The sequence below is a fragment of the Nonomuraea sp. NPDC050451 genome, from assembly GCF_044458585.1.
In genome coordinates this window covers 305670-357914 of sequence record NZ_JBITHZ010000011.1, presented here as the reverse complement: position 1 = coordinate 357914, position 52245 = coordinate 305670, and the positions used below count along the sequence as shown (strand labels likewise).

44 protein-coding genes and 1 pseudogene (1 of these 45 cut by a window edge) are annotated in these 52245 nt (G+C 70.9%); 23 read left to right on the top strand and 22 right to left on the bottom strand.

What is annotated here, in order from left to right:
- On the top strand, positions 1 to 1850 hold a 1850-nt coding region (locus tag ACIBI9_RS31960; protein ID WP_397227307.1), incomplete at its 5' end, for a copper-translocating P-type ATPase.
- 52 nt (positions 1851 to 1902) lie between these two features.
- Here ACIBI9_RS31960 and ACIBI9_RS31955 read toward each other — a convergent pair.
- Positions 1903 to 2484 (bottom strand): class I SAM-dependent methyltransferase, encoded by a 582-nt coding sequence (locus ACIBI9_RS31955; RefSeq protein ID WP_397227305.1) that lies wholly within the window; start codon positions 2482 to 2484, stop codon positions 1903 to 1905.
- Positions 2485 to 2529: 45 nt separating this feature from the next.
- Between ACIBI9_RS31955 and ACIBI9_RS31950 the strand changes: the two genes are divergently transcribed.
- Positions 2530 to 3003: a MerR family transcriptional regulator gene (locus ACIBI9_RS31950; RefSeq protein WP_397227303.1), complete on the top strand. Its 474-nt coding sequence runs from the start codon at positions 2530 to 2532 to the stop codon at positions 3001 to 3003.
- Here ACIBI9_RS31950 and ACIBI9_RS31945 read toward each other — a convergent pair.
- Together ACIBI9_RS31945 and ACIBI9_RS31940 are read right to left on the bottom strand one after the other, a co-directional pair.
- Positions 2970 to 3626 carry a response regulator gene (locus ACIBI9_RS31945; RefSeq protein WP_397227301.1) on the bottom strand — a complete coding sequence of 219 codons (657 nt, stop codon included), beginning with the start codon at positions 3624 to 3626 and terminating at the stop codon, positions 2970 to 2972. The two genes, ACIBI9_RS31950 and ACIBI9_RS31945, sit on opposite strands and share 34 nt — an antisense overlap.
- On the bottom strand, positions 3623 to 4840 hold the full coding sequence (locus ACIBI9_RS31940) for a sensor histidine kinase (RefSeq protein ID WP_397227299.1): 1218 nt from the start codon (positions 4838 to 4840) through the stop codon (positions 3623 to 3625). The genes ACIBI9_RS31945 and ACIBI9_RS31940 overlap by 4 nt, the downstream gene beginning before the upstream one ends.
- Positions 4841 to 5067: 227 nt before the next feature.
- Here ACIBI9_RS31940 and ACIBI9_RS31935 point away from each other — a divergent pair, with 227 nt between their 5' ends.
- Entirely contained in the window at positions 5068 to 5208 is a 141-nt protein-coding gene (locus tag ACIBI9_RS31935; RefSeq protein ID WP_397227297.1) for a hypothetical protein, read from the top strand.
- Positions 5205 to 5729, top strand: coding sequence for a hypothetical protein (locus ACIBI9_RS31930; protein ID WP_397227295.1), 525 nt, complete (start codon positions 5205 to 5207; stop codon positions 5727 to 5729). Before ACIBI9_RS31935 ends, ACIBI9_RS31930 begins: the two co-directional genes overlap by 4 nt.
- 14 nt (positions 5730 to 5743) lie before the next feature.
- Here ACIBI9_RS31930 and ACIBI9_RS31925 read toward each other — a convergent pair whose 3' ends face one another.
- Positions 5744 to 8110, bottom strand: a complete 2367-nt coding sequence (locus tag ACIBI9_RS31925; RefSeq protein WP_397227293.1) for a heavy metal translocating P-type ATPase — start codon at positions 8108 to 8110, stop codon at positions 5744 to 5746.
- 257 nt (positions 8111 to 8367) lie between these two features.
- On the opposite strand from ACIBI9_RS31925, the gene ACIBI9_RS31920 reads away from it, so the two are divergent.
- A complete protein-coding gene (locus ACIBI9_RS31920; protein WP_397227291.1) occupies positions 8368 to 9132 on the top strand; it encodes a methyltransferase domain-containing protein in 765 nt (254 codons plus the stop codon).
- A gap of 21 nt (positions 9133 to 9153) precedes the next feature.
- On the opposite strand, the gene ACIBI9_RS31915 is transcribed toward ACIBI9_RS31920, so the two are convergent.
- The gene (locus ACIBI9_RS31915) at positions 9154 to 9528 is read right to left on the bottom strand and encodes a BlaI/MecI/CopY family transcriptional regulator (RefSeq protein ID WP_397227289.1); all 375 of its coding nucleotides are present in this window, start codon (positions 9526 to 9528) and stop codon (positions 9154 to 9156) included.
- A gap of 26 nt (positions 9529 to 9554) precedes the next feature.
- Entirely contained in the window at positions 9555 to 9695 is a 141-nt protein-coding gene (locus ACIBI9_RS31910; protein ID WP_397227327.1) for an oxidoreductase C-terminal domain-containing protein, read from the bottom strand.
- 80 nt (positions 9696 to 9775) lie between these two features.
- On the opposite strand from ACIBI9_RS31910, the gene ACIBI9_RS31905 reads away from it, so the two are divergent.
- The gene (locus ACIBI9_RS31905; RefSeq protein ID WP_397227287.1) at positions 9776 to 10051 is read left to right on the top strand and encodes a hypothetical protein; all 276 of its coding nucleotides are present in this window, start codon (positions 9776 to 9778) and stop codon (positions 10049 to 10051) included.
- On the opposite strand, the gene ACIBI9_RS31900 is transcribed toward ACIBI9_RS31905, so the two are convergent.
- The 9 genes from ACIBI9_RS31900 to ACIBI9_RS31860 all read right to left on the bottom strand — a co-directional run bounded on the left by ACIBI9_RS31900 (position 10024) and on the right by ACIBI9_RS31860 (position 20275).
- Complete coding sequence (locus ACIBI9_RS31900; RefSeq protein ID WP_397227285.1) at positions 10024 to 11613, bottom strand: flavin-containing monooxygenase; 1590 nt, start codon at positions 11611 to 11613, stop codon at positions 10024 to 10026. The two genes, ACIBI9_RS31905 and ACIBI9_RS31900, sit on opposite strands and share 28 nt — an antisense overlap.
- Positions 11610 to 12524, bottom strand: coding sequence for an alpha/beta hydrolase (locus ACIBI9_RS31895; protein WP_397227283.1), 915 nt, complete (start codon positions 12522 to 12524; stop codon positions 11610 to 11612). Before ACIBI9_RS31895 ends, ACIBI9_RS31900 begins: the two co-directional genes overlap by 4 nt.
- Positions 12525 to 12585: 61 nt before the next feature.
- A complete protein-coding gene (locus tag ACIBI9_RS31890; RefSeq protein WP_397227281.1) occupies positions 12586 to 13644 on the bottom strand; it encodes a hypothetical protein in 1059 nt (352 codons plus the stop codon).
- Positions 13641 to 13898, bottom strand: a complete 258-nt coding sequence (locus tag ACIBI9_RS31885) for an acyl carrier protein (RefSeq protein ID WP_397227279.1) — start codon at positions 13896 to 13898, stop codon at positions 13641 to 13643. Before ACIBI9_RS31885 ends, ACIBI9_RS31890 begins: the two co-directional genes overlap by 4 nt.
- Positions 13899 to 13903: 5 nt before the next feature.
- The gene (locus tag ACIBI9_RS31880; RefSeq protein ID WP_397227277.1) at positions 13904 to 15094 is read right to left on the bottom strand and encodes a radical SAM protein; all 1191 of its coding nucleotides are present in this window, start codon (positions 15092 to 15094) and stop codon (positions 13904 to 13906) included.
- A gap of 22 nt (positions 15095 to 15116) precedes the next feature.
- Entirely contained in the window at positions 15117 to 16085 is a 969-nt protein-coding gene (locus ACIBI9_RS31875) for a phosphotransferase family protein (RefSeq protein ID WP_397227275.1), read from the bottom strand.
- Positions 16085 to 17104 (bottom strand): MupA/Atu3671 family FMN-dependent luciferase-like monooxygenase, encoded by a 1020-nt coding sequence (locus tag ACIBI9_RS31870; RefSeq protein WP_397227273.1) that lies wholly within the window; start codon positions 17102 to 17104, stop codon positions 16085 to 16087. Before ACIBI9_RS31870 ends, ACIBI9_RS31875 begins: the two co-directional genes overlap by 1 nt.
- Positions 17094 to 18557 (bottom strand): AMP-binding protein, encoded by a 1464-nt coding sequence (locus tag ACIBI9_RS31865; RefSeq protein ID WP_397227271.1) that lies wholly within the window; start codon positions 18555 to 18557, stop codon positions 17094 to 17096. The genes ACIBI9_RS31870 and ACIBI9_RS31865 overlap by 11 nt, the downstream gene beginning before the upstream one ends.
- Positions 18554 to 20275 carry a condensation domain-containing protein gene (locus ACIBI9_RS31860; protein WP_397227269.1) on the bottom strand — a complete coding sequence of 574 codons (1722 nt, stop codon included), beginning with the start codon at positions 20273 to 20275 and terminating at the stop codon, positions 18554 to 18556. Before ACIBI9_RS31860 ends, ACIBI9_RS31865 begins: the two co-directional genes overlap by 4 nt.
- 310 nt (positions 20276 to 20585) lie before the next feature.
- Between ACIBI9_RS31860 and ACIBI9_RS31855 the strand changes: the two genes are divergently transcribed.
- Positions 20586 to 22364, top strand: coding sequence for an ABC transporter ATP-binding protein (locus ACIBI9_RS31855; RefSeq protein ID WP_397227267.1), 1779 nt, complete (start codon positions 20586 to 20588; stop codon positions 22362 to 22364).
- The gene (locus tag ACIBI9_RS31850) at positions 22361 to 24112 is read left to right on the top strand and encodes an ATP-binding cassette domain-containing protein (protein ID WP_397227265.1); all 1752 of its coding nucleotides are present in this window, start codon (positions 22361 to 22363) and stop codon (positions 24110 to 24112) included. Before ACIBI9_RS31855 ends, ACIBI9_RS31850 begins: the two co-directional genes overlap by 4 nt.
- 6 nt (positions 24113 to 24118) lie before the next feature.
- Here the strand turns inward: ACIBI9_RS31850 and ACIBI9_RS31845 are convergent, their stop codons facing one another.
- The 3 genes from ACIBI9_RS31845 to ACIBI9_RS31835 all read right to left on the bottom strand — a co-directional run bounded on the left by ACIBI9_RS31845 (position 24119) and on the right by ACIBI9_RS31835 (position 26970).
- Complete coding sequence (locus ACIBI9_RS31845; protein ID WP_397227263.1) at positions 24119 to 24853, bottom strand: NAD-dependent epimerase/dehydratase family protein; 735 nt, start codon at positions 24851 to 24853, stop codon at positions 24119 to 24121.
- Positions 24854 to 24918: 65 nt separating this feature from the next.
- Positions 24919 to 25980, bottom strand: a complete 1062-nt coding sequence (locus ACIBI9_RS31840) for a TOMM precursor leader peptide-binding protein (protein ID WP_397227261.1) — start codon at positions 25978 to 25980, stop codon at positions 24919 to 24921.
- Positions 25981 to 26208: 228 nt separating this feature from the next.
- On the bottom strand, positions 26209 to 26970 hold the full coding sequence (locus tag ACIBI9_RS31835) for a phosphotransferase (protein ID WP_397227259.1): 762 nt from the start codon (positions 26968 to 26970) through the stop codon (positions 26209 to 26211).
- A gap of 193 nt (positions 26971 to 27163) precedes the next feature.
- Between ACIBI9_RS31835 and ACIBI9_RS31830 the strand changes: the two genes are divergently transcribed.
- Both ACIBI9_RS31830 and ACIBI9_RS31825 read left to right on the top strand, forming a co-directional pair.
- A complete protein-coding gene (locus ACIBI9_RS31830) occupies positions 27164 to 27487 on the top strand; it encodes a hypothetical protein (RefSeq protein WP_397227257.1) in 324 nt (107 codons plus the stop codon).
- Positions 27488 to 27584: 97 nt separating this feature from the next.
- The gene (locus ACIBI9_RS31825) at positions 27585 to 28571 is read left to right on the top strand and encodes a polyprenyl synthetase family protein (protein WP_397227255.1); all 987 of its coding nucleotides are present in this window, start codon (positions 27585 to 27587) and stop codon (positions 28569 to 28571) included.
- Between the two features lie 109 nt (positions 28572 to 28680).
- Here ACIBI9_RS31825 and ACIBI9_RS31820 read toward each other — a convergent pair whose 3' ends face one another.
- Entirely contained in the window at positions 28681 to 31545 is a 2865-nt protein-coding gene (locus ACIBI9_RS31820) for a choice-of-anchor L domain-containing protein (protein ID WP_397227253.1), read from the bottom strand.
- 294 nt (positions 31546 to 31839) lie between these two features.
- Between ACIBI9_RS31820 and ACIBI9_RS31815 the strand changes: the two genes are divergently transcribed.
- From ACIBI9_RS31815 to ACIBI9_RS31795, 5 genes and pseudogenes are all read left to right on the top strand, one after another.
- Entirely contained in the window at positions 31840 to 34443 is a 2604-nt protein-coding gene (locus ACIBI9_RS31815; RefSeq protein WP_397227251.1) for a M4 family metallopeptidase, read from the top strand.
- 8 nt (positions 34444 to 34451) lie between these two features.
- Positions 34452 to 37952, top strand: coding sequence for a S8 family serine peptidase (locus tag ACIBI9_RS31810; RefSeq protein WP_397227249.1), 3501 nt, complete (start codon positions 34452 to 34454; stop codon positions 37950 to 37952).
- 223 nt (positions 37953 to 38175) lie between these two features.
- Positions 38176 to 38478 carry a hypothetical protein gene (locus tag ACIBI9_RS31805; RefSeq protein WP_397227247.1) on the top strand — a complete coding sequence of 101 codons (303 nt, stop codon included), beginning with the start codon at positions 38176 to 38178 and terminating at the stop codon, positions 38476 to 38478.
- 220 nt (positions 38479 to 38698) lie between these two features.
- A pseudogene (locus ACIBI9_RS31800) lies at positions 38699 to 38944 on the top strand (cytochrome P450); the annotation flags it as partial.
- A gap of 59 nt (positions 38945 to 39003) precedes the next feature.
- Positions 39004 to 39243 (top strand): hypothetical protein, encoded by a 240-nt coding sequence (locus tag ACIBI9_RS31795; protein WP_397227245.1) that lies wholly within the window; start codon positions 39004 to 39006, stop codon positions 39241 to 39243.
- Positions 39244 to 39327: 84 nt separating this feature from the next.
- On the opposite strand, the gene ACIBI9_RS31790 is transcribed toward ACIBI9_RS31795, so the two are convergent.
- The gene (locus ACIBI9_RS31790) at positions 39328 to 39717 is read right to left on the bottom strand and encodes a hypothetical protein (RefSeq protein ID WP_397227243.1); all 390 of its coding nucleotides are present in this window, start codon (positions 39715 to 39717) and stop codon (positions 39328 to 39330) included.
- Positions 39718 to 40040: 323 nt separating this feature from the next.
- On the opposite strand from ACIBI9_RS31790, the gene ACIBI9_RS31785 reads away from it, so the two are divergent.
- Both ACIBI9_RS31785 and ACIBI9_RS31780 read left to right on the top strand, forming a co-directional pair.
- Positions 40041 to 40682, top strand: coding sequence for a GNAT family N-acetyltransferase (locus ACIBI9_RS31785; protein ID WP_397227241.1), 642 nt, complete (start codon positions 40041 to 40043; stop codon positions 40680 to 40682).
- Between the two features lie 847 nt (positions 40683 to 41529).
- Positions 41530 to 42462, top strand: a complete 933-nt coding sequence (locus ACIBI9_RS31780; RefSeq protein WP_397227239.1) for an aminoglycoside phosphotransferase family protein — start codon at positions 41530 to 41532, stop codon at positions 42460 to 42462.
- A 49-nt stretch (positions 42463 to 42511) separates the two neighbouring features.
- On the opposite strand, the gene ACIBI9_RS31775 is transcribed toward ACIBI9_RS31780, so the two are convergent.
- Complete coding sequence (locus tag ACIBI9_RS31775) at positions 42512 to 42685, bottom strand: LysR family transcriptional regulator (protein ID WP_397227237.1); 174 nt, start codon at positions 42683 to 42685, stop codon at positions 42512 to 42514.
- An 87-nt stretch (positions 42686 to 42772) separates the two neighbouring features.
- Between ACIBI9_RS31775 and ACIBI9_RS31770 the strand changes: the two genes are divergently transcribed.
- Positions 42773 to 43420: a dihydrofolate reductase family protein gene (locus tag ACIBI9_RS31770; protein ID WP_397227235.1), complete on the top strand. Its 648-nt coding sequence runs from the start codon at positions 42773 to 42775 to the stop codon at positions 43418 to 43420.
- 158 nt (positions 43421 to 43578) lie between these two features.
- Here ACIBI9_RS31770 and ACIBI9_RS31765 read toward each other — a convergent pair whose 3' ends face one another.
- Positions 43579 to 46260 (bottom strand): helix-turn-helix transcriptional regulator, encoded by a 2682-nt coding sequence (locus ACIBI9_RS31765; RefSeq protein ID WP_397227233.1) that lies wholly within the window; start codon positions 46258 to 46260, stop codon positions 43579 to 43581.
- Between the two features lie 534 nt (positions 46261 to 46794).
- Here ACIBI9_RS31765 and ACIBI9_RS31760 point away from each other — a divergent pair.
- From ACIBI9_RS31760 to ACIBI9_RS31740, 5 genes are all read left to right on the top strand, one after another.
- Positions 46795 to 47583 (top strand): hypothetical protein, encoded by a 789-nt coding sequence (locus ACIBI9_RS31760; protein WP_397227231.1) that lies wholly within the window; start codon positions 46795 to 46797, stop codon positions 47581 to 47583.
- A 2-nt stretch (positions 47584 to 47585) separates the two neighbouring features.
- Positions 47586 to 48143, top strand: a complete 558-nt coding sequence (locus ACIBI9_RS31755; RefSeq protein ID WP_397227229.1) for a hypothetical protein — start codon at positions 47586 to 47588, stop codon at positions 48141 to 48143.
- Between the two features lie 101 nt (positions 48144 to 48244).
- Positions 48245 to 49030, top strand: a complete 786-nt coding sequence (locus ACIBI9_RS31750) for a phosphotransferase (protein ID WP_397227227.1) — start codon at positions 48245 to 48247, stop codon at positions 49028 to 49030.
- A gap of 44 nt (positions 49031 to 49074) precedes the next feature.
- On the top strand, positions 49075 to 50088 hold the full coding sequence (locus ACIBI9_RS31745; protein WP_397227225.1) for a LacI family DNA-binding transcriptional regulator: 1014 nt from the start codon (positions 49075 to 49077) through the stop codon (positions 50086 to 50088).
- A 37-nt stretch (positions 50089 to 50125) separates the two neighbouring features.
- Positions 50126 to 52245, top strand: the 5' portion of a protein-coding gene (locus tag ACIBI9_RS31740; RefSeq protein ID WP_397227223.1) for a protein kinase. Its footprint extends 1375 nt past the window's final position; only the first 2120 of its 3495 coding nucleotides appear in the window; the start codon lies at positions 50126 to 50128; the stop codon falls past the right edge of the window.

Below are 52245 nucleotides of genomic sequence, written 5' to 3'. Positions count from 1 at the left end.
ACTGGCAGTGGTTGTCGCTGGTGCTGGCGGCGCCGGTGGTGGTGTACGCGGGCTGGCCGTTCCACAAGGCGGCCTGGACCAACCTGCGGCACGGCACGGCGACGATGGACACGCTGATCTCGATGGGCACGCTGGCCGCGCTCGGCTGGTCGCTGTGGGCGTTGTTCTTCGGCAGCGCGGGCACCCCCGGCATGACCCACCCGTTCGCGTTCACCATTGAGCGCAGCGACGGGTCGGGCAACATCTATCTGGAGACCGCGGCGGCGGTGACGGCGTTCATCCTGGCCGGCCGGTATTTCGAGTCCCGCTCCAAGCGGCGGGCGGGGGCGGCGTTGCGGGCGTTGCTGGAGCTGGGCGCCAAGGAGGTGGAGCTGGCCGACGGCCGGCGCATCCCCACCGGCCAGCTCAAGGTCGGCGACCGCTTCGTGGCCCGGCCGGGCGAGAAGATCGCCACCGACGGCGTCATCCTTGAGGGCTCATCGGCGGTGGACGCCTCGATGCTGACCGGTGAGTCGGTGCCGGTGGAGGTACGCCCCGGGGACGCGGTCACCGGGGCGACGGTGAACGCGGGCGGTCGGCTGATCGTCCGGGCCACCCGGGTGGGCGCGGACACGCAGCTGGCGCAGATGGCCAAGCTGGTGGAGGAGGCGCAGACCGGCAAGGCCGCCGTGCAGCGGCTGGCCGACCGGATCTCGGGCATCTTCGTGCCGATCGTGATCGCGCTGGCGGTCGGGACGCTGGGCTTCTGGCTCGGCACCGGGAACGGGGTGGCGGCGGCGTTCACCGCGGCGGTGGCGGTGTTGATCATCGCCTGCCCGTGCGCGCTGGGCCTGGCCACGCCGACCGCGCTGCTGGTGGGCACCGGGCGAGGCGCCCAGCTCGGCATTTTGATCAAGGGGCCGGAGGTGCTGGAGTCCACCCGCAAGGTCGACACCGTCGTGCTGGACAAGACCGGCACGGTCACCGAGGGCAAGATGACCCTGGTCGCGGTCCACCTCGCCGAGGGGGAGAACCGGGAGGGGGTCCTCAGGCTGGCCGGGGCCTTGGAGCACGCCTCCGAGCACCCGATCGCCCAGGCCATCGCCCGGGCCGCGCAGTCCGACGCGACGGTGGAGGACTTCGCCAACGTCGAGGGGCTGGGCGTGCAGGGGATCGTGGACGGCCACGCGGTGCTGGTCGGCCGGCCCCAGTTGCTGGCGGAATGGTCGCAGCACTTGCCTGTCGAGTTGGAGCGCAAGCTTGCCGACGAGCAGGCCAAGGGCCGCACCGCGGTCGCGGTTGGCTGGGACGGCAAGGCGCGTGCCGTCCTGGTGGTGGCCGATGTCATCAAGCCCACCAGCAAGGAGGCGATCTCCGAGTTGCGGGCGCTCGGTTTGCGGCCGGTGCTGCTGACCGGGGACAACGAGGCGGTGGCCAGGACGGTGGCGGCCGAGGTGGGCATCGATGAGGTGATCGCCGAGGTGCTGCCCGCCGACAAGGTCGAGGTGGTCAAGAAGCTGCAGGCCGAGGGCAGGGTCGTGGCCATGGTCGGCGACGGGGTCAACGACGCCGCCGCGCTGGCCCAGGCCGATCTGGGGCTGGCGATGGGCACCGGCACGGACGCCGCGATCGAGGCCTCGGACCTGACCCTGGTGCGGGGCGACCTGAGGGTGGCCGCCGACGCGCTGCGACTGTCGCGCCGCACGCTGTCCACCATCAAGGGCAACCTGTTCTGGGCGTTCGCCTACAACGTGGCGGCGTTGCCGCTGGCCGCGCTGGGGCTGCTCAACCCGATGATCGCGGGTGCGGCGATGGCGTTCTCCAGCGTGTTCGTGGTGAGCAACAGCCTGCGGCTACGCCGCTTCAAGTAAGGAACCGCCCCCTGTGGCCCGAAGGCGATCACCGCCTTCGGGCCACAGGAGTTCACCCAGGCCTTTCGAGAACGGTCAGATTCCTGAGCTCATGGCGCTGCGTCGGCTCGCCCAGGGCGTGAGCGATACGGCCCAGCTTCTCCTCAGGGAGAGCGTTCTTCCTGGCGATCGGTGAGCGGCCGGTAGCGCTGTGCCAGGCGATGAGCAGCCTGCCACGCGGCCGAGTCACCCGGCGCAACTCACGGATGCCCGCCTCCAGGTCCGGCCACATCGCCACGTTGTTCACCGAGACCACGACGTCGAAGCTGTCGTCGGGAAAGCCCGTGTCCGCCGCGGTGCCGAGCCGCAGTTCGACGTCGCGCCCGCGGTTGTGCCGGGTCGCCTGACGCAGCATCTCGGGCGAGGGGTCGATGCCGCAGACCCGCTCGGCCTCGAGGTGCCGCAGCAGGCCGCCCGGCCCGCATCCGACCTCCAGCACGCTGTCCTGTTTCCCGATGAGCGCCAGGAGCTCGCTCGGATCGTTGAGCCACAGCATGAGTCGCCCTGCCAAACGCCCGAGGATTCCCTGCGGAAGGGCGAACGGAGAGCGGATCGGCTCGTCGTACGCCCAGGACTGGATCTCCTTGGTGGCCATGTCCTCAGCTTCGCGGTTCAAGTCGGGTTGAAGTCAAATGGAAGCATGGAGCTCATATCCATCGGTGAGGCTGCCCGTCGCCTCGGCCTCAACACCTCGGCTCTGCGGTACTACGAGGAACGAGGCCTGGTACGGCCGGCGGCTCGCCATGCCGGAAAGCGGATGTACGGCCGGACCGAGTTGCGCCGCCTCGCACTGGTCGCCCTGATGCAGCGGCTCGGAGTCCGGCTCGACACCGCCGCCGCCGTCCTGGATGAGTCCAGCGAGCAATGGCGGTCAACGGTACGGGACCAGATCGACGAACTGGACGCCTTGATCGAGCGAGCTCAGGGGGCGCGCACGTTCCTCTCGGCAGCGCTGACCTGCCCCGCCGACCGTCCCACGAGCGAGTGCCCGCACCTGGCCGGCGTCCTGGACCGGCTGTTCACCGGCGGAACCTTCGACGAACTCGTCGAAGAGCACTCAGCTGACCTCGATGTCAGGTGTCACGGCGATGATCGGTTGAGACCGCTCTCGTAGGCGAAGATCACGGCTTGAACGCGGTCCCGTAGGTCGAGCTTCATGAGGACTCGCTTGACGTGGGTCCTGATCGTCGATTCCTCGACGACGAGGGCGGCGGCGATCTCGCGGTTGGACAGACCCCTGGCGATGAGGGTGAGGACCTCCCGCTCACGCGGGGTCAGCCCGGCCAGCCTGGACCGGTCCGAGAGGTCGGGAGTCGGCTGCTGGGCCATGCGGTCGACCACGCGCCGGGTGACCGATGGCGACAGCAGGGAGTCGCCGGCGGCGATGGTGTGCACGGCGGCGATGAGCTCTTCGGGGCGGGTGCGTTTGAGCAGGAATCCGGAGGCGCCGGCGCGCAGGGCGCCGAAGATGTAGTCGTCCTGCTCGAACGTGGTGAGGATGAGAACCCGCACTTCAGGGGCGGTTCGCGACAGCTCGCGGGTGGCCATGATGCCGTCCAGGTCTGGCATGCGGACGTCCATGAGGACGACATCGGGCATCAGCCGGGACGCCCGCTCGACCGCTTCCCGCCCCGTCGCGGCCTGCCCGACGATGTCGATCGTGGGGTCGTTGGAGAGCAGCTCGGCGAGGCCGGCCCGCATCAGGTCGTCGTCGTCGCTGATCAGGACCCGAGTCATGGGCGGTGGCCTCCGAAGGGGATGCGGGCGCGTACGCGAAAGGCGTCGTGGGCCTGCTCGACGTCGAGACTACCGCCGAGCAGGGTCGCGCGTTCACGCATGCCGATCAGCCCGTGACCGCCGCTGCGGCGACGGGCACCGTTGGCGGCCACGGGGTTGGTGACAGTGAGTCCGACAGCCGTCTCGCTGAAGGTCAGCTCGACGCGGGCGCTGCCGGCGCCGTGGCGGGCCGCGTTCGTGAGCGCCTCCTGCAGGATCCGGTAGACGGCCTGGTCGGCCGGGCCGCCGAGGGCCGGAGGCGGGCCTGCGGTGTCCAGCGTGATCCGCATCCCTGCCGCCGAGTGGTGCGCGATCAAGCCGTCCACCGACGCGAGTCCGGGTGGTGCTGCGTCGCCCGTGCCTTCCGTACGCAGGGTGCTGACGATCTGGTCGATCTCTCCGACAGTCTGCCGCGCCAGTTCCTCGACGGCCTCCAGCGTCCGGAGCGAGCGGTCAGGATCTTGGTGATGCCGCAGGCGGGCCGCGCCGGCGCGGACGGCTATCACGCTGATGGCGTGGCCCGCCGAGTCGTGCAGGTCGCGGGCGATGCGGGCACGCTCCTCGGCGATGGCGAGCAGCCGCTCGCGCTCGGCCTCGCGCTCGGCGTGCATGGCGCGGGCCCGCAGCTCGGCGATCTGCTCACCCCGCAGCCTGGTCCGCTCGCCGGCGAACCAGGCTACCACCCAGGCCCCGGGCGTGAGGGACAACGCGGCGACGCCCGAGGTGCCGCCGATCGACAGCGCGGTCGCGACCACATGGACGAGGCCCAGGCCGCCGACGACGGCCGTTGTGCGCCAGGTCCAGGGGGCGTGCCGCTCGCGGCCGGCGGTGAGCAAGTAGAGCGCGACGGCGGGACCGAGCGTCAGCGCGGAGCGATAGTCGAGGCCGGAGAGCAACGCGCTCGCGCCGGCGGTCACCGCGAACACGCCGAGCGGGTGTCGCCGCCACAGGAGAAGCGGCAGTGCCGAACAGCACACCAGCGCCAGGGCGATCACATCGATGGCACCGGATCCGGCGCGGGCCGGGTCCATGCCCTGATGGGGGAGGAGCCCGAGTCCGTGGGCGAGCAGTATCAGCGACCCGCTGAGTGCGGCGATCGTGAGCGCGAGGTCGAACAGCGTGCCCCAGAGGGGCCGGGGCGCGAAGAGCCGATGCGCGCTGGTCTTCGGGGACACGGACGTAGACGCTACCCGCGTACGCACGGGCGGGAATCCCCCTGATGGATGAGCCGTGTCAACGCCATGGGGACGCGGAAGTTCTCCCCACGGGGTGAATCGCCGCCTCCGCCACCTCGTGTGGACTGCTCTGCGAGCCACCGAATCACCCGAAAGGACGCAACATGGCCAACTCCAACACAGATGCGGTCCCTGACCGCGGATCGCCCCCGCGCATGCCCCGCTGGGTGAGGACGGCCCTGATCGTCCTCGGCATCCTCGTCCTGTTGTTCGTCGTCGCGCGAGTCACCGGTCTCGGTGGCGAGCACGGGCCCGGACGGCACATGCCGACGGGAACCGGGCTCACCCATCAGCGAGGTGGGGCGTGACCCTGTCGCCTGGCCTCCGCAGGGCCGCGCTCGTCGCTCACGTCACGTGCTCGGTCGGCTGGTTCGGCGCGGTCGCCGCGTACACGGCGCTCGACGTCACGGCGGTGACCAGCCGGCAGGTCGAGACCGTGCGCGGCGCACATCTCGCCATGGATCTGACGGTCTCGTACGTCATCGTCCCGCTGGCCCTGGCGGCCCTGGCCACCGGCCTCATCCAGGCCCTGGGCACCTCATGGGGCTTGATCCGGCACTACTGGGTGCTGGCGAAACTCCTCCTCACAGTCGTCGCCACCGCCGTCCTGCTGGTGGAGGCGCGGACCGTCGCCACCCTGGCGGAGTACGCCGCCTCAAGCCCCGATCCCCGACCGATGCCCGGCACACTGCCGCATTCCATCGGCGGCCTGGCGGTGCTGCTCCTGATCACGGTCCTCTCCATGGTCAAACCGCAGGGCCTGACCCGGTACGGCTGGCGCAAGCAGCAGGAACAGCGCCGCAAGAAGACCATGGCCGCCACGGGATAGCCGTCGGTCGGCGCTCAGTCTCCGGCAGCGGCAGGTCGCGGCAGGCGGAGCCCTTTGAGGGCGAGTGCGTTGACCGCGACGATGAAGCTCGATCCGGACATCGACAGCGCGGCGATCTCCGGCCGCAGCACCAGGCCGAAGGCGGGTTCGAAGACGCCGGCCGCGATCGGCAGCGCGATCGTGTTGTAGCCGATCGCCCAGCCCAGGTTCTGGCGCATCTTGCGTAGCGTGCCGCGGCCGATGGCCAGCGCCGTCGGGACGTCGAGCGGGTCGGAGCGCATGAGCACCACGTCGGCGGTCTCGATGGCGACGTCGGTCCCGGCGCCGATCGCGATGCCGAGATCGGCCTGGGCGAGCGCGGGGGCGTCGTTGACGCCGTCGCCGACCATCGCGACCTTGCGCCCGTCGCGCTGCAGCTCGGCGATCTTGGCGGCCTTGTCACCCGGCAACACTTCGGCGATCACGGTGTCGATGCCGAGCCGGTCGGCGATCCGCCGGGCGGTGGCCTCGTTGTCGCCGGTCAGCATGACGACCTCGACACCGGCTTCGTGCAGCGCGGCGACCGCCGGGGCGGAGCTGTCGCGGGGAGCGTCGGCGATGCCGATCACTCCGACGGCGCGCCCGTCCACGGCGGCGATGACCGCGGTACGCCCGCCCGCGGTCAGTTCCTCACGCCGGGAGGTCAGCGGGCCCAGGTCCACGCCTTCGATCTGCATCAGCTTCGTGTTGCCCACCACGACCCGGCGTCCGTCCACCTGAGCCGTCGCACCGTGACCCGGGACGTTCTCGAACCCGGTGGCCTGCAGGAGGCCCGGAGCGTGCGCGTCGGCGTAGCGGACCACGGCCTCGGCCAGCGGGTGCTCGGACTCCCGCTCGACGGCGGCCACCAGCGGCAGCAGTTCCGCCTCCTCCATCCCGTCGGCGATCACGTCGGTGACCTCCGGCTCGCCCCTGGTCAGGGTGCCGGTCTTATCCATGACCACGGTCTGGATGCGGGCCGCGGTCTCCAGTGCCATGGCGTTCTTGAAGAGCACGCCGCGCTTGGCGCCCAGGCCGGTGCCCACCATGATCGCCGTGGGGGTGGCCAGGCCCAGCGCATCAGGACAGGTGATCACGACGACGGTGATGGCGAACAGCATCGCCGTGCCGGCCGCCGCGCCCGCCAGCAGCCACGCCACCAGCGTCAGCCCGCCGCCGATGAGGGCCACGAAGACGAGCCAGAACGCCGCCCGGTCGGCCAGGCGCTGCCCGGGAGCCTTGGAGTTCTGGGCCTGCTGGACGAGCTTGACGATCTGGGCGAGGGCGGTGTCGGCGCCGACCTTGGTGGCCCGGACGCGCAGGGTGCCGTTCTTGTTGATGGTCGCGCCGACCACCGCGGAACCGGGGGCTTTGTGCACCGGCAGGCTCTCGCCGGTGACCATCGACTCGTCGACCTCGCTCTCGCCCTCCACGACCGCGCCGTCGACGGCGATCTTCGCGCCGGGACGGACGAGCAGGACGTCCCCGGCCACGACCTCGGCGGTGGGGATCTCCACCTGCTCGCCGTCGCGGATCACCACGGCCCTGGGCGGGGCCAGGTCGAGCAGCGCGCGGATCGCGTCGTTGGCGCCGCCCCTGGCCCGCATCTCGAACCAGTGCCCCAGCAGGACGAACGCCGCCAGCACGGTCGCGGCCTCGTAGAACACCTCGCCGCCGCCGGTCAGCGTGATGTACAGCGAGTACAGCCAGCCCGCTCCGATCGCCACGGCGACCAGCACCATCATGTCCAGCGTGCGGGCCCGCAGCGCCCGTACGGCGCCGTCGAAGAAGATCCACGAGGAGTAGAAGATCACCGGCAGGCTGAGCAGCAGCGCCCACACGTCCTCGCGCAGCCCGAACGGCACCGGCACGTCCAGCCCCAGCACCTCGCGCCCGATCGGCGACCAGATCAGGATCGGGACGGACAGCACGGCCGCCACGAGGAACCGGTTGCGCATGTCGGCCACCATGGCCTCCATCGACATGGCGCCATGGCCCCCGTGCCCCATCATCTCGTGCGGCGACGGACCCGCCTGCTCTCCATGCTCGGCAGGGGCCTCCCGGACGGCCGAAGCGACGCCCGGCGGGTCGGGTTCTGCCAGGGGATCGCAGACGTGCGACGGTACGGACTGCCCCGCGCAGTGATAGCCGCATTCCCGCACCCAGCGGCGAAGCTCGGCCAAGGACGTGGCCCTCGGATCGAACACCACGACGGCGGTCTGCCCGACCGGGTTCACCTCGACCTCGATCACTCCAGGGCGGCGGCTCAGGACGGCACGCACCACGTTCTGCTCGGAGGCCCACTGCAGCCCGCTCACGTCGAGAACCGCCGTGCTGCGATCCTTGATGTCCCCGGTCGTCATGGTTCTCCTCCACCCGCCCGGTAGCGATGGATCTATTATTAGCCATAGTAGACGTCGCCTCTCGGGCGCCAGGCGCCGGCCTCAAGGACTCCTGACGGCTACGGGGACCCGCTCCATGACCGCGGACTGGAAAGGGGGACAACCGGCCAAGTCCTCATGATCGCAGTCCAGCGCGCAGTCGATGAGCTCAAGCGACACCTGCGCCTCGGCGATGCACACTTGACTTCATGTCGACATTAAGTCGCATGCTTGCCCACATGTCCAAAGACAACAACGATTCGATGGAATCACTCATCAAGCTGCTCGACGTCGCCGACGCGTTGCCCGGGGCCGTCGCGTTGCGCGCGCGCTCGTACGACCTGCTCGCTCTCCCCGACGGCGCGGCCGTGGTGGACGTCGGCTGCGGCGCGGGCCGCGCGGTCGACGAGCTCGCGGAGCGCGGGATGAGATCGATCGGCGTGGACGTCAGCGAAAAGATGATCGCGGTGGCCCGCCACCGCCGGCCGCATGCGGACTTCCGGATCGGCGACGCTTTCGACCTGCCGCTCGAAGACGGGGAGGTCGCCGGGTATCGAGCCGACAAGGTCTATCACGAGCTCGCCGACGCGGCCAAGGCGCTGGAGGAGGCCAAGCGGGTGCTCGCTCCAGGCGGGCGCATCGTGCTCGTCGGGCAGGACTGGGACGCCTTCGTCATCGACTCCGATGACCCAATGCTCACTCGGGCCATCGTGCACGCCCGCGCCGACCTGATCCCGAACCCCCGCGCGGCCCGCCGCTACCGCAACCTGCTTCTCGACGCGGGCTTCCAGGACGTCCAGGTGGAGGCGCACGTGGGCGTCTTCACCGACACGGCCATGCTGCCCATGCTCACCGGCATCGCGGAGGGAGCGCGCGCCGCCGGAGCCATCACCCACGAACAGGAAAGGGCGTGGGTGAGCGATCAGCGGACGCGCGCCCAAGGGGGGCGCATGTTCCTGGCGCTGCCCGTCTTCGTGGCGTCAGCGTCGCGACCGGGGGAATAGCGTACGCCGCCGTCGCGTGAATCAGGGTCGGCTGCCTCGGTGCGGGAACACCTGCAACGCCGCCTCCAGCGCCGCGGCCTCCTCCACCGTCAGCCGCTCGAGGAAGTGCACCAGGGTGGCGGCCTGGTTGCCGCTGCCCGCCAGCGCGCTGCGCATCAGGTCGGCGGTGTACGCCTCTTTGGAGGCGACGGGTTCGTAGACGTAGGCGCGACCGACGGGCCGGCGCTTGAGCAGGCCCTTGCTGTGCAGCTTGTCCATCACGGTCATCACGGTGGTGTAGGCGATGGTCCGCTCCTGGCGGAGGTCTTCCAAGACGTCTCGTACGGAGGCGGGCCGGCGCCGGGCCCACATCCTGTCCATGATCGTGGATTCGAGTTCGCCGAGGCCGCGCGTCATACCGGCAATGCTACCGGCGATCGTAGTCAGAGCTTTTCGCGTGCTGTGATCGCCCGCTTGAGCTTGATCAGGTCCTTGGGGGAGTTGACGGCGACGGCGCCGACCGGCACGCCGTCCCGCGTGAAGGCCACGGCGAAGCGATCTTCTTCTGGGGATCCGGCGGCGATGCTCGCCGAGTCGGCGCGGAGTCGATCAGGGTGACTTTCCGGCCGAGCTGCCGTGCCGTCGAGGCCGGTTCACGCTGATCATGGTGCACGCGGCCGGCAACGGCGAGCTGGAGGCGCTGTGGAACCTGGTGATCGCCAGGGCGCAGCGCCTCATGATGCTCACCGCCGCCAGCGGGTTCTGGCCGCTGTGGCAGTCCGGCTACGGCGAGACCCTGACCCTGCTGGAGGCCGGCGACCGCGCCGGCGCGCTCCGGCGGTTCGGGCAGATCTTCGTCACCGTGAAGGAGCACCTGGCCGAGGGGACGGCCGGCGGGGTGATCCTCGTAGGTCAGGCGGAGAGCACGAACCCCGCGTAGCCGTCCGCCGTGACCTGGTCGCATTTCTGCCGGTAGGCGCCGACGCCGCCGACGTACGGCATGAACACCCGGGGCTTGCCCGGGATGTTGGCGCCCAGGTACCAGGAGTCGGCCCGCGGGTAGAGGGTGCGGCCGGCGACCTGGTTGACGTGGTCCACCCAGGCGTCCTCGGCCGGCGGGTCGGCGTCGATGGTGGCGATGCCGCGGGCCCGCAGCCGCTGGAGGCAGTCGGCGATCCAGTCGACGTGCTGCTCGATGGAGACCATCATGTTGCTGAGCACGGACGGGCTGCCGGGGCCGGTGATGGTGAACATGTTGGGGAAGCCGGCCGTCATCAGCCCCAGATACGTACGCGGCCCGGCCTCCCACTTGCGCCGCAGCGACAGGCCGCCCTTGCCGGTGATGTCGATGCCGAGCAGCGGGCCGGTCATGGCGTCGTAGCCGGTGGCGTACACGATCATGTCGGCGGCGTATTCGGCGTCGGCGGTGCGCACGCCGGTCGGGGTGATCTCCTCGATCGGCGCGGTACGCACGTCGACCAGGGTCACGTTGGGACGGTTGTAGGTGGCGTAGTAGTCGGTGTCGACGCAGATCCGCTTGGTGCCGATGGGATGGTCCTTGGGCGCCAGCAGCTCGGCCACCCGTGGATCCGTGACGATCTCGCGGATCTTCCCGCGGACGAACTCGGCGCTGATCTCGTTGGCCGCCGGATCGATCGCGGTGTCGCCGTAGGCGCCGAGGAAGGCCACGCCGCCCCTGGCCCAGCGGGTCTCGAACTCCCGCAGCCGCTCCTCCTCCGTCGCCTCCAGTGCCGATCCGGTGTTGGAGGTGCCCATGACGCCGGCGGGGGAGGTGCGCATGCCGGCGCGGAGCTCGGCGTAATTGGCCTTCACCCACTGCGCGTACTCCGGATCCATGGGCCGGTTCCAGGCCGGCAGGCTGTAGTTGGCGGTGCGCTGGAACACCGTCACGTGCTCCGCCTGCTCGGCGATCACCGGGATGGCCTGGATGCCGGAGGAGCCGGTGCCGATGACGGCGACCCGCTGCCCGGTGAAGTCCACGCCCTCGTGCGGCCACCGCCCGGTGTGGTGGCTGGGCCCCTGGAAGGAGCCGGCACCGGGGAAGCCGGGTATCCGGGCCGCCGACAGGCAGCCCACCGCGGTGACGAGGTACGTCGCCGACACGTGGTCGCCGCGGTCGGTCTCCACGCGCCACAGGTTCGCGGTCTCGTCGTAGCCGGCGCGGGTCACCCTGGTCCCGAACTGGATGTCTTCGCGCAGGTCGAAGCGGTCGGCGACATGGTTGGCGTAGAGCAGGATCTCCGGCTGGGACGGGTAGCGCTCGCTCCACTCCCACTCCTGCTGGAGCTCCTCGTCGAAGGAGTAGGAGTACTGCATGCTCTCGACGTCGCAGCGGGCGCCCGGGTAGCGGTTCCAGTACCAGGTGCCGCCGACGCCGTCGCCGGTCTCGAAGACGCGGACGGCCAGGCCCAGGCCGCGCAGCCTGTGCAGCATGTACATGCCGGCGAAGCCCGCGCCGACGACGACGGCGTCGTACCTCATCCCAGGCTCCCGTCGATGGCCTCGGCGACCATGGTGATCGCCTCCGCGCTGCCCGGCAGCACGTTCACCATCGTGAAGAAGACATGCATCTGGCCCTCGAACCGCTTGAACAGCACCGGGACGCCGGCCTCGCGCAGCCGCCGCGCGTACGCCTCGCCCTCGTCCCGCAGCACGTCGTGCTCGGCGGTCAGCACTACGGCCGGCGGCAGGCGCGACAGGTCCCGGGCCCGCAGCGGGGAGACGTCCGGGTTCGCCCGCGTGGCCGGGTCGGGCGCGTAGTGGTCCCAGAACCAGATCATGCTGTCGCGGCTCAGCATGAGCTGGTTGGCAGGGTCGGTGTAGGAGGCGTTGTCCAGGTCGCAGTCGGTCACCGGGTAGACGAGGACCTGCAGCGCGATGGCGGGGCCGCCCTCGTCGCGGCTGCGCTGGGTCACGACGGCCGACAGGTTGCCGCCCGCGCTGTCCCCGGCCACGATGATCGGCAGGTCCGGCTCCTTCGCCGCGGCCCAGCACAGAGCGTCGTAGGCGTCGCGGGCCGCGACGGGGTAGCGGTGCTCGGGGGCGAGCCGGTAGTCGACCAGGACGACGGTGCAGCCCGTCCGGTGCGCCAGCGTCCTGCCCAAGGTGTCGAACTCGTCGAGGGCGCCGATGACCCAGCCGCCGCCGTGGTAGTACACGATCAGCGCTCTCGGGTCCTCGACCGGGACCAGCACGCGCGCGCCGAACGATCCGCCGTCCGCCGCCTGGATCACGGCTTCCTCCACGCGGGCCATCTCCGGGCCCTTGCCGTACAGGTCGCCCAGCGCGCCGCCCATGGCGCGCGCCTCCTCTGGTGTCATCTCGTGCAGCGGCTTGCCGCCCGCTTCGCTCATCTGCTTGAGGAACTGGACCGTCGCGTCGTCAAGGGACATGGAAGGTCACCTCACCAGGGGCTGGAACGTGGCCTCAAGGTAAAATGCAGAATGCATTGCGTCAACGGAGGATAGCCAGCTCCCGCGCGTAATCGCGGGGCCGATCCTGCAGGTCGAGCAGGCGCCGGTGCATCCGCGCGAGCGGTTCCAGCGAGAAGCCGGTGTCCCGCCACGTCTCGAACGTGATGCCGATGCCCAGGTCGACGCAGAACTGCACGTTACGGTCCTCGTGCTCGCCGTACCCCTCCAGGCAGATGATCGGCGTCGCCGCGGTGAACGCGTCGAGGATCGTGCCTCCGCCCAGCTTGGCCATGATCGCCACTGCGCGCCTGGTCAGGTCGAGCGCCTGGTGGTGGTCCTCGGCCTGCTCGTACGCGGGGGGCGCATCGGCGACGATCTCGCCGAAGGGCGGGAAGCCGTCGTCGTGCCAAGGGCTCCAGGAGGGGTCCATCATGAAGCGGCGCGAGCCGGGAGCAAGGTCGGGAGCCTCGCCGACGTCGCGTACCACGAGGTCAAGCGGCAATCCACTGGCGCTCAGCTCCGCGGCCCGCTCCAGGTACGTGCCCATCGACCAGCCGCCGCCGTGCGCCAGGACGCGCCTGTCCCGATCCTCCCAGCGCAGCGGCGGCTCGTTGGTGGCCCTGATCGTCCAGGGGATGTCATTGCCGGCGGAGTCGAACAGCCATACCTCCCGGTGCCTGCTCAGCGACTCGGTCCGGCGGGCGAAGGACGGCGAGTTGGCCGAATCGGCGTGGCACACGTCGACGGGCACCGCCCCGAACTCCTCCGCGTAACCCTCCACGACGGGCAGCCAGAGACCGCTGAAGACGACGAACCGGCGCACCGCGTCGTCATGCCAGCGCTTCTTCACCGATTCGATCAGCATCGGGTCGAAGGCGTCCGACAGGTTGCGGAACAGGCGCTGGCCGACCCGGGCGAGACGGAAGTCCCGCTGGTACGCCTCCTTGCTCGCAGAGATCTTGTCGCGCCGTTCCGGCTGCCAGAACGCCTCGGCCAGGAAGACCTCGCTCGGCGTCCCGAGTTCCTGGAGTCGTCGCCTGAGCAGCAGGCCTGTGACGTGGGCGCCGAGCCCAGGGCCGCCTGTCAGGATCGCGATCATGCCAGGGCGTTGACATGCGACAGGACGAAACCGCAGAAGGCGCGGATGGAGTACAGCCCCTCGATGTCCAGCCGGTCGAAGTCGAGCTCCACGTTGAACCTCTCCTCGACCATGAACAGGAAGTTGATCAGCTGGATGGAGTCCATGCCCAGCTCGCGGATGATGTCCGCGTCGTCGCCGAGCTCCTCCGCGGCCCAGTCGTCGCCCAGGGCCTCGGCCAGCATCGACTTGATCTGCGGCAGGATGTCGTCCATCTGGTTCACACTCCGTTCTCGTAGAGCGATGAGCACTTCGAGCAGACCGGCATCAGGCCCGTCGCGCGCAGTGTGGTGCGCACCCGGCGGAAGGCGGGGCTGTGCCAGACCTCCGCCAGCGTCCCGTCCCTGATGTCCCCGACGATGAACTCGGGGAAGAACTTGCACGAGCTGACCTTGCCGTCGGCGTGCACCTCCAACCGGCTGGAGACCGCCAGGCAGGTGGACTTGCCCGCGACCAGACGGCTGCGGCCGAGCGCGAAGTCGGTGACGTCGTCGAGCGTCACCTCGGGCGTGTAGCGGATCCAGGGCCGCCACACGCGTCCGGCGAGCCTTCTCATCGACTCCCGCAGGACGGCGATGTTCTCCGGTTCGAGGTGGTAGGTGTAGGAGTGCCAGGTGGCCTGCCCGGGCGGGGGCGGCGGGTTGAGCCAGGCGAAGTCGCGAGCGTACACCTCGTCCATCCGCGCGGCGGCCTCGGGAGTGATCCACCAGGGCAACTGGAAGAAGACCGAGTGGAGCTCGAGCTCCTCGGCCCACTCCATGAACTCGTAGAGGCGGCCCGCCGTCGCGTTGCTGACCATGGAGTTCACGGTGACCTCGCCCTTGTACTCCCCGCTCCTGCGCAGGTCGAGCAGGGTCTTGAGGTTGCGCTCCGTCCTGGAGAACGACCTCGGTCCGCGCAGCGCCTCGTGGTCGGCTTCGAGCCCGTCGAGGCTGACCGTCAGGTTGAGGTTGCTGCCGAGCTTGAGCAGGTGCTCCAGGTTGCGCTCGATGAGGAGACCGTTCGTGCAGATGTTGACCTTGCGGGGGTAGCGGAGAAGGAGTTCGACGAGTTCGGGGAGGCGGCGGTACATCAGCGGCTCGCCGCCCCACAGCCAGGTCTTGGGCCTGGTCTCGTCCGTCTCGCGCAGCAGCCGCTCGAGCACCTCGATGTCCAGCTCGGCGGTGACCCGCTCCCTGCTGTAGTCGCGCAGGAAGCCCTGGTCGTTCCACTGGAAGCAGTGATCGCAGCGCAGGTTGCAGGAGTAGGTGAGTTGCAGGCTGAGCTCGCCGGGCAGGTCGGTCGCATAGCCGGGATCGGCTCCGACGCCCCTCTTGGTCCGCGACCGCACCGTGAGCTTGCGCCGGACGTCGGCGAACTCGGTCGGGGTCAGCGTTCTGCTGGATCGATTCTCCGTCAGCTTTCTTTCCACCTTGGTCATCTCCCTGCGCGGTTCAGCGGATCAGCTGTTCGAGGAGCTCTTTCACGACGCGGTCATGGCGGTCGGCATTGTCGAAGCCGCGGGGCTTCTCCTCGATGATCATGATGAGGTAGAGGTAGGTCCGGTAGAGAGCGAGCCGGGTGAGCGCGCTCTCGGTGAGCTCGAGGCGCCCGCCGGCCTGCCGGTAGCCTCGCAGCAGGTCCGGGTCGTGCTCGGCTCTGCCGTACACGTCGAGGGAGACGAAGTCGGCCAGCGGATCCCCCCAGAACGCGCGTTCGTGATCGATCAGCGCCGCGATGCGCGGCGGCCGGCGGTCGAGGTCCAGCAGGATGTTGCCGGGCCACAGATCGAAATGGACGAGGGCGGGCTCGGTGACCTCATCGAGCGCGCCGGCATCGGCCCGTACGGCACGCGCGATCTCGTCGGCCGGCCAGGGAAGGTCGGCGCCGAACCGGACGGCGTCGGCGAGGAGGCCGTCGACCATGGCCAGGAAGGCCTCCTTCCAGGTGGCGGCCCTCATCGAGGGCAGGTGCGGGTAGCCGAACTCCGTCCCCTTGATGCGATGCAGCGCGGCGACGTACTGGCCGAGCGTGGAGCGCAACTGCCCGGACTCCTCCTCGTCCAGCCGTTCGGCCGCCTCCGACCAGGGGATCCCCTCGACCGCGGTCATGATCAGATGCGGTACGGGGTCATCGAGGCAGGCGTGGAGCAGCCGGGGCTGCGGGACGCCGGTTCGTTCGGAGAGGGGGTAGAACAGCGCCTCCGTCCGGATGATGTCCCGCTCGTAGGCGAGGAGTCCGGCGTCGCCGGGAGGGCTCAGCTTGAGGACCACCTCGCGACCGTCGTCCAGCCGGATGCGCCACAGCGTGGCGAACGTACCCGCTCCGAGCTCTCGCGCGGCGACGGCGCGGCGTCCGAGGGCGCGATGGACGAGTCCTTTGACCTCGGCTTCGGGCAGGCGCCTCTTGGTGTGCGCGTCCATCAGTGATCACCGCTGTCCAGCAGCTTGCCCAGCTGATCCAGGCTCCCGAGGACCGCGGACGTCTCCATGCCGAAGTCGATGAGGCAGGCGATCTCGTCGACGCCGATCGCCGCCAGCCGGCGGACCCGTTCCGCCGCGACGTCCAGCTCGCCCAGCAGGCCCGCCTCGTCGAAGAAGCGTTTGACGGCTCTGCGCGTCATGAACTCGACGCCCTTCCGCCCGAGCGCGGCGGGGTCGACGTCGCGCGCAGAGCCCGCGCTGGAGCCGAGGTGCAGGCCGACCGAACTCCGGACGTACGCCGTCAGCGCCTCCCGCACCGCGTCGGTGGGCGGCCCCAGGTAGGTGTGCAGCATCACCACCACGTCGCCGGGCCTGCCGTCGAGTCCCGCACGGTATTCCTTGATCTTGAGCGCCAGCTCGTCGACGCTCTGGTTGAGCAGGTTGGTGAGGACGCCGACGCCGAGGGTGCCGGCCGTACGGAACGTCTCGACGCTGCCGGAGCTCGTCAGCCAGACCGGCAGCTCCGGCTGGACGGGAGGCGGGAAGATGCGGACCGGTTGTTCCTCGCCGACCCCGGTGACGACGGTCGTCTCGTCTCCCCGCCACAACCGGCGGACCTGCTCCAGCGTCTCGACGGTGATGCGGGTCCTGTCGGCGTACGCGTCGGGGTTGAAGGCGAAGTCCACCGCGTGCCACCCGGAGGCGAAGGACACCCCCACCCGCCCGCCGGAGAGGTTGTCGACGACGGCCCAGTCCTCCGCGATGCGGATCGGGTGATGCAGCGGGGCGACCACGCTGCCCGCGCGGATGGCCACGCGTTCGGTGACCGCGGCGACGGCCGCGCCGGTCACCGCGGAGTTCGGATAGAGCCCGCCGAAGGCGTGGAAGTGGCGCTCCGGCGTCCACACGGCCGTGAAGCCGTGCGTGTCCGCGTAGCGTGCCCCCTCCAGGAGCAGCTCGTAGCGGTTGGCGGAAGGTTGCGTGCTGTCGTCGGCGAAGTAGAACAGACTAAAACGCATCGGCTCTTTCTCTTCCGCGGGTCTTCTCCGGAGGCTGGGGTAGCCGGGGGCGGTCGACCTTCCCACTCAAGGTCCGTGGCAGTGCGTCGAGCCAGACGAACACGGTGGGAATGACGCCGGGCGGAAGGTGCTCGCGCAGATGGCGCAGCACCTCCTGCTCCTGGTGGCCGTCATCGGCGACCACGTACGCGCAGAGCTTCTCATCGGCGAGGACGACGTGGGCGTCGTGGACCCCGGGACAGCGCATGAGCACGTTCGCCACGTCGTCGAGCTCGACGCGCACGCCGTTCACCTTGACCTGACGGTCGCGTCTGCCCAGGAGCTCCAGAGAGCCGTCCGGCCGGAACCGCCCGAGGTCGCCCGTCCGGAATCGGTGCGGATCGGACGGGTCGAAGCCTCCCTGTCGCTCCCCGAGGTAGCCGTGGAGCGGGAAGGGCGTGCGCAATTCGATCTCGCCCGACTCCAGGAGCCGCACCGCCACACCGGGGAGCGGCTTGCCGACGGGGATCGGCTCCGCCGTCGCGTCCGCGGCGGTGACCCGGTGGAAGAGCTTGGTCATCGTGGTCTCGGTGGGGCCGTAGAGGTTGATCAGCTCCTTCTCCGTCCCGAAGAGCGCCTGCCAGGAGCGGACGTCGGAGGGGCGCAGCGGTTCTCCCGCCAGCAGGACGGTGCGCAGCTCGCTCAGCGACGCGGGTGTCAGGTTCACCGCTCGGAGAGTGCGGAAGACCGTGGGGACGCAGTGGAGGATCCGCACGCGGTTGCTCTCCAGCCAGTGGGCGAGCCCCTGCCCGCTGCGGGCGCTGAGCGGGGCCACGACCATCGTCCCGCCCGAGCACAGCGGGACGAAGGCGTCGCGCAGGAAGGCGTCGAATCCCGGAGAGGTGAGCGAGGAGACACGCGTTCCCCTGCCCGCGCCCAAGAGGTCGATCTCCCAGGTGATGAAATGCGTGATCGCCGGGAGACTGCCCACGACGCCCTTCGGCCGGCCCGTGGTGCCCGAGGTGAAATAGACGTAGCCGGGGCCGTCCGGCTCGCCGGGGTTCCATCGTGCCGGATCCACCGCGTGATCCCGCACGTCGCGGGCGTCCAGGGTCCGGAACCCTTCCCTGCCGGTCGCGGCCAGGGCCGGCGATCCGGCCCGGTCGACGACGACGGCTCCCGGCCGCAGGTCGTCGATGGCCATGGCCAGCCGCGCGGGCGGCGTCCGTACGTCCACCGGAGCGAACACGCGGCCGGAGGTCATGGCCGCGAGCATCGCGGCGACGGTCTCCACCGGATCGGCGCACACGATGAGCACGGGATCGCCGCCCGGGACGGTGTCGAGTTCCGCCAGGTGTCCCGAGGCCCGGACGGCCAGGTCGTGGTAGGTGGCGGCCCGGTTCCTGGTGTGTATCGCGATGTCCTCGGGATGGGCCTGAACGTTGTGCATCCACCGGCCGACCACGCCGGTCATCGCGGGTGTCCTGTCGTACGGCCCGCGCCTTCCGCCATCACGGGCCGGCTCAGCCAGGCGTCCAGGTCGGTCACGTCGTCCGGGGCCTGATCGCAGAGCACGTAGCGGCGGGGTGTCATCGCGGTGGGCCGGTGGCGCAGCCCCTCCATGCAGAGCGTGTGTGCCTCTTCGGCGGATCGGACCCGCGGGCCATGGGCGAGGAAGGCCACCAGTGGCTCACCCCGGACCTCGGGGAAGACCCGGGCGGGCAGCGGGGTAAGCACCTCGTCCAGGAGCCGCTGCACCTCGCCGACCTGGATCCGGCACGAGTCGACCAGCAGCCAGTCGCCGTCCCGGGGAAGCGGGCCCAGCCCGGTGACCTCGTCCATCCGCGGGCGGCTCAGATCCTCCGAGGCCGCCGACAGGAGGAGGTTCTCGATCGCCAGCAGGATCCGTTCGAGCTCGTCCCTGGGGACCCGGTCCAGGTGACCGGTCCACAGCCGCAGGCGGAGCGTCTCCTCCGCGGCGAACAGGTCGAACCTGAGCATGACATCGGTCTCCGCCATCGGCGTCCAGGTGAGAGCGGTCTCGGCCGGCGCGCTCACAGCCTGCGAGTCGATCCGGCCCACCACGAGATTGTTGAACAAGGGCTCGAAGCAGAAGCGGACACCCCGCCGGTGCTGGGCCTGCTCGGCGAGGTGCGTGCGTTTCTCGACGTCGTAGATGCCGTGCTTGCCCGCCTTCACGGTCGCCAGCCAGGCTTGATGGACGCATTTGTCGAAACTCATGGACTCCAGGTCCATGCTCATGGGGGCCGACTGCACCAGAGTCCCGAGGTAGTCCGCCGACCGGCTGTCGTACCGGTTGCTGGAAAGCGTCAGGAAGTCGCCGGAGGAGTGGCCGGTGCGCTGGGAGAGCACGGTGCAGATCGCGGCCAGGACGATCGCCGGGCGGCCGAACCCGACGCGCGCCTCTGTCCGGGCCAGGGCCGTCGCCGCTGCCTGCGAGCACAGTTCGGCGGCGACCGAGTCGCGCGGGGAGCCCGTGGAGGCAGCCGTGTAGAGGTGGTGCGGCGCCCGGTTCAGCACGCTCTCCCACAGCGTCAGAGCGCTCGCCGTACGGCGCGACAGCGGCGGGCGCCGCTCGGCCCAGGCCTGGTCCAGCGGCTGATGACGGACCTCCCCGATCTCGCGGTCCGCGGGGTGGCGCACCATGTGCGCGAACTCCCGGCCGAAGACGGCGAGGCCGAGGAAATCCGCGGTCAGGTGGGAGAGGTCCATGACGCCGGCGAGGACCGTGCCGCCGCGCGTGGCCAGGGCGACGCGCAGCGGATGCGTCTTGGGGCTGTACGGCGGGCGCGTGTCGAGGAGGGCTCCGAGCTCCGACGCCAACGTGCCGGCCTCGACCGGGCCGGTGCCGGCGTCGAAGCGGTGGATGATCAGCTCACCTGCCGCGGCGACCTGCTGGGCCGGGGGAGGGCCGGCCGCGTACGTGGAGCGCAGCCCTTCGTGGCGGGCCAGCAGGACGGCGAAGGTCTCGGTGACATCGTCCAGATCGGTGCCCTCGGGCAGGTCCAGCACCCACCGCATCCAGCCGTGCGACTCGGGAAAGCCGTCCAGCCAGCGGAGGATGTTCAGCTGGCCGAGGGTCAAGGGCCCTTCACCGGCGCGATCGCCCTGGAAGGAAACGACGATCGGTTCGCACTCCGTCAGCGTGAGCGCGGTGAAGACTTTCGGCATCGACGCAGATCACCCTCGCAGACACGTGCTTCGCGTGGACCGAAGGACCTTACTCCTCTGCATTCCGCCCATCGCGGAGCCCGCCCTGCCGAAACTTTCGGACTGCCCCCGATAAGCTAGCCGGAGCGTATGTGAGCACTTTCTGATCGTCAAGAGTCATCGTCAGCCTTGTCATACGCGGATCGAGGGCGTTGAGCGGGGGCTGCCGTACGGGAAGGCTCCATTGACCGGCCCGCAGAATCGGACATACGCTGCGCAAGATTTCGCGAGAGATTGGAAAGTTTTCATCGGCCTTGCCTGAGGGATGCCCATGCGAGAACGGCTGGACCTGCTGAGGCTCTTCCGCTACGCGGGCCCGGCGGTGTCCATTGCGTTGACCGTGATGGTTCTCATCGATGCGGTGGTGCCCGCGGGCATCGCGCTCGCCGTCCAGGAACTGGTGGCGGTGGACGGCCGATCCGTGCTCGCGCCGGTGCTGCTCATGAGCGGCGTGGTGCTGGCCGGGCAGATAGCGCTGGCGTTCCGGTTCCCCGTGGGGCGGCTGGCGGCCGACCGCATCGACGGCGCGCACCGCACGCGGATCGCCGCCCTGGTGATGGGGGTGCCGACCGTGGACGTGGCCGAGCGGCAGGACGTCCAGGATCGGGTGAAGACGACCACGGCGGAGCCGCGGGACTGGGTGGACAGGACCTCGGGCGACGGCGCCGTGAGCCAGCTGGAGCTGGTCGGCCATGCCGTCGGGCTGGCGGCGTCCTCGGTGGTGCTGGCCTGGTGGTCATGGTGGCTGGTGCCGGCGACGGTCATCCCGGCGGTGTTCTTCCGCATGGTGCACGGCCGCCAGTGGGTCCGGCATTTCCGGATCTGGGTGGAGGGCGTCCTGTACCACCGGCGCTGGAAGTACTGGGGCGAGGTCGCCACCACGCCTGCGGCGGGCCGGGAGCTGCGCGTCTTCGGAGCGAGTGAATGGCTGCTCGGGCACTATACGCGTGACATGCGCACCCACGTGGATCCCGTGTGGGAGGACGATCGGCGGGTGCTGCGCCATCTGTGGCTGGCGCTGCTCCTCCCGCTGGCCGGATGCACCGCGGCCTTCACCTGGGTGGCCCTCGGCACGGCGGCCGGTCAGGGGAGCATCGCCCTGGAGGTGGCCGTGGTCACCGCGGCCTGGTCGGTGTTCAGCGTGGCCATCAGGACCGATGACGTGATCTCCCTGGAAGGGGCCCGGCCGGTCAGACGGGCCGCCGGGGAGCTTGAGCGGATCAACCCCGAGCCGATCCCGCTGCGCGCGCACGCCGAGATCCCCGCGGCTGCGCCGCCGCTGCTGCGCTTCGAGAACGTGCGCTTCAGCTACCCGGGCCGGCAGGTGCTCAACGGCGTCGATCTGGAGATCAGGCCGGGGGAGCTGCTGGCGCTGGTCGGGCTCAACGGAGCGGGCAAGTCGACGCTGACCAAGCTGCTGGCCGGGCTGTACCGGCCCGACTCGGGCAGGATCCTCGCCGACGGGACGGACATCGCCGACCTCCCCGACTGGCAGTCCCGGCTCAGCGTGGTGTTCCAGGACTTCCTGAAATATCCCCTCTCGCTGCGCGACAACATCGCCCTCGGAGCCGCCGACCCCGGCCTGCTCTCCGGCGTCGTCCGGGACGCCGGGCTGGTCCCCGTGGTGAGCCGGCTGTCCGGCGGCTACGACACGCCGCTGTCGCGCAGCCGTACCGCGGGGGTGGACCTGTCGGGCGGCCAGTGGCAGCAGGTCGCGCTCGCCCGCGCGCTGTACGCCACCCGCCGGGGGGCCAGGATCCTGGTGCTGGACGAGCCCACGGCGCACCTGGACGTGCGCACCGAGCACGACCTGTTCCAGCGGCTGTCGGACATCACCGAGGGGATCAGCGTGGTGCTGATCTCGCACCGCCTCTCGACGGTACGGCAGGCGGACCGGATCGTGCTGCTCGACGGCGGCCGGATCACCGAGTCCGGCACGCACGAGGAGCTCATGGCCGAGGGCGGGCAGTACGCCACCATGTACGCGCTGCAAGCCCAGCGCTTCAGCCAGGGATACGACGACCGGCTGGACGAAGGAGATCTCGCGTGAGGGAGTACGCGCGCCTGTGGCGTGAGCTGATCGTGCTGTGCCGGCAGCGCTATCCCGGGTCGACGGCCTTCCTGATCGGCTGGCACGTGGCCTCGACGGTCATGTTCGCGGCCGTGGGGCTGACGCTGCGTGCGCTGGTGGAGGCCACCCAGGCGGGCACCGCCACCGCCATAGGGGTGGCGGCGCTGGCTGCCGCGCTGGTGCTCACCGTCAACCTCGGCGTCGAGCACATCGCCTACCTGCGGACCATCCACCTGGTGGAGCGGATCAGCCTCACCGAGGTGGAACCCCGGATCCTGCGCGCGTGCGCGGAACTGCCGCAGGTGCGACACCTGGAGGAGCCCGAGTTCCTGGACCGGGTCACCACGTTGCGCGGCCAGTCCGGCGCGGTGGTGGACTGGGCGTGGTCGATCCTTCAGGCCGTCGCCGCCACGATCGGACTGCTGGTGGCGCTCGTGGTGCTGGGCGGCGTGAACCCCTGGCTGCTCGCGCTGCTGCCGTGCGCGGCCGTACAGCTGGCCATGGAGCGGCACGGCCGCAAGAAGATCGCAGAAGAGGACCTGCGGTCGGCCGAAGACCTGCGCCTTCATCGGGCCCTGTACGACGACATCTGCGTGAACCCGGCCGCGCTGAAGGAGCTGCGCGTCTACGGCACCGCGGGGGAGGCGCTCAAGCTGCAGGCCGAGGCCTGGGAACGGGTGACGCGCTCGCGCGCCCGCGCCGCCCTGATCGCCGCCGGCTGGTCGTCGGCGGGCTGGCTGGTCTTCGGCGCCGGTTTCACCCTGGCGATCTTCCTGGTCACCGCGACAGGTCGCCCGGGAGACATCATCCTGGCCGTGTCCATGGGCGTGCAGTTCCGCAACGTGGTCGAGCACGCGCTGCACCGATCGATGCAGGTCGGCGGGTACCGCCGGCTGCTGCGGCCGTATTTGTGGCTCATGGAGTACGCCCGCACGCATCGCGACACCGCCGACGCGGCCCCGCCCGCCCGGCTGCACCGCGGGATCGAGCTGCGCAACGTGTCCTTCACCTACCCGGGCACCACCAAGCCCGTCCTCGAGGACCTGTCCGTGCACCTGCCCGCCGGAGCGGTGGTCGCGGTGGTCGGCGAGTACGGTTCCGGCAAGACCACGCTGGTCAAGCTCCTGGCGAAGATGTACGCCCCGGACTCGGGCAGCATCCTCGTCGACGACGTGGAGCTGTCGGCCCTGGACACCGACGGCTGGCGGGCCTCGATGAGCGCCGCCTTCCAGGACTTCGGCCGCTACTGCACCACCTTCGAGGACTCCGTCATGATGGGCGCTGCCGGCGATCTCAACTCCACGGTGCGCACCGCCGACGCCGAGGCGCTGGTCTCGCGCCTGCCCGACGGTCCCGCCACCGAGCTCGGCCGGCGCTTCGGCGGGATCGAGCTGTCGGAGGGCCAGTGGCAGAAGGTGGCGCTCGCCCGCTCCGGCGTACGGGCCCGGCCCCTGCTGTTCGTCCTGGACGAGCCCACCGCGTCCCTGGACGCCCCGAGCGAGCACGCCATCTTCAGCCGCTACGCGCAGCGTTCCCGCGAACTCGCGGCCTTGAACGGAGCGATCAGCGTCATCGTCTCCCACCGTTTCTCCACCGTGGCCGACGCCGACCTCATTCTGGTGATGGCCGCCGGAAAGCTGGTGGAGTCCGGCAGACATGACGAACTGCTCACCCGGAACGGCATTTACGCGGACCTCTACGGCATTCACGCGGCCGCGCACGCCTGAGCTTCTTCAGGAGCGGTAATAGCGGTCGATGACGCGTCGATAGTAGGTCGGCGAGAATCCCATCCGGGCCGTCGAAGGCGCGTGTTGCGTCATTCGTTTCGTCGACACGTTGTAGTCATTGGCCGGGATGTCCACATAGACCTTGGTGACGGCCCGGCCGGACAGTGTCATCAGATAGGAGACGATTTCCTCGGCGGTCACCGGATGGCCTGAGGCGATATTGACCGTCGCGCCATGAAGATCGCCGGACAGGAGTTCCGCGGTGATGGCCACGAGGTCCGCGACGTCGACGAGATCGCGGCGCGCGCCCCGGTAGACGGTCACAGCGCCGTCGATGACCTGGGAAAACAGTGCGGGTAGCAGCTGGTGCCGCCGTTGGTGTGGTCCGACGACCTCCGTCACCCGGAGGATGAGATGATCCACTCCGGACGCTCGTATCACGTCCTCCATCTCCGCCTTGTGGCGCCCGTACGCGGTGGTGGGGTGAACCGGGTCCTCCTCCGAACAGGGTGATCCGTCGCCGTTTCCGTAGAGATGCGCCGACGCGGTGGAGAAGTAGAGGAGCCGGCGGCGCTTCACCCTGCCTATGACCTCGTGGAGCAGATCGGCTTCCCGATGAAACTCCGTCGCTTCGGTGGTGGTCGACCGTGACACCCCGGCGGCGAACACCACCACATCATCCATCGCCGGCAGAGAATTCACGAAAGCCCGGGCAATCATTCCATCGCCGACAACCTCCATGAAAGCTATTCTCGTATAAAGGTAAGCATTCGGGGAGGATTTGCGGCGTTATTTCCCGGGTCTTCTCAGTCGCGTCCCTTACCGCAGGTCGGACAGTCGGGTCGCCTCGGGATGGGCCGTGAGCGGATCTCCAGCGGCCAGAAGTCCACCTCGCTCCACCGTCCGCTCAGTGCCGGGGGCAACCCCGCCAGGACCCGGATCGCCTCCCAGGCCAGAATCGTGCCGACCAGCCCGCACAGCGCCCCGATGGCGCCCGCCTTCTGCCTCTTGCCGACCAGCGACTCCATCCGCTCGCGCCCGTGGTCGGCGAAGGTCTCGGCGCGGACGCAGGTCCAGCAGGCGGTCTCCCCGGGCAGGACCGTCGTGCCGAGCACGCCGATGTGGTACGCGTACCCGGTGCCCAGGATGTGCGGCACGTCCGGCCAGCAAGCCTCGCTGACCCACGTGGCCGTGTCGTTGGGCGTGGGCAGGTCGATCGCGTTGATCACGATGTCCGCCCCGTCCACCAGGTCGGCGAGATCGGCGGCGGAGGTGACGCGCCGGTCGAAGGTCTCGACCGTGACGAAGGGATTGGCGGCCCGCAGCCTGGCCGCGGCCGCCTCGACCTTGGGCGCTCCCACGTCGGCGACGCAGAACAGGGTCTGCCGGGTCAGGTTCGACGGCTCGACCCGGTCGAAGTCGCACAGGCGGATGGTGCCGACACCCGCGTTCGCCAGGGAGAGCGCGACCCAGCCGCCGAGCCCGCCGACCCCGCACACCACCGCGGTCGAGCGGTCGACGCGCTCCTGCAGCTGCACGCCGCTGGAAAGGTCGGTGAGGCCCTGGTCGCAGAAATCCTGGAGCAGCCGCAATTGGCGGTCGTAGAATTGGGCGCGATCGCCGCCGAGCCGCGCGAACGATCCCTCGAGATGGCCGACACGACTCAGCAGCTTCTCTTCCGTGAGGATTTGCAGCACCTCGCCGAGCGGCTGTCCGTCGCCGACGGACCGCGCTATCTCGGCATATGTACGAGTGCCGTCCAGAAGAGTTATCACCTGTTTCACAAACGCGTCGGCGGCGAACCTCTTCACCGTTCTGTCCGCCGTGCACAGGAAAAGCAGTTCGTCGCCCTCGGTCTGGACGATCACGCTTTCCCGCAGGCGAGGGCGCCAATCCGTCACATGTTCCTCCGAGAGCGGGTGAGGTGAAAACACCTCACCCGCACGCGCTGTCAGTTGCCGGCGGAATTCGAAGCGGTGACCGCGCCGACGCGCATGCTCGTCTCCTCGAGCTTCACCATGACAGGACGCCTTCTCATGGCCCCACCTTTCGTCCGAACGGATTCCTTCACTGCATTCTCTCCATGCCGGAATTTTTTACAAGGGAAACTCGGTCAACTCCTGAATCGCCTGGTCGAGGTCGTCGGCGACGCCGCGTTCGTACAGCTGGATGTAAAGCTCGTCGGGGCCGCGGCCATATCTGCGTATCTGGCCCGCCCGCACGCGCAGGCGCGCCTGCGCCTCGCGGACGATCTCCTCGGGGCCGCCGCGCCAGCCGTACTCGTCGAGGAACAGGCGCAGCCGCTCCGGCCGGGCGGCGTGGTCGCCGAAGCCGTCGGCCGTCGCCGCGCGCCGGGCGTACAGCGGCACCCAGGCGATGGCCACCCACGCCACGTCCGAGTCCGGGGTGACCGGCCCGGCGAAGTCCCAGTCGAAGAAGCCGGTCAGCCTGCCCTCGTGCCAGGCGGCGTTGAACGGCCCGGCGTCGTTGTGCGCGATGATCGTCCCCGGTGTCCAGACCCCGCCGAGCCGCCAGCGCGCCCCGGGAGAGGGCACGTAGTCGGCCACGGCCTCGTGGTAGTCGCGCAGCCAGCGGGCCACCTGGACCAGCGCCTCCTCGCTCCACGCCCACGGGGGCCACGGCGGCTCGCCGGCGATCTCGCCCGTCAGGTAGGTGAGGATCTCCCGGCCCTCCGCGTCCACGCCCAGGACGCGGGGCGCGCCGCCGAACCCCTTGCGCTCCAGGTGCCGCAGGAGCTCGTGGACCGACGCCGACCACGCGCGCACCGGCCGTCTCACCGTGGCGCCGATCCGCACCACGGCCTGGTCGTTGCCGCCCATGAGCTGCTCAGCGGCCATGACCGTCCCGCGTCGTGAGTGCGTGTACGGTCGGTTCGCGGTGGCTCCGCATGTCACCGGTCCCCGGGTCAGCCATTTGCCGGCCAGCGATCTCCACCATAATTTTCCCGCTCGAGTCTGTCCATGATCCCGGCAAGGGCTTACCAGAGGTCCGGGAGGACAGCGGCCGCGACGACATGCGATCATCGGCGCCATGACGTCCACCCTTGATCAGCGCGGCCGCCGGTTCGGCACTCTCGGCTTCTCCGTCGTGTGCGTGGTGGCCCTCGCCGGTTACGGGCTGCTGGCCTGGAGCGTCTATGTGGTGGGGTGGATGACCACTGCGCTGATCACGGGCAGCGCGATCGCGGCCGTGGCTCTTCCTGCCGCAGGCATCGCCATAGGGGGAGCTGTCACGGCAGGGCGACCTCGTGAAACGCGGATCTTCGCAGTTGCGGCGGGCGCGGCGGTCGGTGCGGTGTGTCTGCTGCTCGGCTCGGCGGGCTACTTCATGTTCTCGTTGTTCGGGAATCTGTAGCGCCCGGAGCAGGCGGCTCGGATCGTCGGCGCGTGTGGTCGCGTGGATCTCGGGGTTAGAGTCTGCCGGATCATGAAATATCACGGAGAAGGCGGATATGTCGGCTATCGAGCAGCTGAAGTTAACCGACCCTGACCTGGCGGAACGCCTGCGCAAGAGCATGGCCGAAGTGGAGGCCAGGCTGCACGCGGCAGCCGCGGAATCGCCCGACCCCTTGGTGAGCCAGACGGCCGGTTACCTCCTGGGCGCGGGCGGCAAGCGGTGGCGCCCGCTCCTGGTGCTGCTGGGCGCCCAGTTCGGCGACCCGGAACGCGACTCGGTGCCGGCCGCGGCGGCGGTCGTCGAGCTCGTGCACGCCGCCTCGCTGTACCACGACGACGTGATGGACGAGGCGCCGCTGCGCCACGGGGTGCCCAGCGCGCACACCCGCTGGAACAACAAGATCGCGATTCTGGCCGGCGACCACCTGGTCGCCCGCGCCGCCACCCTCAGCCTGGGGCTGGACGAGCAGGCCCGCCGCGCCCAGGCCGAGGCCTTCGAGCGGCTGGTGATGGGGCAGATCAGGGAGGTGGCGGGCCCGCGTCCCGGCCAGGATCCTGTCGCGCACCACCTGGAGGTCGTACGCGACAAGTCCGCGTCCCTGATCGCGCTGTCCGTACGGCTGGGGGGCATCTGCGCGGGCGCCGACGCCGGCACGGTCGCGGCGCTGGGGGAGTACGGCGAAGCGCTCGGCGTGGCCTTCCAGCTGTCCGACGACGTGATCGACATCGTCTCCGGAGCGGACAGGGCGGGCAAGGCGGCGGGCACCGACCTGCGCGCCGGCGTGCTGACCCTGCCCGCCCTGCTGGCGCTGCGCGAGGGCGGGCGGCTCGGCGAGCTCCTGGCCGCCGGCCCGCTCCATGACGCCGAGCTGCACGCCGAGGCGCTGGAGCTGTTGCGCTCGTCGGCCGGCCTGGCCGCCGCCGGGTCGGAGGCGGCCAGGTACGCGGCCGAGGCGCGCTCGGCCGCCGGGCGGCTCCCCGACTGCCCGGCCAAGCAGGTCCTGGAGGCCCTGTGCGAGCTGGTGTCCTCCCGCGCGGCCTGACAGGAGCGCGCGAACGCTGACCCACCCTGGACCCTCGCCGGACCGGGCGCGCGGACGCTGACCCGGGACCGTCGCCGCGGGCCGGGTCAGCGTCATGCGGGGGTCCCGGTCAGAGGTTGAGCGGGATCTTCACGTACGTGCCGTCGATGTTGCCCGCCTTGTCGAGGCTCCGCAGGTGGAGCGTCCAGGTCCCGGTGGAACCGGTGGGCTTCATCCAGTAGAACGGCAGGCCGTACGTGGAGTACTGCGGGGTGTCGTCCGGATCGCTGGACACGATGGCCCACTCGATCCGCCCCACGCCCGACCCGCCGGTGTCGGTCGCGGAGGCGTCGATGTGCACCCGCTTCCTGCCGTCGTACTCGTCGTACCCCAGCGTGACGTCGGTGTCGGGCGGGGTCACGTCGTCGGCCCCCGAACCGGTCACCGTGGGCAGCGGGTCCTGGGCCGGGCAGCCCGAGTCGCACGGCGTCACGGAGACCCGGGTCGCGGGGACCGTGACGCCGGCGCCGTTGAGGGTGATGTGGTCGTACGGCCCGATGAGGATGGGCTCGTAGGGGATGGTCGAGGTGATGACGCCGTTCACGTACGTGCGCAGCCGGATGTAGACGTAGCCGAAGTCCGTCGAGGTGATCGTGGCCGCGGCCTTGCCCTGGGTGAGGAAGGCGGAGATGCGCTTGTACGGTCCGACGCCCGCGGCGTAGGAGCTGCCGGGGATGTCCTCCAGCTCGACCTCGGTCGACGGGTCGGTGAACCCGGTGCGCAGCCCGCCCGCGTCGGTGAGCAGCAGGTTGACCGGGCCTCTGACCTGCACTTCGGTGCCCGTGAGCCCGCCGGCGGCGGCTGCCTGGACGGTGTCGTCCTGCTGTGCCGCGAGGGCGGCCGTGGTGGGCCCTTCGCCCTGGATCGCGTTGACGGCGTCGTAGACGACCTGCGACTCGTTGGGCAGCTCGACGTGGCCGATGCCGGAGTAGGCGGGCTCGGTCACGGAGTTGCCGCGTAGCCCCGCGGTGAGCCGGGCCGAGCCGAGCGGCACCGTGCCGTCACCGAGGTCACTCCAGTTGATCATGACGCCGGTGCCGTTGACGCAGCCGTCCCACCAGCCCTTCTTCTCGTTGCAGTGCGCCTCGGGGAACTCGTCGAAGCTCACCGGGGTGGTCACGCCGGTGCCGACCAGGCGGGTCAGGCCGACCCTGGAGTCGGCGGGGTTCCAGGCGTCGGCCGCCCGGTGCCAGGCGCGGGCCTTGTCGATCAGCGCCAGGTTCTTGTCGCTGAGCATGTCGCGTACCTGGTCGGGGGTGAGCGGTCCCCCCGGTACGCGGTTGACCGGCGGCTCGACCACGGTGTGGTAGTTGTCGGAAGGCAGCAGCTCCAGGAAGCCGGGGAAGTTCCTGGTGATCTTCGCGGCCTGGTTCCTGTTGAGCAGGCAGCGGCCGGCGGTCAGGTCGATCACGCAGGGCGTCTTGTAGTGCATGACGCCCAGTGCCTTCGCGGCGCCCAGGTACGGCGTGGCGATGGTGGAGATCCGGTTGATCTTGCCGACGGAGCGCTGCATGCGCGTGGCGGCCAGCGTCACCAGCCCGCCCTGGGAGTGGGCGATGATGTTGACCCGGTCGGCGCCGGTGGCCTGCCGTACCGTCTCGATCCGGTCCAGCAGCTGGTTCGCGTTGTGGTCCGACGACTTGCGCCAGTCCACGGGATTGAGGAAGAGGTTCTCGCCCGGCTGGGGGTTCTCGATGTCGCCCAGCACGTACCCGGCGTTCTGCAGGTGGGTGACGGTGCCCGCGTAGATGGATTTGATGCCGAGGATCTTCATGATGACTTCGGGGGCGTAGACGTCGTTGCCCTTGGCGTCGGTCTCCCCGTCGTCGTTCAGCATGATGTTGTCGAGGTGCGCGTCGCTCAGGCTGAGCAGCTTGGCCAGGGTGCCCGGCCAGTACTCGGTGCTCGCGTCCCTCAGCTTGGACCCCATGATGCCCGGCACGAAGATCACCGGCTTGGTGACGGGTTTGGCGCCGGTGCCGCAGGTGGACGGCTCGTCCTGGGTGTAGGTCAGCTTGCGCACCAGCGCGGCCGAGTCGTAGACGGCGTCGTGCTGGTCGAAGATCGACAGGTAGAGCTTGTGCGAGCCGCCGGTGATGGGGGTGGAGGCCTTCATCAGCGGCGTGGCCCCGTCGTACGTCGTCCCGGCCCCGGCCGAGGCGGTCATCGCCAGTAGGCCGGTCGTGTTGGTGGAGATGACGTTGCCGGAGGGGTCGAAGGCGAAGTTGTCCGGCGCCAGGATGGTCGACTCGTCGGTGGTCCAGGTGCTGCGGTCCAGCTCGGCGACGAAGCCGTCGTTGTAGGCGGACCTGACGAACTCGGGGAACTCCTCGCTGAAGTACTTGACCTCGACGGTCATGCACTTGGCCCAGGTCGGGACGTCCAGGTCGACCCGGAGCACGGTGACGTCGTAGGCGCTGTCGCCGCGGACCTTGCCGCCGCCCGAGTCGCGCCCGTCGGAGTCGAACTGGTTGGCCTGCGGCGCGAGGGTGGCGTCACCCGTGGTCAGCAGGGCGCCGGTGCCGGAGAGGCCGCCGATGCCGGTGCCCAGGCCGTTGGTCCCGGTGGTGGGCGGGGTGGTGACGTAGGAGGCCGTGACCAGGCTGCTGTCGCCGACCAGCGCGCCGGCCAGCGCCCTGGCGCCGTCGGCGCCGGTGCCCACGGGGGTCACGCTGCCCGCGTCGACGTCCAGCGTGGTGACGCCGGCGGAGGAGCGGGTCTGCCGAGCCTTGCGCGCCTTGGCGGCGCGCTCGCGGGCGGTCTTGCGGTCGGCGGGCCTGCCGACGGAGATCGTGTGGCGCTCCGAGGAGGGCGCGACGGTGGCGGACGGGGCGGGGGAGGGGCTGGCGGGATCGGCGAGGGCGGGGGCGGGGGCGGTCAATCCGGTCCCTGCCATCGCGACGGCGAGCATGACCAATAAGAACCTGCGGCGCATCGGCTGCTCCAGGCTGGGTCGGGCCGTGAGAACGGACTTCGCTCCGGGCGTTCGTGTCACGGCGGGCCGGGACCAGCGACACCAAGATCAAAGCGGAGAAAACGTATACATCAACACGTACGCGGTCAAGTCCGAAAAATGGATATTGACGGAACATGACGGAGGCTCAATACTCCAGGTGATCAATCCCCCTGGCCTCTCTACGGCGCCCGTGAGCACTGGTCGACGCATGCCTGTGTGCTGGCGGTCTGCACCCTTCCCGTCGTTACCCCCCGCACCTGTGTGGAGCATGCCATGCGCTTGGCCAAAAACGTTTTCCGTGCCTTATGGGTGGGCGGGCTCGCGGCCGCGGCCTGCGTCGCGGTGACATGGGCGATGCTGGCGCTGCTCGTGAGCGGCGCGGAAGGACTGGTCGGGAGTTTCCTGGCCAGGAGCGTGAACGGGGTCACCACCGCGGCGGCGGCCGCCACGGGCGGCCCGGTGGACTGGTGGTCGGCCACGCTCTCCTCCGGCGGCCGGATCTGGCCGCTCCGCTTCCTGTTCCAGGGCTCACCGATGGTGCTGCTCGCGCTCGGGCCCGTCGCGGCCGGTCTGACGGCCGGCCTGCTCACCCGGGGCAGGGCCCGGCTGTTGGCCGCCTCGGCCGGTTACGCCGCCGTGATCACCTCCGTTGCCACGGTCACCGCCCTGGTGGCGCCCGGCGAGCTCGCGGCCGTCAGCACGCCCTGGCCGATCGCGTTCGTGCTCGCCCTGGCCTGGTGCTTCACCGCCGGGCTGGCCGGCCAGGCGGCGCGCCGCGTGAAGGTCGTGGCCGCCGGCGCGGTCGTCCTGCTGATCGCGCAGTTCTCCGTCTCCGGTTCCGCGGTCGCCGCCCCTCCGGCGAAGGCGAAGACCGAGCTGCCGGTGACCATGGCGGCCGCGGGCCCACCCGAGCCCGCTCCGGTCGGCTACTTCCGTCCGGGCGTGACCGAGGCGCTGGCCAAGGTGGGGATCTCCAACGCCGCCGACGGAGCGAGGATCGCCGCCGACACCGGCGTCACCATGGCCAAGGACCCCTGGCTGGGCGTGCCCACGATGCTGAGCATGCGGAGCCCCGCCGGCAAGGACGTCAAGAGCTGGCTGCGCGCCAACGCCGGGCTCCTGGCGGCCAAGGACCCCGTCGCCCAGCTCATTGAGCTGCCCGCCAGGCCCAAGGATCCGCTGGGACTCAAGCACGACTGGTTCCAGCAGCAGATCGACGGTGTGCCCGTGTACGGCGCGCGGGTGGGCGTACACCGCGACGCCAAGGGCAAGACCGTGCTCAGCCTGACCAACAACTTCATCCCCGACCTGGCCCCCACCGGCACCAAGCCGACCCTCGACGCCCGATCCGCCGTGACCGCCGCCGGCCGGGCCATGCCGGGCGCGAAGGCGGGCGCGGCGCCCGAGCTCCTGCTGCTGCCCGACGAGCCGGACCCCGGCAAGCCGGTGGCGGCCACGCTGGTCTGGCGGGTGCCGATGGCCGCCGACGACGGCCGTTCGACGGTCTTCTTCGTCGACGCGCTCAGCACCGGGCGGATCGTCAAGTTCGAGCCCGGCCACCTGGAGTACAAGAACCGTAGCGTCTGGGACCTGAACAACAACCCGCGTCCCAGCGGCGGCCCGGCCAGGACCGAGGGCGAGGGCCCCGTGTCCGAGCCCGACGTCAACGCCGTCTACGACCACAGCGGCCGCTTCTACGACTACCTGTCGAGCACGTTCGGCCGCGACAGCTGGGACGGCGAGGGCGGCAAGATGAACTCCTACGCCCGCTACTCCAACGACCGCAACCACCAGCCGGTCAAGAACGCCTTCTTCGACCCGCTGACCGGCGAGACCATGTTCGGCGAGGGCACCGCCACGCTCACCATCGTCTCCCACGAGTGGCAGCACGGCGTCACCCACTCCAGCGCCGGCCTGTTCTCCTTCTTCCAGGGCGGCTCGCTCCACGAGAGCTTCTCCGACGTCTTCGCGGCCTTCACCGAGTACAAGGTCAAGGGCAGCACCAGCTGGAAGGCAGGGGAGGGCAGCTCGCTCGGCGTCATCCGGGACCTGGCCAACCCCAGTGCGCTCAGCTATGACGGCAAGCCGCACCCCGACCACTACAGCAAGTACTGGCTGGGCTGCGCCGACGGCGGCTGGGTGCACTTCAACAGCCTGATCCCCAGCCACGCCTGGTACATCCTGGCCACCCGCATCGGCATCGAGAAGACCCAGGAGATCGCCTACCGCGACCTCACCACCCAGCTCGGCCCGCGCTCGCGCTTCTCCGACACTCGCGCCGGCGCCATCCAGGCGGCCGCGGACCTGTACGGCAAGAACTCGCCCGAGATGCTGGAGGCCTGGCGTGCCTTCGGCGCGGTCGGGATCGACGGCAGCTACGAGTCGCCGCGCCAGGAGTGCATGTGCTTCGCCGACGAGTCGCTGACCGGCGTCGGCCTGGAGGCTCTGGACCCCGACGGCGCCGGCACCGACGCGACCGTGGCCGGCCTGCTGCGCGTCCGCGACATCTTCGAGAACGCCGAGTCCGGCGCCGTCATGCACTACGCGCAGCTGTACGCCCGGGCCAACAGCCGCGCCATGGAACTGCTCACCACCAGCGACACGCTCCGCAGGCAGACCGCGCACCTCATGCAGAGCATGGAACCGGCCTTCCGCACGGTCAACACGCCGCAGGGCGACCTGACAACCGTCACGCAGGGGCAGATCGACGAGATCAACGCGCTGGTCAACGCCTACCTCGAGGCTGACATCGACGCGGGCAGCGACGGCACCTGGACGGCTCTGGCCCGCTCGGAACTCGAGTACGCCAACATCCAGTCGATGGTCGGCATGTCGGTCAACGAGGCGTACGCCTACCTCGAATCACTCTTCGACTAAGGAAACACATGCGCCGCCGCCTCCTGACGGCCCTCTGGCTGGTGCCCGCGTTACTGCTGGGCTCAGCCGTGCCGGCCGCCGCCGAGAACGACCCCCTGCCCGACCGGCTCGACCGCGCGGTCGCCGCCAAGCTCGCCGAGCACGACACCACCGACGTGTTCGTGATGCTCAAGGAGAAGGCGGACCTGTCCGGCGGGCGGTCGCTACGCAGCCATGCCGCCAAGGCGGAGCATGGATTCCGTACGCTGCGCTCGACCGCCGAGCGCAGCCAGCGCGGCCTGCGCTCCTTCCTCCAGGACTCCAAGGCGATCTTCACGCCGTACTGGCTGGTCAACGCCGTGCTGGTGCGCGGCGCCGACGCCGGCCTGGTCAAGCGGCTGGCCGAGCGGCCCGACGTGGCCCGGGTACGGCCGGCCGGCAGCGTCTCGCTGCCGGAGCCCGAGCGCGCGGCCAAGGCCGTGGCCCAGGTCGCTGGCATGGAGTGGGGCGTGGACTCCGTCGGCGCCCCGCGCGTCTGGTCCGGCTTCGGCGCCAAGGGCGAGGGCATCGTCGTCGCCACGATCGACTCCGGCGTGCAGTACGACCACCCCGCCCTGGCCGGGCAGTACCGCGGGCGCAAGGCCGACGGCAGCTACGACCACAACTACAACTGGTTCGACCCGACGCTGGTCTGCGGCGTCCCCTCGGCGACGCCGTGCGACAACAACGGGCACGGCACCCACACCATGGGCACCATCGTCGGCGCGGACGGGATCGGCGTGGCGCCCGGCGCCACCTGGATCAGCGCCAAGGGCTGCGAGTCGAGCAGGTGCAGCGACGTCTTCCTGCTGGAGGCGGGCCAGTGGATGCTGGCGCCCACCGACCTGGAGGGCGACAACCCGCGCCCCGACCTGGCCCCGCACCTGGTCAGCAACTCCTGGGGCGGTGCCGCGGGCGACCCCTTCTACCAGGAGATCGTGAACTCCTGGGTGGCGTCGGGCATCTTCCCGCTCTTCGCCGCGGGCAACGCCGGCCCCGAGTGCGCCACCGCGCACTCGCCCGGCGACTACGCCAACACCTACGCCGTCGGCGCCTACCAGTCCGACGGGAAGATCGCCGACTTCTCCAGCCGCGGCGACCCCGAGGGCACGGCGATCAAGCCCAACATCACCGCGCCCGGCGTGGCGATCCGCTCGTCCGTGCCCGGCGGCGGCTACTCGGCCTACAGCGGCACCTCCATGGCCACGCCCCATGTGGCGGGAGCGGTGGCGCTGCTGTGGTCCGCCGCGCCCACCCTGCGCGGCGACATCGCCGCCACCCGGCGGGCGCTGGACGAGACCGCCGTCGACGTGACCGACTACAGCTGCGGCGGCGACAGCTCGAACAACCGGGTGTGGGGGCAGGGACGGCTGGACGCCTTCGCCGCCGTGACCTTCGCGCCGCGCGGTCAGACCGGCACTCTCGCCGGGACCGTCCGTGACGCCACCGGCGCGGCCGTGCCGAAGCCGACCGTGACCCTGACCGCCTCCGGCGTCAAGCGGACCCTCACCGGCGGCGCCGACGGGACCTTCAGCATCCCGCTGCCTCCCGGCTCCTACGAGGTCACCGCCTGGGCCTTCGGCTTCGCGCCCGCCACCGGCACCGCCACCGTGGCCTCCGGCGCCACCGCCACCCGCGACCTGTCCCTGGCCACGGTCCCCCGTTACGACGTCTACGGAGAGGTCCGGCAGTCCGGCGGCGAGCCGCTGCCCGGCGCGGTGGTCAGCATCGAGGGCACGCCCTACGCCCCGGTCACCACCGAGACGGACGGCGCCTTCGCCATGCTCGGCGTCCCCGTCGGCACCTGGCGGGTGAACGTGCAGGGAGCCAGGTGCGGCGCCTCCACCACGGTGACGCTCGTGGTCGACTCCGACGAGATCCTCCAGATCGACACCCCGCTGCGCAAGGACGCCTTCAACAACAAGTGCGACGTCATCCCGACGCTCACCTGGGAGCCGGGCACCACCGCGCTGGCGCTGACGGGTGACGACGCGGGCGTCGCGGTCACCCTGCCCTTCACCTTCCCGCTGTACGGCAAGCCGTACACCAAGGCGTGGATCTCCACCAACGGCTTCATCAACTTCCAGCGGCTCAGCACCATGTCCATCAACGGTGCGATCCCGAGCGGCGGCCTGCCCAACTCCGCGATCTACGCCTTCTGGGACGACCTCGTCGTGGACTCCTCGGCGCAGGTGCTCACCGCCACGCTCGGCGCCGCGCCCAACCGGCGCTACCTCGTCGAGTGGCGCAACGTCAGCCTGGTCTCCCAGCCCACGGCGCGGCTCACCTTCTCCGCGGAGCTGCACGAGAACGGGCAGATCCTCATCCAGTACAAGTCGCTGTCGAGCGGCCTGATGCCACGCGGCTCCTCGGCCACGATCGGCATCGAGAACAGCACGGGAACGCTCGGCTTCGAGTACTCCAGCAACGTGCCCGTACTGCGCTCGGGCATGGGCATCCGCTTCTACGGCGCCGGCGTCGTCCAGGGCGTGGTGCGCGACCCCGCCGGCACGCCCCTCAAGGGCATCGAGGTCGGCTACGCCATGCCGAACGACTCGACGCTCATGGAGCAGGCCGTCACCGACGCCACCGGCGCGTACCGCCTGTTCCCCCTGCCGGGCGAGTACACGGTCTCGATCGCCGCCAGCGACTGGGAGTACTACTCCTCCAAGGTCACGCTCGGCGAGGAGGGACAGGTCGTCGACCTCGACATCACCCTGTATCCCAGCAGCAACGACGTCTCCGGCGTCGTCAGGGACAGCTCGGGCAAACCCCTGCCCGGGGTGAACGTGGCGGTCATGGACCGCAACATCGCGGTCGCGAAAACGGACGAGACCGGCGCCTACCGGCTGACCGGCGTCCACGGCGGCACCCAGTGGATTCAGGTGTTCGCCCGGGCCTGCGAGGTGATCGTCCAGAAGCGGCTGACGGTCACCGGCGACCTGGTCGTCGACCTGACCCAGGGGATGCCCGTCGACGACTCCGGCTTCGCCTGCACGCGCAAGCCACGCGCGTGGGTCGAGGGTACCGAGGTGATCGACGTCAACGCGTCCACCAGCGCGATGGTGCCGCTGCCCTTCTCCTTCCCGCTCTCCGGCGACACCTTCACCAGCGTGGGCGTCACCGGTCTCGGCATGCTGCTCTTCTACGACGCGCTGACCGGCGAGTGGTCCTGGGCCGCGCCGTACACCGACAACCTGACCTACGACGACCAGTCATCGGTGCGCACGGCGACGGTGAACGGCGCGTTCGTCGTCGAGTGGCGCGGCGTCCTGCTCAAGGGCACCGGCTTGCGTCTCACCTTCGAGGCGGTGCTCCATCCCGACGGCCGCATGGTGTTTCAGTACGGCGACCTGCCCGACGACCCGCGCATCCGCAACGGGGAGGGCGTCGTGGCGGTGTCGAACGCGTACGGGCCCGACGTGCTGCTGATCCGCGGCGCCCTCGAGCCCGAGACGGCCTTCGAGGTAAGGCCGGCCCCTCAGGCGTGAAGGCTCAGCGGCGGCCGCCCGCCGTACCGCTCGATCACCTCGGTGACGCGGTAGAACGGGCGGCCGCCCACGCCGACCCGCTCGGCTGGGCGGACCACCGCCGGGTGCACTGAAAGCCTCTGGAGCGTGGCTCCACCGCCATGTCGGGATATGGCCGGCACAGTCGACGGGGGTTCAACACCGACAGCGCCGACCAGGAAGCTGATGCAAGGGGGCGAGGCAGATGACCAGCGGCGACCGCACGGATGCGACCGCCTCGGTGCGCGTGATGCTTGTGCTCCAGGCGGATCCGGACACCGACCCGGAACGCGAAGAGCACCTGATGCGCCGCCTGCGCGGCGAGATCGATGAAATCGACGTCGAGTCCGTCGCGTCGGTGGCGACCGGAGAGATCCCGCGCGGCGCCAAAGGAGTCGATCCGGTCACGCTCGGAGCGCTGCTGGTGGCCTTCAGCGCCTCGGGCGGGATCTTCGCCACCTTGATCGGAACCATCCAGAACTGGCTGGAACGCCAGACCGGACGTTGACGCCGCCCGAGGGGCTGGCGGATCTGGTGATCCCGCCGGGCTTCTTCATCGCGATGGACGACCCTGAGCACTCCCGGTATCGCAGGCTGCTGACCGGGCACTTCAGCATGCGGAAGATGCGCCGGCTGGAGCCCAGGATCCAGGAGGTCATCGACGGTCAGCTCGATGAGATGGCCCGCGCGGGCGCTCCCGCGGACCTGGTCAAGGCGTTCGCGCTGCCGACGCGACCCGCTTCCCGGACCCCGACCGCTTCGACGTCACCCGCCAGGCCACCCGGCAGCTGGGCTTCAGCCACGGCATCCACCAGTGCCTGGGCCAGCAGCTGGCCCGGCTGGAGATGCGGCTGGCCTATCCGGCGCTGCTGCGCCGCTTCCCCGGGCTGCGGCTGGCCGTACCCGCGAAGGAGGTGCCGCTACGGCCTCGGGCCACCATCTACGGCATGGCCAGCCTGCCGGTCACCTGGTAGCGGCGCCCACGGGCACTGGGGCTCGCCGTTCCGCGACCTGCGCCGACCAGGCCATCACGGTGACGGCGCGGAGTCCCCTCTCGATCTCCGAGGAGCTGATCCAGCCCTACTCGCGTAGCGCCCGCGATTGGCCGACCATCGCGGGCATCACCGTCACGGAAGCGGTCTACCGGCACCAGCTCAAGCCGTTGGTCAAGGGCGCCCAGACGATGAACAGCGTCTTCGGCGACAAGCTCGGCTTACCGGCCACCGTCACCCGTTGGTGGTGGCCTTCCCACTGCTGGCGCTTTTTCGTGTAATAGGTCGCGGCGGACATCGGCGCGAGGCGCTCGCCCTACCCTTTTTCGATATCCGTCTTGGCGTGAACCCGAACGGACGGAAACCTATTTCCCGGACAGGCTGAAATCGACGTTCCCGTCGTGAGCCCATCCCAGATTAATGATCGCGGCCGGGTCGGGAGAGATGCTCTTTTTGAGGAGATCCTGGATGTCTGCCCGGAGATTGGGGTGATAATCGCCTGATCCCTCCTGCGCGGCCCGCGCCTGGATCTGAAAGCTCAAATCGGAGTTCCCCAGCTTGTAGGTGACGTTCCCGTAGTCGTCCGTCTTGGTCTTGAAGGGCCCCTCGTCGTACTCGATGTAGACCTTGTGGTCCTCGTGAGCAGGGATTCTCTCGGGAAAATCCCATGCGTTCATCTGGTAGCTGTTCTGTTCGTCCCTCTTCCACTCGTGCGGCGTGTTGTTGCGCAGCGTCAGATAGCCACCCTGCCCCATGGATCGAACTCCTTCCGGAGAGCGCCGAGATTGATGTGCCAGCCCGAAGGGCAAACTTTCCCTTCGTTCTATTTAATTCACGCATCAACATATCTGTCCCGCAATTCCTCGTCCACCCAGGTAACGCACCTATATCCCGCAAGAATAGGCCTTTTGTATTGATTTGAGATGATTGACTACAGTATCCGAGGACTGAAGGGACGGTCCGAGAACACCGTCACCAAGCTACGCATCCTCGCCGAGATGAAGTGGCCGTCGGACGTGGTGCCGGTAGGGGCGTAAAACCGGATGACGTGCCGCCGGAAGGCGATCACGATGATGCCATGCTGGTCGATCGCTTTCCGCTGGTCGGGCTGCGGCTGAGCACGCCGCGGCTCGAACTGCGGCTGCCCTCGCCCGAGGAACTGGCCGAGCTGGCCGACCTGGCCGCCGAGGGCATCCATGACCCCGGCGCCTCGCCGTTCCTCGTGCGGTGGACCGATGCGCCGCCCGCCGAGGCCGCCCGCAGTGTGATCCACTACCACTGGCGGCAGCTCGGCGCGTGGACGCCGCGGGAGTGGTCGCTCGACCTCACCGTGTTCCGGGACGGCGTGGTGGCCGGGCAGCAGAGCCTCGCCGCCCGGGACCTGGGCATCACGCGCCAGGTGCGCACCACCTCCTGGCTCGGCCGTCGCCACCAGGGGCAGGGGCTCGGCACGGAGATGCGGGCCGCCGTACTCCACCTCGCCTTCGCCGGTCTGGACGCCGACGTGGCGCTGTCCGGCGCGCTCGAGCACAACGTCGCCTCCCTGGCCGTCTCCCGCAAGCTCGGCTACGAGCCCGACGGCCGCCTGCGCCACGCGCTGGACGGCAGGATGGTCGTGGAGCACCGGTTGCGCCTGACGCGGGACGCCTGGGAGCGGCACCGCACGGTCCCCGTTCAGATCGACGGGCTGGAGCCCTGCCTGCCCCTGATGGGCGGCTGACGGTCAGCGCGATCCACAGGCCGGCCAGGCCCCAGGCCGTTGTCACCGGTGTCATGGCCAGAGCGAGCAGGCCGTTCCCCACGATGGCCGAGCCCAGGGTCCAGGTCGAGCGCCTGAGACCCATCAGGCCGGTGGCCATCACGATCCCGCAGTTGTCGGCCAGGGCATAGGCCGCCAGAAGCGGTAGCAGGGGAAGGGCCAGGGCGAGCACCCGGGCGTCGGAGGTGAACAGGCCCAACACCGGCTCGGCGAGCAAGCAGGACGATGAGCGCGCCGGCGAGCACGCCGATGACCGCGAGTGTCATGGCCGCTCGGTTGACGCGGCGGGCCTCACCAGGGGAGATCGTTCTGGCGATCTCCGGCGTCGCGGCCTGCCCGACGGCGAAGGCGGTCAGGCCGAGGGGTCCGGCCAGCGACGTGAGGATCGCGTGTGCGGCAGCGCTGTGGGCCCCTGTCCGCGCGGCGGCGTAGGCCACGCCACCCATGACCGTGAACTTGATGACGACCGTGGCCGACATCGGGAGGCCCACCTTGGCCATGCGCCAGATCTCCCGCGGGCGGGGGCATCCGGGCCACGGCGACCGCCCCGCCAGTCCCGGCAGACGCAGCAGAAGAACGTTGGACACGGTGACGGCCAGGGTGGTGGACGTCAGGAGCGCGATGGCGGCGCCCCGGATGCCCATCCCGGCACCAAGAGGAGAAGCAGGATCACCTCTACGGCGGTGCTCGACAGGCTGGACCGGAGCAAAATCCCGGGCGGACAACCGCTCGGGATACAAGGTCATCATATCCCGACGGAGCTCGGAACGGGTGGTGGCGGCGGTGGGCAGGCACGTAGGGTGCCCGGATGATCGGGATACCGGAGGCGTTCGCGCGGAGCACTGTCGAGCGTGAGGGGGAACCGGGAGCGGCATGGCTCGCCGAGCTGCCCGGGATCGTGCATGAGCTGCTGGAGCGCTGGGGGTGCGTGCCGGACGGCGAGGTCATGCACGGGGGCGTCGGGGTCATCGTCCCGGTGCGCCGGCGGGGCGAGGGGGACGCCGTGCTGAAGGTGTCGTTCCCGCATCCCGGCAACGTCCATGAGCCGGACGCGTTCACGGCGTGGGGCGGGCGTGGAGCCGTCCGGCTGTACGAGCGCGACGACGAGCGGTTCGCCATGCTGCTCGAGCGGGTCCAGGCGTCGACCCTGGCGGAGGTCGAGGACGGCGACGAGGTCGTCACGGTCGCGGGGCGGATCAACCGGCGCCTGGCCGTCCCCGCCCCGCCTGGCCTGCCCCGGCTGCGGGAGCGGGCCGGCGCTTGGGAGGAGCAGCTGCGCAAGGACGCTGAGGAACTGCCGCACACGCTGGCGAGCCACGTGGTGGACGCCGCCGCGGCGACCGTACGAGAGCTGGGCCCTTTCCAGCCGGACGTCCTCGTCCACGGGGACCTCCACCCCAGGAACATCCTGCGCGCCGACCGCGAGCCATGGCTGGCCGTCGATCCCAAGGGGCAGGCGGGAGACCCCGCCTACGACGGGGGCACGCTGCTCAAGTCGCGCGCGCTCACCCTTCTCGAAGCGGACGACCTGCGCAAGGCCCTCCACCGTACGCTGGACGTCTTCGCCGAGGCCGCCGAGCTCGATCGCGAACGCACCCGGCGCTGGGCCCAATTCCACGCCGTGCAGGCCGCCTTCTGGGGCCGCCGTCACGGGTTCCGCATCGCCCGCAGCGGACCGCGACTGGATTGGCTCACCGAGTTCGCGGACCACCTGTCAGAGTTGCTCGTGGAACCCTCGTAGCGGGACGCCCAGGCCGTTCGGTCAGTGGCCGACTCTTGGATGGCTTGGATCAGCGCGACGGTGGCGGGCGGGGCGGGCGGATCCCACGACCTACCCGCTGGACGAGCTTGACGCCGGTGGCCGCTTCCAAGCGGGACAGGTGATGACTCGCCGACGGCTGCGAGTGGTGCGGCTCCCTCGCTGCTTCGGTCACGGACCCGTGTCGCGCGACCGCGGCCGGCACCCTGAGATGGACCAGATTCTTCTATCCGGCCATGCTCTCTGGTGAGGGCGCCGGAGGGGCGGCGCCGAGCCGACTGAGGAGGCCACGATGAGCAGGCTCAGGTGTCACATCTCGATCTCGCTGGACGGTTTCGTCGCCGGCCCGAACCAGAGCGAGGAGAACCCGCTCGGCGAGGGCGGCGAGCGGCTCCACGACTGGGTGGCCGCGCTGGCCGCCTTTCGCCGAGCCCACGGCGAGCAGGGCGGGGAGGTGAACGCGAGCACCCCGGTGTTCGAGGAGGCGCTCGAGAACATCGGCGCCGGGGTGATGGGCAGGAACATGTTCGGCCCCATCGGCGGTGGCGCCTGGGGCGACGAGCAGTGGACGGGCTGGTGGGGTGACAACCCGCCCTACCACTACCCCGTGTTCGTCCTCACGCATCACTCGCGGGATCCGGTGGAGATGGAGGGAGGGACCACCTACCACTTCGTCACCGACGGAATCGAGTCCGCGCTCGAGCAGGCGAAGAAGGCCGCCGGCGGCAAGGACGTCATGCTGTGGGGCGGCGGCCACGTCGCTCGACAGTACCTGGCAGCGGGATTGCTGGACGAGCTCGAGCTGCACGTCGTTCCGGTGTTGCTCGGTGGCGGTTCTCGCCTCCTCGACAACCTCGGTGACGCGGATGTGCGACTCGAGCAGGTCCGGGCCGTCGAGGCGCCCGGCGTCACCCACCTCAAGTACCGGATCTTGCCGTGACACCCGACTGCAGTCACTCGGCACCCGGCCTGCTGAAGAACGCGATCGACGCGGAGCGGACCGACAAGGCGCATGTCGGGTCTCGCTCGCCGCCGTTCCGCAAGGCATCCCGGTCCGGGCGGGCATCAGCCGGGCACTGGTCGGCGCCCGCACGGGGCTCAGTGCATGAGCTTGGTGGTGAGGGCCACGCGGGAGCTCACCCCCAGCTTGGCGTACGCGTTCCCCAGGTGGTACTCGATCGTCTTCACGCTCAGCACCAGCTCCCTGGCCACCTGCCGGTTCGTCATCCCGGTCGCCACCAGCCGCGCCACCGCCTGCTCCTGCGGTGTCAGCCTCAGCAGCGGTGAGGCGCCCGACTCGGCGCGCGGCAGCCCGCAGGCGCTCAGCTCCTGCTCGCACCGCCCCACGTACGGCGCCGCGCCCAGTTTGGCGAACAGGCCGAGCGCCAGCTCCAGGTGCGACTGGGCCTGCCGGCGGCGGCCCAGCCTGCGCAGGAACCGCCCGTACGCCAGCCGCAGCCGGGCCTCGTCGAACGGCAGCCCGGCCCCCGCCCCGGCGTGCGCGAGAGCGGTGGTGAAGGCGGTGTCGGCCAGGGTGTTCTCGTGGCGGGCCGCGTGCAGGCCGCCCCGGCAGCGGGCCGCCGTGGCCAGTGCCGAACGCCTGCCGCGCCGCTCCGCCAGCCGCTCGACCGCCGTCAGGCAGGTCTCGGCCCGGTCCAGCTCGCCCAGCCCCACCAGGGCGTCGATGAACAGGTCGAGCCACTGCACGATGCCCGGCTCGTACACGATGTCGTGCACCCCCACCGCCTGCAGCGGCTCCAGCGCCGCCACCGTCGCGGCGTGGTCGCCCCTGGCGGTGGCCAGGTGCGCGGCGGCGCTGCACCCGTGCGCGAGCGCCGCCACCGAGTCCGCGCTGACCACGGCCGCCCGGACGTGGGACTCCGCGAGCGCCCAGTCGCCGCGCGAGGCCGGGACGAGCGCGGCCAGCCCGTGGCAGATGGGCGAGAGCCACCGCTGGTCGGCGTCGTCGGCCACGGACGCCGCGGTCCCGGTGTGCAGGGCGGCGTCGTCCCAGCGGCCGGAGCGGTACTCGACCTGCCCCAGCATGGCCGTGGCCAGCATGCGGAACGGGACCGAACGCTCCCCGCACGCCGCCACCACCCCCGACAGGTCGGCCAGCCCGCCCGCCAGATCGTCGGAGCAGGTGCGCAGCAGCCCGCGGCCGAGCAGGGCGTCCAGGTCGGCGATGGTCGCCGACGCGGGCGGCGGCAGGTCGGCGGTCGCGGCCAGGGCCGCGTCGATCTCGCCGGAGACGGCCAGGCCGGTGAGCTGGGTGAAGCGGTTGTAGTCGATGCTGAGGCGGTAGCCGGGGGAGTTGCGGGCGCGTTCGGCCCAGTGGGCGGCCTGCCTGCCCTCGGCCTTGACCAGGCAGAGCATGGCGAGCTGCTGCGCCGCTCGCGCCGCCAGGCCCGACTCGAGCGGACCGGCCTGCTCCCAGGCCGTGATGAGCTGCGCCCGCGCCTCCTCGACCTGGCCGCGCACCATGGCCAGGTGACCGAGGGCGTAGCCGCGCACCGCCGGGTGCGCGTCCTCGGGCAGGCTCGCGGTCAGCCCGGCCGCCTCGTCCACCCGACCGTCCAGCAGCAGCGCCTCCACCGCCTCGGCGGCCAGCGGCGCGGGGTCGCCCGACAGCTCCGCCGCCGCCTTCAGGTGCTCGGCCGCGCCGCCGAACGCGCCGAGCCGTACCTGCGCCCGGCCCAGCTCCGCCAGCTCGGCGGCCAGCTCCGGGCTCGGGCCCGCCACCGCCTCGATACGGTGCCGCAGCCGCGCCTGCTCGCCCTCCGCCACCAGCGCCGCCCGCGCGTGCAGGGCCGAGCGCTGCGCCGGGCCCAGGTCGCGGTAGACGGCCGCGCGCATGAGCGGATGCGCGAACGCCGCCACGGGCCCGCGCGAAGAGGACCGTTCCAGCAGTACGCCCTCGCGCACCGCCTGTTCGAGCGCCTGCAGCGGCTCGGCCACCCCGGCCACCCGCGCCGCCAGGTGCAGCGGGCACGACATGCCCAGCACGCTGACCGCGCCGACCAGCTCCCGCACCGGCGGCGCGCATCTGGCCACCTTGGCCAGCACCAGCATCGTGTACGACAGGGGCGCCGGCAGCGGCTGGGCCAGGTCGTCCAGCGCCTGCAGGGGCACCTCCTCCAGCAGCGCCCGCAGGTGCAGCGGCACGCCCTCGGTGTGGGCGACCAGCCTGGCCACCGCCCGCTGGGACACCCGCCCGCCGACCAGGGCGGCCACCTCCGGCTCTCGCAGTCCGCGCAGCCGCAGCCGGTGGGTGGTGTCGGCCGAGATGAGCCGCCGCAGCCCCTCGGGGCCCGGCAGCGTGGCGGCCTCGCGCAGCATGAGCACCGCCATGACCCGGTCCACGCGCAGCCTGCGCAGGCAGAACGTCAGCGCCCGCAACGTCGGCGCGTCCGCCCAGTGCACGTCGTCCACGACCAGGCAGAGCGGCTCGCTGGCCTGCCGCTCGCTCAGCTCCGGCAGCAGCGCCGCCCCGACCGCCAGCGGATCGGGCGGCTCCGCCGTGGCCGGCGCCTCGATCTGCTCGGGGAGCCCGCCGAACAGCCTGGTCAGCGTCCCGTACGGCAGCAGCGCCTCGCCCTCGTCGCCGTCGGTGAACAGCACGTTGCCCGTCCCGCACGTCTCCAGGAACCGCTGGACCAGCGTCGTCTTCCCGATCCCCGCCGGTCCCTCGACCACGACGAGCCTGGGCAGTCCGGCGCGGGCGCGCTCGAACTCCGCCGCCAGGCATCGGAGCTCCTGATCCCGTCCGACGAACGTCATACCGGCCTCCGCACGCTGGGAAATCCAACGTTGCGCGGCGCGGCGGGCGGCTCAAGTAAGACTTGCCTGTCCCCTTGTCCAGAGGATGCGCGAAAATCAGGGGTTATCCCCAGGTGCCGCCCCAAGTCGCCGGGCCGGTCCGGGTCCCCGTGGCCGCTCCGCGGGCGGCCGGACCTGCCGCGCGGGCTCCAAGGTCCGAACTCCAGGGGAATCCCCGGGGCGCTCCCTGAAGCGCGGGGCCCCGAGGCGGCGGATCATGTGAGCGGGCCCCAATGGGAGGGGTGCGGGCGAGGGCTGTCGGCGGTTCGCGCAGAACGGCCCCGGTCCTCGCCGCGCAGGAGGGCACGCCTCCCGTACCCGTGTCACCACCGTCACACGGGGGAGGCCGCACGGGGCGGTCACGAGCGTAGCCACACGTGGCCGCCCCGATCCCGTTCATCGCCGCGCCGGGGCTCGAGGGTGCCCGGGCCTTTACCGATCTGTGCTTCACGCCATCATTGCACTGTGTGATAGTAATGTGACGTTGCGTATCCGATGAGTTTCGGGAGATTCTTCATGGTGGCGTACACGCTCTCAGTCGTGGCGGCGGTGGGCGCGGTGGCGCTCACCGCGCTGATCTTCAGGAAGGTCAAACGAGCCGGAGAGGATCGCGACCCCAACGGCCCGTCCGCCGCGCACGCGGGAGCGATGCTGTCGGCCATGTTCCTGCTGGTCTTCGCCATCGCGATCATCGTTCCCTGGACCACGGCGGACGCCGCCCGCCTCAACACCCACACCGAGAGCCAGGCCGCCGTCGACGCCTACTGGGCGGCCGACGCCCTGCCGGGCACCGCGCCGCAGGACGTGCGCAGGGCGCTGCGCGACTACATCACGTTCGTGGTCAGGGACGAGTGGCCGCTCATGGCCGAGGGCCGGATGGACCCGGTCGGCGCCGCCAGGATGGACGAGCTGCGCGGCCGCGTCACCGACCTGCAGGTGAGCGGCGACAAGCAGGACGACGCCAAGAACGCCGTGCTGGAGAAGCTCAGCGCGATCTCCACCGCGCGGGCCCAGCGCACCGCCGACGCCGCCGCCACGCCTCCGGAGGGGCTGCTGCACCTGACCGTCCTCACCGGGGCCCTGGTCGTCGTCTTCCCGTTCCTGGCCGGGGCCAGGCCGAGGGGGCTGGCGATGCTGCCGCTGCTGGCGACGGCCGCACTGCTGGGCTTCGGCATCTACCTGACGTGGGACATCTCCCACGCCTTCGCCGGGCCGCTGGCCGTCGGGCCCGAGGCGTTCCAGGGGGCGTTGCAGGAGTTCACCCGCATCGGCGGGGGAGTGTGAGCATGGGCGTCCGGCGTGCTCCGCTGCTGTTCGCCGTCGCCCTGGCCGCCGTGACCGTCGCTGGTCCCGCCGCGGCCGACGGGGTGCCGTGGCCGCGCCCGGTGCCGCAGGTGACCGTCCGCCCGCCGGCACCCCCGAAGAACGTGACCGTCGGCCCCACGGTGACGGTGCCCCGGGTCCGGACTCGGCGCTGGCCCAGGCCGAAGGTGTCGATCTCGGTGCCGCCCCGCAAGCGCTGGGCGCCGCCCGCGGTCGTGCTGCCGGACGTGACGGTCTACCGGGACGGCGTGTGCACGGCAGAGGTCCAGGTGGGGGAGTGCCCGCGCAGGAGAGCGGGCCGGGTGCGCCCGTCCGCCCCCTGGGTGGCGCCGGTGCCGGTGCCGACGCCCACCCCCAAGAAGACGCCCAAGCCGAAGGCGACCGTCCCGCTGACGCGCTACCAGCATGCCGAGGCAGGCCCGTCCCGGCGCAAGAGCCCGCTGAACACCGTGCTGGTGATGACCGTGGTGGTGTCGGCGATCACCTCGACGACGGCCGTGGCCTTCCGCTCCCGCCGCTGATCCGTTATTCGCGTGCCTCGTCCCGGTGCCGCGTGACACACTGACCGCCGGGCCCGGAGATCATCGTTCGGGCCTGGGCGGTGATCGGGGGAGAGGCGGCCGTGGCCGACGAAGAGGTGCTGACCGGTGGCGGCGTCAACCACGTGGTACGGGTCGGCTCGACCGTGCGGCGGCCGGCGGGCGCCTGGACCCCGGCCGTGCACGCGCTGCTCGGCCACCTCCGGGCGCGCGGGTTCACCGGCGCGCCCCGAGCGCACGGGATCGACGGCGAGGGGCGGGAGATCCTGGACTTCGTGCCCGGCGAGGTTCCCGGCCATCCGCTGCCGGAGTGGGCCTTGACCGACGACGCGCTGGCGGCCGCGGGCACGCTTCTGCGGGAGTATCACGACGCCACGCTCGGTTTCTCCGTCGATCCCGGTTTTTCGTGGTACTTCCCGCCGGTGGGCCCGGCGGAGGTGATCTGCCACGGGGACGTGGCCACGTACAACTGCGTGTTCCGCGACGGGCTGCCGGTCGCGTTCATCGACTTCGACACCGCGCACCCGGGGCCGCGGATCTGGGACGTGTCCTACGCCGCCTACCGGTTCGTCTCGCTCAGCGATCCCCGGCACGGAGGAGTGGGCTCGTGGCCGGTGGCGGAGCAGGCGCGGCGGCTGCGGTTGTTCGCCGACGCGTACGGGCTCGGCGACGCGGACCGGCACGCGCTCCCGTCCACCGCGCGCGCCCGGCTGGAGCACCTCGTCCGCCACATGTACGACCAGGCAGCCGCCGGCGACGAGGCGTTCGCCGGGCACATAGCCCGGGGCGACGACCGGTTCTACCATGCGGACATGGCGCACCTGGCCCGCTGCGAGTCCGCGTTCCGGTCCGCCCTTGTGACACCCTGATGAGCGGTCCAGCCGCGGCACGCCCGTCGAGGCGAGGAGGCACGATGCCGGACAACCCCAGGCGCGCCACCCTGGCCACCGTCGCCGCCTCGGCCGGCGTGTCGGTCGCGACCGTCTCCAAGGTGCTCAACGGCCGCAGCGACGTCGCGCCCGCCACCCGGTCCCTGGTGGAGTCGCTGCTGCGGGAGCACGAGTACGTCCCGGCCACGGGGCGCCGCGAGCTGTGCGGAAGCGTCGAGCTGCAGTTCGACGACGACCTGAACGCCTACTCCATCGAGATCATCCAGGGCGCGGTGCAGGCCGGGGCCGAGATCGGCGTCGGGATCGTCGTCAGCGTCAAGAAGGACGCCGGCCACAGCACCGCCTGGGTCCGCGACCTGGTGGCCGCCGGCCGCACCGCGCTGATCGCCGTCACGTGCGAACAGCTGGCCGCCCAGCAGGTGGCCGCGCTGGCGCGGGCCCGCCTGCCGCTGGTGCTGATCGACCCGCTGAACCTGCAGAGCGCCAGCGTGACCAGCGTCGGCTCCACGAACTTCGCCGGCGGGCTGGCCGCCACCCGCCACCTGCTCTCGCTCGGCCACCGCCGCATCGCCTACGTCGGCGGCCCGTCCACCGCCGCCTGCAACCAGGCCCGGCTGCACGGCTACCGCGCCGCCCTGGAGGCCGAGGGCGCGCCGGTGGTCCCCGGCTACGTGTGGACCGGCCAGTTCCGCTACCACGACGGGCTGCTGGGCGGCGCGGCCGTCCTCGACCTGCCGCGGGCGCCGACGGCGATCTTCGCGGGCTGCGACGAGGTGGCCCTGGGGGTCATCGAGGCCGCCCGGGCGCGCGGGCTGCGCATCCCCGAGGACATCAGCGTCGTGGGCTACGACGACACCCAGGTCGCCCGGATGGCCTCGCCGCCGCTGACCACGGTCCGCCAGCCGCTGCGCGAGATGGGCGGGATGGCGCTGCGCACCGCGTTGCGGCTGGCGGCCGGCGAGAAGATCGACTCCCGTCACGTGGAGCTGGCCACCGAGCTCATCGTCCGCGGTTCCACGGCACCCGTGCCCGGGTGAGGTCAACCAATCGCGCCCCATTCGCATCAAAGGTCACGTGGAAAGTCTGGCACCGGGTGATCCGGTCAAGATCGGCAAATACTGGCTCGCCGGGCGGCTCGGCTCCGGCGGCCAGGGTGTCGTCTATGAGGCGTACGACGGCGACGGCGGCCGGTACGCGCTCAAGGTGCTGCACTCGGAGGTACGCGACCGGCTGGCCAAGGAGGCCGCCGCCGCCCGCCGGGTCGCGTCCTTCTGCACCGCCAGGGTGATCGACGCCGACCCGGCCGCCACCCCGCCGTACATCGTGAGCGAATACGTCGAGGGCATGGACCTGAGGCGGGCCGGGCGGCGGTTCGCGGGCGACGACCTGCACCGGCTGGCCACCGCCGTGGCGACCGCGCTGACCGCGATCCACGAGGCCGGGGTCGTGCATCGGGACCTCAAACCGGACAACGTCCTGCTCGGCCCCGACGGGCCACGCGTGATCGACTTCGGCATCGCCCGCACCGAGGAGATGTCGCGCACGGCCGGCGACTACATCGCGGGCACGCCCACGTACATGGCGCCGGAGGTCTTCTCCGGAGGCAGGGCCGGCGCCGCGGCCGACGTGTTCGCCTGGGGCGGGATCATGGTGTTCGCCGCCACCGGGCAGGACCCGTTCAGGGCGGAGACCCTCGCGGGGGTCATGCACCGCGTGCTCACCTTCGAGCCCGACCTCGGCGCGCTGCCCGCGTCGCTGCGGCCGCTGGTGGCGGCGGCGCTGAGCAAGGACCCCGGGCGGCGGCCGAGCGCGCGGGGGCTGCTGCTCGCCCTCGTCGGCGGCGCGATCGACCCGCTCGGCGAGGGCAGCCAGCGCGGCGAGGGCCTGCGGGGCGCCGCGGCCGACCCGGGGCTCGGCACGCTCGCCGAGGACGCCTACGACCTGCTCGCCCCCGAGGAGCGCGAGCTGGTGCCCGACCTGCTGCTGCGGCTGATCACGATCGACGGCGACGGCACGGAGACCGTACGGCGCGCGTCCGTGGACGACCTGCTCCCCGAGCGGCCCGAGGAGCGGCGGCGCATCCTGGACGTCTTCGGCTACATCCTCACCGAACGCGACGGCGAGGTGAGCATCGTCCGCCCGGCCGTGCTGCGCGCCTGGCCCAGGCTGCGCGGCTGGGTGGAGGCCGACCGGCACGGGCTCGGCGTCCTGCCCGAGATCTCCCGCGCCGCCCACGCCTGGCACGACCACGGCCGCAAGGACGGCGATCTGTTCCAGGGCAGCAGGCTCGAGGCCGTGCTCGGCTGGGCCGCCACCGGCCGGAACCAGGTGACGCTGACCCCGCTCGAACGCGACTTCCTGGCCGCCGCGAGCGGCGTCACCCGGCGCCGGGCCGGCCGCCGCCGCCTGCTCACCGTGGCGCTGGCGGGACTGCTGGTGGTGGCGGTGATCGGCGCCGGGGTCGCGGTGCAGCAGGGACGCCAGGCCGCCGAGCAGCGCGACCAGGTGGCGGCCGAACGCGACCGCGCCCGTGGCCGCGAGCTGGTCCACCAGGCCGCCGACCTGCGCACGGTGAACCCCGTGCGGGCCATGCTGCTGAGCGTCGCCGCCTGGCGGCTGGCCCCGGGCACCGACACCCGCTCCAGCCTCACCTCGGCCGTCTACCAGCGCGAGACCACGGCGTTCAGCCCGCCCGCCGACGAGGGCGCGGCCACGCGGGCGGTCAGCGGCGACGGCCGCGTCCTCGCCGCCGTGAGCGAGCGCGGAGTGCGCGTGTACGAGGTCGCGACCGGCCGCCAGATCGCCTCCTGGACCTCGCCGCGGCTGGCCGAGGGCGTGAACCAGGTGGCGCTGAGCCGTACCGGCCGGCTGCTGGCGATCGTGGCCGGCCCGGCCATGACCGTGTGGCAGACGCGCACCGGCCGCCTCGTCGGCGTCAAGAAGAAGCCGGGCGACGACCCGGAGCTGCTCCGCCCCGATTTCGGCGACCAGGACTCGCTGCTGTCGATCAGCGTCACCGACGGCGCGACGGACCTGTGGGACGCCGAGCGCGGCCGCGAGCTCCCCACCAAGGAGTGGGGCGAGTTCATCCAGTTCACCGTCGCCTCCTCGGGCAGGCTGGTCGCGACCGTTGCGCCCCCGGGGCAGACGATCCGCGTGTGGCGGCTGCCGGGCATGCGGCGCGTGCCCGCTCT

Excerpts from the sequence above, each read along its gene's own strand:
- ACIBI9_RS31765 (WP_397227233.1), bottom strand. The coding sequence starts at position 46,260 with ATGACGTTCGTCGGACGGGATCAGGAGCTCCGATGCCTGGCGGCGGAG.
- ACIBI9_RS31845 (WP_397227263.1), bottom strand. The coding sequence starts at position 24,853 with ATGGAGGTTGTCGGCGATGGAATGATTGCCCGGGCTTTCGTGAATTCT.
- ACIBI9_RS31915 (WP_397227289.1), bottom strand. The coding sequence starts at position 9,528 with ATGACGCGCGGCCTCGGCGAACTCGAATCCACGATCATGGACAGGATG.
- ACIBI9_RS31945 (WP_397227301.1), bottom strand. The coding sequence starts at position 3,626 with ATGACTCGGGTCCTGATCAGCGACGACGACGACCTGATGCGGGCCGGC.
- ACIBI9_RS31820 (WP_397227253.1), bottom strand. The coding sequence starts at position 31,545 with ATGCGCCGCAGGTTCTTATTGGTCATGCTCGCCGTCGCGATGGCAGGG.
- ACIBI9_RS31885 (WP_397227279.1), bottom strand. The coding sequence starts at position 13,898 with ATGGACGACATCCTGCCGCAGATCAAGTCGATGCTGGCCGAGGCCCTG.
- ACIBI9_RS31950 (WP_397227303.1), top strand. The coding sequence starts at position 2,530 with ATGGAGCTCATATCCATCGGTGAGGCTGCCCGTCGCCTCGGCCTCAAC.
- ACIBI9_RS31955 (WP_397227305.1), bottom strand. The coding sequence starts at position 2,484 with ATGGCCACCAAGGAGATCCAGTCCTGGGCGTACGACGAGCCGATCCGC.
- ACIBI9_RS31890 (WP_397227281.1), bottom strand. The coding sequence starts at position 13,644 with ATGATCGCGATCCTGACAGGCGGCCCTGGGCTCGGCGCCCACGTCACA.
- ACIBI9_RS31805 (WP_397227247.1), top strand. The coding sequence starts at position 38,176 with ATGACCAGCGGCGACCGCACGGATGCGACCGCCTCGGTGCGCGTGATG.
- ACIBI9_RS31830 (WP_397227257.1), top strand. The coding sequence starts at position 27,164 with ATGACGTCCACCCTTGATCAGCGCGGCCGCCGGTTCGGCACTCTCGGC.
- ACIBI9_RS31810 (WP_397227249.1), top strand. The coding sequence starts at position 34,452 with ATGCGCCGCCGCCTCCTGACGGCCCTCTGGCTGGTGCCCGCGTTACTG.
- ACIBI9_RS31925 (WP_397227293.1), bottom strand. The coding sequence starts at position 8,110 with ATGACGACCGGGGACATCAAGGATCGCAGCACGGCGGTTCTCGACGTG.
- ACIBI9_RS31920 (WP_397227291.1), top strand. The coding sequence starts at position 8,368 with ATGTCCAAAGACAACAACGATTCGATGGAATCACTCATCAAGCTGCTC.
- ACIBI9_RS31835 (WP_397227259.1), bottom strand. The coding sequence starts at position 26,970 with ATGGCCGCTGAGCAGCTCATGGGCGGCAACGACCAGGCCGTGGTGCGG.
- ACIBI9_RS31815 (WP_397227251.1), top strand. The coding sequence starts at position 31,840 with ATGCGCTTGGCCAAAAACGTTTTCCGTGCCTTATGGGTGGGCGGGCTC.
- ACIBI9_RS31870 (WP_397227273.1), bottom strand. The coding sequence starts at position 17,104 with ATGCGTTTTAGTCTGTTCTACTTCGCCGACGACAGCACGCAACCTTCC.
- ACIBI9_RS31825 (WP_397227255.1), top strand. The coding sequence starts at position 27,585 with ATGTCGGCTATCGAGCAGCTGAAGTTAACCGACCCTGACCTGGCGGAA.
- ACIBI9_RS31770 (WP_397227235.1), top strand. The coding sequence starts at position 42,773 with ATGAGCAGGCTCAGGTGTCACATCTCGATCTCGCTGGACGGTTTCGTC.
- ACIBI9_RS31900 (WP_397227285.1), bottom strand. The coding sequence starts at position 11,613 with ATGAGGTACGACGCCGTCGTCGTCGGCGCGGGCTTCGCCGGCATGTAC.
- ACIBI9_RS31865 (WP_397227271.1), bottom strand. The coding sequence starts at position 18,557 with ATGACCGGCGTGGTCGGCCGGTGGATGCACAACGTTCAGGCCCATCCC.
- ACIBI9_RS31855 (WP_397227267.1), top strand. The coding sequence starts at position 20,586 with ATGCGAGAACGGCTGGACCTGCTGAGGCTCTTCCGCTACGCGGGCCCG.
- ACIBI9_RS31780 (WP_397227239.1), top strand. The coding sequence starts at position 41,530 with ATGATCGGGATACCGGAGGCGTTCGCGCGGAGCACTGTCGAGCGTGAG.
- ACIBI9_RS31905 (WP_397227287.1), top strand. The coding sequence starts at position 9,776 with ATGGTGCACGCGGCCGGCAACGGCGAGCTGGAGGCGCTGTGGAACCTG.
- ACIBI9_RS31860 (WP_397227269.1), bottom strand. The coding sequence starts at position 20,275 with ATGCCGAAAGTCTTCACCGCGCTCACGCTGACGGAGTGCGAACCGATC.
- ACIBI9_RS31760 (WP_397227231.1), top strand. The coding sequence starts at position 46,795 with ATGAGTTTCGGGAGATTCTTCATGGTGGCGTACACGCTCTCAGTCGTG.
- ACIBI9_RS31895 (WP_397227283.1), bottom strand. The coding sequence starts at position 12,524 with ATGTCCCTTGACGACGCGACGGTCCAGTTCCTCAAGCAGATGAGCGAA.
- ACIBI9_RS31790 (WP_397227243.1), bottom strand. The coding sequence starts at position 39,717 with ATGGGGCAGGGTGGCTATCTGACGCTGCGCAACAACACGCCGCACGAG.
- ACIBI9_RS31745 (WP_397227225.1), top strand. The coding sequence starts at position 49,075 with ATGCCGGACAACCCCAGGCGCGCCACCCTGGCCACCGTCGCCGCCTCG.
- ACIBI9_RS31785 (WP_397227241.1), top strand. The coding sequence starts at position 40,041 with ATGCTGGTCGATCGCTTTCCGCTGGTCGGGCTGCGGCTGAGCACGCCG.
- ACIBI9_RS31875 (WP_397227275.1), bottom strand. The coding sequence starts at position 16,085 with ATGGACGCGCACACCAAGAGGCGCCTGCCCGAAGCCGAGGTCAAAGGA.
- ACIBI9_RS31755 (WP_397227229.1), top strand. The coding sequence starts at position 47,586 with ATGGGCGTCCGGCGTGCTCCGCTGCTGTTCGCCGTCGCCCTGGCCGCC.